The organism is Rhodococcus sp. IEGM 1307, from assembly GCF_030056915.1.
GTDB classification, from domain to species: Bacteria; Actinomycetota; Actinomycetes; order Mycobacteriales; family Mycobacteriaceae; genus Rhodococcus_F; species Rhodococcus_F opacus_D.
Genome location: NZ_JASHKW010000021.1, coordinates 1 through 57,671, shown reverse-complemented (window position 1 = coordinate 57,671; position 57,671 = coordinate 1). Strand labels below are relative to the sequence as shown.

At 64.4% G+C, this 57,671-nt stretch carries 46 protein-coding genes and 7 pseudogenes; 30 read left to right on the top strand and 23 right to left on the bottom strand.

All coding sequences use genetic code 11. The features are described 5' to 3' along the window. Window positions 1-97: 97 nt before the first annotated feature. On the bottom strand, window positions 98-2,107 hold the full coding sequence (locus tag QM841_RS32420; RefSeq protein WP_283335125.1) for a fatty acid desaturase: 2,010 nt from the start codon (window positions 2,105-2,107) through the stop codon (window positions 98-100). A gap of 197 nt (window positions 2,108-2,304) precedes the next feature. On the opposite strand from QM841_RS32420, the gene QM841_RS32415 reads away from it, so the two are divergent. Then, window positions 2,305-2,544, top strand: a complete 240-nt coding sequence (locus tag QM841_RS32415; protein WP_411194629.1) for a hypothetical protein — start codon at window positions 2,305-2,307, stop codon at window positions 2,542-2,544. A gap of 128 nt (window positions 2,545-2,672) precedes the next feature. Here the strand turns inward: QM841_RS32415 and QM841_RS32410 are convergent. Next, window positions 2,673-2,982, bottom strand: a pseudogene (locus tag QM841_RS32410) (IS481 family transposase); the annotation flags it as partial. Window positions 2,983-3,094: 112 nt separating this feature from the next. On the opposite strand from QM841_RS32410, the gene QM841_RS32405 reads away from it, so the two are divergent. The 3 genes from QM841_RS32405 (at window position 3,095) to QM841_RS32395 (ending at window position 6,555) form a co-directional block, all read left to right on the top strand. Further along, entirely contained in the window at window positions 3,095-4,345 is a 1,251-nt protein-coding gene (locus tag QM841_RS32405) for a PucR family transcriptional regulator (protein WP_283351828.1), read from the top strand. A gap of 461 nt (window positions 4,346-4,806) precedes the next feature. Beyond that, window positions 4,807-5,589: a DUF3109 family protein gene (locus QM841_RS32400; protein WP_283335187.1), complete on the top strand. Its 783-nt coding sequence runs from the start codon at window positions 4,807-4,809 to the stop codon at window positions 5,587-5,589. A 672-nt stretch (window positions 5,590-6,261) separates the two neighbouring features. Continuing rightward, window positions 6,262-6,555 (top strand): hypothetical protein, encoded by a 294-nt coding sequence (locus QM841_RS32395; RefSeq protein WP_283335123.1) that lies wholly within the window; start codon window positions 6,262-6,264, stop codon window positions 6,553-6,555. Between the two features lie 178 nt (window positions 6,556-6,733). Here the strand turns inward: QM841_RS32395 and QM841_RS32390 are convergent. Further along, a pseudogene (locus QM841_RS32390) lies at window positions 6,734-7,047 on the bottom strand (phospholipase D-like domain-containing protein); the annotation flags it as partial. 208 nt (window positions 7,048-7,255) lie between these two features. Here QM841_RS32390 and QM841_RS32385 point away from each other — a divergent pair. Both QM841_RS32385 and QM841_RS32380 read left to right on the top strand, forming a co-directional pair. Continuing rightward, entirely contained in the window at window positions 7,256-7,549 is a 294-nt protein-coding gene (locus tag QM841_RS32385; RefSeq protein ID WP_105422014.1) for a hypothetical protein, read from the top strand. Window positions 7,550-7,901: 352 nt separating this feature from the next. After that, a complete protein-coding gene (locus QM841_RS32380) occupies window positions 7,902-8,243 on the top strand; it encodes a hypothetical protein (RefSeq protein WP_283335122.1) in 342 nt (113 codons plus the stop codon). A 393-nt stretch (window positions 8,244-8,636) separates the two neighbouring features. On the opposite strand, the gene QM841_RS32375 is transcribed toward QM841_RS32380, so the two are convergent. The 5 genes from QM841_RS32375 to leuC form a co-directional block, all read right to left on the bottom strand. Further along, entirely contained in the window at window positions 8,637-9,962 is a 1,326-nt protein-coding gene (locus tag QM841_RS32375) for a hypothetical protein (RefSeq protein WP_283335121.1), read from the bottom strand. A gap of 126 nt (window positions 9,963-10,088) precedes the next feature. Beyond that, window positions 10,089-13,598, bottom strand: a complete 3,510-nt coding sequence (locus QM841_RS32370) for an indolepyruvate ferredoxin oxidoreductase family protein (RefSeq protein ID WP_502943298.1) — start codon at window positions 13,596-13,598, stop codon at window positions 10,089-10,091. Window positions 13,599-13,628: 30 nt separating this feature from the next. Beyond that, window positions 13,629-14,408 (bottom strand): RraA family protein, encoded by a 780-nt coding sequence (locus tag QM841_RS32365; protein ID WP_283335120.1) that lies wholly within the window; start codon window positions 14,406-14,408, stop codon window positions 13,629-13,631. Beyond that, the gene (leuD, locus tag QM841_RS32360) at window positions 14,401-15,021 is read right to left on the bottom strand and encodes a 3-isopropylmalate dehydratase small subunit (protein WP_283335119.1); all 621 of its coding nucleotides are present in this window, start codon (window positions 15,019-15,021) and stop codon (window positions 14,401-14,403) included. The genes QM841_RS32365 and leuD overlap by 8 nt, the downstream gene beginning before the upstream one ends. Window positions 15,022-15,023: 2 nt before the next feature. Next, a complete protein-coding gene (gene leuC, locus QM841_RS32355) occupies window positions 15,024-16,430 on the bottom strand; it encodes a 3-isopropylmalate dehydratase large subunit (protein ID WP_283335118.1) in 1,407 nt (468 codons plus the stop codon). A 255-nt stretch (window positions 16,431-16,685) separates the two neighbouring features. Here leuC and QM841_RS32350 point away from each other — a divergent pair, with 255 nt between their 5' ends. The 5 genes and pseudogenes from QM841_RS32350 to QM841_RS32330 all read left to right on the top strand — a co-directional run. Further along, the gene (locus tag QM841_RS32350; protein WP_283335117.1) at window positions 16,686-17,159 is read left to right on the top strand and encodes an Lrp/AsnC family transcriptional regulator; all 474 of its coding nucleotides are present in this window, start codon (window positions 16,686-16,688) and stop codon (window positions 17,157-17,159) included. 296 nt (window positions 17,160-17,455) lie between these two features. Continuing rightward, window positions 17,456-18,865 carry an SLC13 family permease gene (locus tag QM841_RS32345; protein ID WP_283335116.1) on the top strand — a complete coding sequence of 470 codons (1,410 nt, stop codon included), beginning with the start codon at window positions 17,456-17,458 and terminating at the stop codon, window positions 18,863-18,865. 138 nt (window positions 18,866-19,003) lie between these two features. Then, window positions 19,004-19,168 (top strand): hypothetical protein, encoded by a 165-nt coding sequence (locus QM841_RS32340; protein WP_283335115.1) that lies wholly within the window; start codon window positions 19,004-19,006, stop codon window positions 19,166-19,168. Window positions 19,169-19,301: 133 nt separating this feature from the next. Then, window positions 19,302-19,829: a MaoC family dehydratase gene (locus QM841_RS32335; RefSeq protein WP_283335114.1), complete on the top strand. Its 528-nt coding sequence runs from the start codon at window positions 19,302-19,304 to the stop codon at window positions 19,827-19,829. A gap of 197 nt (window positions 19,830-20,026) precedes the next feature. Continuing rightward, window positions 20,027-20,239: pseudogene (locus QM841_RS32330) on the top strand (transposase); the annotation flags it as partial. A 168-nt stretch (window positions 20,240-20,407) separates the two neighbouring features. Here QM841_RS32330 and QM841_RS32325 read toward each other — a convergent pair. From QM841_RS32325 to QM841_RS32295, 7 genes are all read right to left on the bottom strand, one after another. After that, complete coding sequence (locus tag QM841_RS32325) at window positions 20,408-20,989, bottom strand: ATPase (protein ID WP_283335113.1); 582 nt, start codon at window positions 20,987-20,989, stop codon at window positions 20,408-20,410. Beyond that, a complete protein-coding gene (locus tag QM841_RS32320; RefSeq protein ID WP_283335112.1) occupies window positions 20,986-21,360 on the bottom strand; it encodes a TA system antitoxin ParD family protein in 375 nt (124 codons plus the stop codon). The genes QM841_RS32325 and QM841_RS32320 overlap by 4 nt, the downstream gene beginning before the upstream one ends. Window positions 21,361-21,587: 227 nt before the next feature. Next, complete coding sequence (locus tag QM841_RS43220; protein ID WP_349307436.1) at window positions 21,588-22,040, bottom strand: hypothetical protein; 453 nt, start codon at window positions 22,038-22,040, stop codon at window positions 21,588-21,590. A 263-nt stretch (window positions 22,041-22,303) separates the two neighbouring features. Beyond that, window positions 22,304-23,494, bottom strand: coding sequence for an ester cyclase (locus tag QM841_RS32310; RefSeq protein ID WP_283335111.1), 1,191 nt, complete (start codon window positions 23,492-23,494; stop codon window positions 22,304-22,306). 147 nt (window positions 23,495-23,641) lie between these two features. Further along, complete coding sequence (locus QM841_RS32305) at window positions 23,642-24,724, bottom strand: ABC transporter ATP-binding protein (protein WP_005256922.1); 1,083 nt, start codon at window positions 24,722-24,724, stop codon at window positions 23,642-23,644. A gap of 246 nt (window positions 24,725-24,970) precedes the next feature. Continuing rightward, the gene (locus QM841_RS32300; protein ID WP_283335110.1) at window positions 24,971-26,344 is read right to left on the bottom strand and encodes an ABC transporter substrate-binding protein; all 1,374 of its coding nucleotides are present in this window, start codon (window positions 26,342-26,344) and stop codon (window positions 24,971-24,973) included. Next, entirely contained in the window at window positions 26,341-27,231 is an 891-nt protein-coding gene (locus QM841_RS32295) for a carbohydrate ABC transporter permease (protein ID WP_283335109.1), read from the bottom strand. Before QM841_RS32295 ends, QM841_RS32300 begins: the two co-directional genes overlap by 4 nt. Window positions 27,232-27,307: 76 nt before the next feature. Between QM841_RS32295 and QM841_RS32290 the strand changes: the two genes are divergently transcribed. The 5 genes and pseudogenes from QM841_RS32290 to QM841_RS32270 all read left to right on the top strand — a co-directional run bounded on the left by QM841_RS32290 (window position 27,308) and on the right by QM841_RS32270 (window position 33,952). After that, window positions 27,308-29,686 (top strand): winged helix-turn-helix domain-containing protein, encoded by a 2,379-nt coding sequence (locus QM841_RS32290; RefSeq protein WP_283335108.1) that lies wholly within the window; start codon window positions 27,308-27,310, stop codon window positions 29,684-29,686. A gap of 83 nt (window positions 29,687-29,769) precedes the next feature. Next, a pseudogene (locus tag QM841_RS32285) lies at window positions 29,770-30,095 on the top strand (transposase); the annotation flags it as partial. Between the two features lie 891 nt (window positions 30,096-30,986). Then, window positions 30,987-31,982 carry an NADP-dependent oxidoreductase gene (locus QM841_RS32280; protein WP_283335107.1) on the top strand — a complete coding sequence of 332 codons (996 nt, stop codon included), beginning with the start codon at window positions 30,987-30,989 and terminating at the stop codon, window positions 31,980-31,982. A 105-nt stretch (window positions 31,983-32,087) separates the two neighbouring features. Then, window positions 32,088-32,954, top strand: coding sequence for an alpha/beta fold hydrolase (locus tag QM841_RS32275; protein ID WP_283335106.1), 867 nt, complete (start codon window positions 32,088-32,090; stop codon window positions 32,952-32,954). 395 nt (window positions 32,955-33,349) lie between these two features. After that, entirely contained in the window at window positions 33,350-33,952 is a 603-nt protein-coding gene (locus QM841_RS32270) for a TetR/AcrR family transcriptional regulator (protein WP_283335185.1), read from the top strand. Between the two features lie 67 nt (window positions 33,953-34,019). Here the strand turns inward: QM841_RS32270 and QM841_RS32265 are convergent. Further along, window positions 34,020-34,271, bottom strand: a pseudogene (locus tag QM841_RS32265) (AMP-binding protein); the annotation flags it as partial. 66 nt (window positions 34,272-34,337) lie between these two features. Between QM841_RS32265 and QM841_RS32260 the strand changes: the two are divergent. Together QM841_RS32260 and QM841_RS32255 are read left to right on the top strand one after the other, a co-directional pair. Next, window positions 34,338-34,616, top strand: a pseudogene (locus QM841_RS32260) (transposase); the annotation flags it as partial. A 235-nt stretch (window positions 34,617-34,851) separates the two neighbouring features. Next, window positions 34,852-36,057: an IS110 family RNA-guided transposase gene (locus QM841_RS32255; RefSeq protein ID WP_283335105.1), complete on the top strand. Its 1,206-nt coding sequence runs from the start codon at window positions 34,852-34,854 to the stop codon at window positions 36,055-36,057. Window positions 36,058-36,103: 46 nt separating this feature from the next. On the opposite strand, the gene QM841_RS32250 is transcribed toward QM841_RS32255, so the two are convergent. From QM841_RS32250 to QM841_RS32240, 3 genes are all read right to left on the bottom strand, one after another. Beyond that, the gene (locus tag QM841_RS32250; RefSeq protein ID WP_283335104.1) at window positions 36,104-37,291 is read right to left on the bottom strand and encodes a LacI family DNA-binding transcriptional regulator; all 1,188 of its coding nucleotides are present in this window, start codon (window positions 37,289-37,291) and stop codon (window positions 36,104-36,106) included. 193 nt (window positions 37,292-37,484) lie between these two features. Further along, window positions 37,485-38,267 (bottom strand): SDR family oxidoreductase, encoded by a 783-nt coding sequence (locus tag QM841_RS32245; protein ID WP_283335103.1) that lies wholly within the window; start codon window positions 38,265-38,267, stop codon window positions 37,485-37,487. Continuing rightward, window positions 38,264-39,127: a sugar phosphate isomerase/epimerase family protein gene (locus QM841_RS32240; protein WP_283335102.1), complete on the bottom strand. Its 864-nt coding sequence runs from the start codon at window positions 39,125-39,127 to the stop codon at window positions 38,264-38,266. The genes QM841_RS32245 and QM841_RS32240 overlap by 4 nt, the downstream gene beginning before the upstream one ends. Before the next feature lie 163 nt (window positions 39,128-39,290). On the opposite strand from QM841_RS32240, the gene QM841_RS32235 reads away from it, so the two are divergent. After that, complete coding sequence (locus QM841_RS32235) at window positions 39,291-40,643, top strand: MFS transporter (RefSeq protein WP_164065658.1); 1,353 nt, start codon at window positions 39,291-39,293, stop codon at window positions 40,641-40,643. Then, on the top strand, window positions 40,640-42,397 hold the full coding sequence (locus QM841_RS32230; protein WP_283335101.1) for an FAD-dependent oxidoreductase: 1,758 nt from the start codon (window positions 40,640-40,642) through the stop codon (window positions 42,395-42,397). Before QM841_RS32235 ends, QM841_RS32230 begins: the two co-directional genes overlap by 4 nt. Before the next feature lie 861 nt (window positions 42,398-43,258). Here the strand turns inward: QM841_RS32230 and QM841_RS32220 are convergent. The 4 genes from QM841_RS32220 to QM841_RS32205 form a co-directional block, all read right to left on the bottom strand. Beyond that, the gene (locus QM841_RS32220) at window positions 43,259-43,516 is read right to left on the bottom strand and encodes a hypothetical protein (RefSeq protein WP_283335100.1); all 258 of its coding nucleotides are present in this window, start codon (window positions 43,514-43,516) and stop codon (window positions 43,259-43,261) included. A 46-nt stretch (window positions 43,517-43,562) separates the two neighbouring features. Further along, entirely contained in the window at window positions 43,563-43,715 is a 153-nt protein-coding gene (locus QM841_RS43545; protein WP_317571319.1) for a DUF3263 domain-containing protein, read from the bottom strand. A 1,309-nt stretch (window positions 43,716-45,024) separates the two neighbouring features. Beyond that, window positions 45,025-46,401 carry an APC family permease gene (locus tag QM841_RS32210; protein WP_283335099.1) on the bottom strand — a complete coding sequence of 459 codons (1,377 nt, stop codon included), beginning with the start codon at window positions 46,399-46,401 and terminating at the stop codon, window positions 45,025-45,027. After that, the gene (locus tag QM841_RS32205; RefSeq protein ID WP_283335098.1) at window positions 46,398-47,276 is read right to left on the bottom strand and encodes a carbon-nitrogen hydrolase family protein; all 879 of its coding nucleotides are present in this window, start codon (window positions 47,274-47,276) and stop codon (window positions 46,398-46,400) included. Before QM841_RS32205 ends, QM841_RS32210 begins: the two co-directional genes overlap by 4 nt. A gap of 205 nt (window positions 47,277-47,481) precedes the next feature. Between QM841_RS32205 and QM841_RS32200 the strand changes: the two genes are divergently transcribed. From QM841_RS32200 to QM841_RS32160, 10 genes and pseudogenes are all read left to right on the top strand, one after another. Continuing rightward, the gene (locus tag QM841_RS32200) at window positions 47,482-48,378 is read left to right on the top strand and encodes a LysR family transcriptional regulator (RefSeq protein WP_283335097.1); all 897 of its coding nucleotides are present in this window, start codon (window positions 47,482-47,484) and stop codon (window positions 48,376-48,378) included. Between the two features lie 119 nt (window positions 48,379-48,497). Continuing rightward, complete coding sequence (locus tag QM841_RS32195; protein WP_283335096.1) at window positions 48,498-50,330, top strand: serine hydrolase domain-containing protein; 1,833 nt, start codon at window positions 48,498-48,500, stop codon at window positions 50,328-50,330. A 251-nt stretch (window positions 50,331-50,581) separates the two neighbouring features. Next, window positions 50,582-50,812, top strand: a complete 231-nt coding sequence (locus tag QM841_RS32190; protein ID WP_283335095.1) for a DDE-type integrase/transposase/recombinase — start codon at window positions 50,582-50,584, stop codon at window positions 50,810-50,812. A 606-nt stretch (window positions 50,813-51,418) separates the two neighbouring features. Beyond that, window positions 51,419-51,882 (top strand): annotated as a pseudogene (locus tag QM841_RS43540) (transposase); the annotation flags it as partial. Then, complete coding sequence (locus QM841_RS43535) at window positions 51,865-52,278, top strand: transposase (RefSeq protein ID WP_491932916.1); 414 nt, start codon at window positions 51,865-51,867, stop codon at window positions 52,276-52,278. The pseudogene QM841_RS43540 and the gene QM841_RS43535, both read left to right, overlap by 18 nt. 122 nt (window positions 52,279-52,400) lie before the next feature. Beyond that, complete coding sequence (locus tag QM841_RS32180) at window positions 52,401-52,589, top strand: hypothetical protein (protein ID WP_283335094.1); 189 nt, start codon at window positions 52,401-52,403, stop codon at window positions 52,587-52,589. Window positions 52,590-52,661: 72 nt separating this feature from the next. Next, on the top strand, window positions 52,662-53,876 hold the full coding sequence (locus QM841_RS32175) for an oxidoreductase (RefSeq protein ID WP_283335093.1): 1,215 nt from the start codon (window positions 52,662-52,664) through the stop codon (window positions 53,874-53,876). A gap of 47 nt (window positions 53,877-53,923) precedes the next feature. Next, entirely contained in the window at window positions 53,924-55,660 is a 1,737-nt protein-coding gene (locus QM841_RS32170; protein ID WP_283335092.1) for an FAD-dependent oxidoreductase, read from the top strand. 154 nt (window positions 55,661-55,814) lie between these two features. Next, window positions 55,815-56,345: a winged helix-turn-helix transcriptional regulator gene (locus QM841_RS32165; RefSeq protein WP_283335091.1), complete on the top strand. Its 531-nt coding sequence runs from the start codon at window positions 55,815-55,817 to the stop codon at window positions 56,343-56,345. 839 nt (window positions 56,346-57,184) lie between these two features. Beyond that, window positions 57,185-57,671, top strand: a 487-nt coding sequence (locus tag QM841_RS32160) for a transposase family protein (protein WP_502943297.1), incomplete at its 3' end; no start/stop codon positions are given.

Below are 57,671 nucleotides of genomic sequence, written 5' to 3'. Positions count from 1 at the left end.
CTTTCAACACCGCCCACTGGCGACCTGGCGATCGCCGATGCCGATCGAGGCGCCGGCGACGCGTGCGACCTTTGGCGGTGTTCGCGCATGTGTGGGCTCAGCTGTCGTAGTCGACTGCGACCGTTGGGGTGGTGGGATGGGATTGACAGGTCAGTATGAAGCCGGCCTCGGTTTCGGCGGTCTGAAGTGCAAAATTTTGCTCCATCGAGACTGCCCCTGTGGTGACTCGGGCTTTGCAAGTGCCGCACGCGCCGCCAAGGCAGGCATAGGGGGCGTCGATGTCGTTTTTCAGCGCGGACTCGAGGACCGTCTCACCGGGGGCGAGTTGCACGATGTGATTCGCGCCGGACAGTGTGATGGTCACTTCGGAGGCGGGAAAGGCCTCGACGTGGGTGGGTCGCTTCGTGCCGCGGAACAGTTCGAGGTGGATCCGCTCGGTCGGCACTTTTTCGGTTGCGAGGTCATCGCGGATTGTGGTGGTGAGTTCGCTCGGGCCGCACAGGTACCACCGGTCGATCGACGTGAGGTCGGTGGCGAGCAGGCGTTGAACCATCGCCAGGTCGATACGGCCGCGAAGCGATGCGGGGTGGTGTGCCTCGGCGGAGCGGACGTGGAAGATGCTCAGCCGGTCGGCATATCGGGATTCGAGCTCATCAAGTTCGGCGGCGAACATGGTCGACTCTGCGGTTCTGTTGCCGTAGAAGAGGGTGAATCGGCTCTCGGTCTCGATCTCCATCGTGGTGCGCACGATCGACAGGATGGGCGTGATGCCGCTCCCGGCAGCTACCGCGACATAGACGCGCCGAGCGAGTGGATCGAGGGGTGCGCCGAAGCTACCCGTAGGCGTCATCAGCTCCAGGAGGTCACCGGCTCGCAGCGTTTCGACCGCGAACGTTGAGAACATTCCGCCGGTGATGTGGCGTACTCCGATCGCGAGTTCTCCCGATGTCGCCGAGGTGCAGATCGAGTAGTTTCGTCGCACCTCCTTCCCGCCGACGCGGTGTTGAACGGTCAGGTGTTGGCCGGCCTGGAAGGCGAACTGGTCGCTGAGGTGATCGGGAACGTCGAAAGTGACTTTGACGCTGTCTCGGGTCAGGCGCTCGACGCTTTTGACAGGGATCGGGTGGGTGCTGGCATGGCGTGCCGCGGAGGAACGCGGCATTCGGACGGGGAGCAGTGCGGCGAGGGCGCCGTTGAGGCGTTTCCACTCCTGGTACTGGGTGGCGTCGAGATGTTGGCCAAACACGGTGCTTATTGCCGGGTCGCGCTCGAGGTAGGCGGCCTCATTGCGTCGCCACGCCGCGACGTAGCGGTAGAAGGGGATGGAGGGGTGTAAGTGGTGGACCAGGTGATAGTTCTGCGACAAGAGCAGGGGAGTCAGGATCCACTCCGAGCCGACCCGGTTGCGGGTCGCGCGATAGCGGTTCTCGCGTTGTGTGTCTTCGAGGTCGTGGTGGGGTAGCCAGTCGAACCACCACGCGAGCACGAACATCGCCACCCGTTCGGGAATCAGGTAGATCAGCGCGAGCGTCCACAGATGTCCGGCGAAGGCGGCCGACGCGATGACCGTCACCGACAGGGTCATCAAGGCCGCCGTTTCCAGGACCTCGGCGCGCGGGCGGCGACGCAGGTTGCGCACCAAGAAACTGATGTAGGGCAGGTCCATAGCCGGAAACCGGATGGGCAGCTGCCACCAGGGTGAGGCGCTGACGAAGTGATCGGGATCGGACTCACCGTCATTGGTGTTGCGGTGGTGCTCGATATGGATGAACGCGAAAGACCTGAATGAGATCAGAGGCGAGACGAAGAACATTGCCAACCGACCGAAGGCGACGTTGACCCAGCGATGTGAGCTGATCGAGTAATGCGAGGCGTCGTGCAGCACGGTGAACAGGACGAAGATTGCTGCGGAGCTCGCGGCGATGGTGGCGATCGCAGGCAACGTGTCGGTGAGCGCGGCCCAGGTCGAGAGGCCGAAGAGCGTAAGCGCAAATGTGCCGATACCGACAATCGGCCAGGACAGCGCAGGAACCTGCTCGCCCGGATCAGGCAAGGCGTGCTGCGAGGCCGCTACTGGGGGTTGGGGTGCTCGAGTCGTAGTCGGCATCGGACTCCTCCTTCGCGCTTCGGGATGAGATGCCAACCTACTAACGGCCGGTGTCGGTCGACAAGGCCTTCCCAGCCCTCTCCGGTGTGCTGTCAGCACATTCTGCGTGCTCGGTGTCCGGTTAGTAATGCTCTGACCCGCGCAACACTGAGGCCCCCAGCACATTGCAGACGATCAGCGCTGCGTGTAGTTCGGCGATGTTGATCGTTGCCGGCCGGCTCCAACGCCTCCATATCGGCGCTGTAGCGCCGACCAAACCGCTACAGCTGACCGGTCCTGCAACGGGTGCGTCGCGCCAAGGAGCGCAGTCACGACAGGAGCGGGGTCGTCGTCAGGACGAGGTCGCCGATGCGCTTGCCGCCTCGGGTGCCCTGGACGAGGTGCTCGCCAAGATCGATGTCGGCGAAGTGTTGCCCGGTGATTCGGGCGATCGCTGATGAAAGTCGCTCTCGAACGCGGTCTGAACGCGGAGATCATCTCCTACTCGGCGAGCTGCCGACGCAGCCGGGTCAACTCGTCACGCTCAGCGGCCGTCAGCGGTTCCTTGCCGTCTCGCTGCGCGGCATCGAGCGCGGTAGCAGGAGCCGTTGTCGGTGACGATCCGATTGATGTTGGCCGACGGAAGTGTGCAGCGAAGAACACCCGGGCTCGATGCATGAATCCGATTGCCGTCAAGGCTTTCTCATCGGTCAAGGCCTCGGTGTATGCGAGCGGAAGAACCCGTCGACGGCGGAGTGCAGGTACCCGTAGCCGGCGCGGGCTCCGGCAGCCTCGGCGCGTTCGACGGCCTTCGCCTGGTCAGAGCGCTTGCCGTGGGCATGCCAGCCACCGCCTTCCGGTATCCGCCCGACCTTCGTCACATCCACGTGCACCATAAGCGCGTGGGTGGTACTTCTCGTCCTGCCGTCGGAGTCCTGTCCCCTTCGCTCAGCCCATGCCCCGCCCGGCGTCTACAACGTCATGACTCGCAACAACTAGTGTGCAGATATGGAGGCGCTGGAGCCGGCTCACGCTGCGGAGGCTGGAAGGGGTATCGCTGCGTATTTGCTGGCGAATGTGTCCAGCCTGGCTGACGACATGCTGCGGTACTTAGTCGAACGGATACCGGAGGTCGGTGGGGATGCTGAGCTTCGCGGTCTGACTTTGGGATCGTGCTCGTCGAATCTCGAGGCGGTACTTTCGATGGTTCGTCATGGGATCGATGCAGCGGCTGCGGAGGCGCCGGTAACGGCGCTCGAACACGCGCGGGCAATGGCATCACGAGGGCACAGCGTCGATGTGATGCTGCGGTTCTATCGGTTGGGCCACGAGTACTTCACCGAGAAGCTTTCCGAATCGCTGACTGACTGGATCGAGGACCCCGCGGTCGCGTTGAGGACGTTTGTCGATCTCGAGCGTTTCGGATTTCGATACATCGACCGCATCTCCAGTCTGGTGGCTGCCGAGTACGTCGCTGAGCTCGACCGACGCCAGACCCAGGCACGAGCCGAGCGCGACGACGTCGTGCGGGCACTGCTCGCTGGGGAACGCGTCGACATCGCTCGCGCTGAACGTGTGCTCAGCCACCGGCTCACCGGTCGGCAGATCGGTTTCGTGTGCTGGGTCGACGACCGCGGCGTCGACCTCGAGGGATTCGCTCGGCGGGTTGGTCGGTTTCTCGGGGCGGGTCACTCACTCGTTGTGGCGGACGGCCCACTCGCGGTGTGGGGATGGGCCTCGATCACGGGGGACGTGAGGACTTCGCTCACGGGCATGGCGAATGAGTTTCCCGGCGAACGCGACAACGTTCACATCGCGGTGGGCTCACCCCATCCGGGGGCGGCCGGCTTCCGCACCTCCCATCTCGAGGCCCTACGCGCACGCCGAATCATCGAACTGTCCGGGCGCGCGGCGCCATCGATCACCCAGTTCAGCGATGTTGCGTTGGTGGACGCCATCTCGCGCGACCTGGATGCGGCGCGGGCCTTCGTCGCCGCTCAGCTCGGCGCTCTCGCACGGGACGACGCGAAAGAGCGCGGCGAGCGCGCCGCGCTCTTGGCTGTGCTCGACGCGCAAGGGAGCCTGGCGACCGCAGCGAGCACCTTGGGAATCCACCGGAACACGGTCCTGCACAGGGTGCGTCGTGCCGAAGAGCGCAGGGGCCGGCCGGCAACGATCAACATCGCCGAACTGCACGCCGCCCTACTCGTCTGCGACGTGCTGGGGGCCTCAGTGTTGCCCGATTCATCTCGTCACTGACCGGAGCCAACGCGCGCTGGATGAGCTGACAGCACACCGGAGAGGGCTGGAAGGGCCTTGTTGGCCGACACCGCCCGTTAGTAGGTTGGCATCTCATCCAGAAAGCACGGCCGAGGAGTCCGACCCGCGACTGCCTGTGCCACACCCTGGCTCCGATGACCATCGGCCTACCCTGGGTCGGGCGAGGACACACTGGGGGAGTTGCGCTTCCACATGGGGTAGTCGCGCCCCGCGGGCTCTTGGAACGGTCGTCGCGGGCTGACCGGGTGCCGGGCGTCTTGGGCCATGCCGCTCACCGTCGCTTCCGATGTGCGGCGCCGGGACTGGGGTTGATCGTCGGCATATCACCGCTGTGGTGCGTTATTTGCTCTCGGACGGGGATCGGATCAGTCCTTGGTTGTTATGGGGGGCGGCTACCGTGGGGGTTTGTGGCAGCAGGTATTCCGGGGCCGTCGCCCAAGATGACGCCGAGCCCCGAGGTTGGGCTCGACTTCGCTCGGGAGTGGGTGGAGTTCCTCGATCCCGACGACGCCGAGCATCTCATCGCCGCGGACATGACGTGGCTGCTCTCGCACTGGACCTGCGTGTTCGGCACCCCGGCCTGCCAGGGCATCATCGCGGGTCGACCCGACGACGGTTGCTGCTCGCATGGCGCGTTCTTCTCGGACGAGGAGGATGTCGCGAGGTTGCACGGGTCGGTGAAGCTGCTCAGACCCGAGGACTGGCAGTTCATGAAGCAGGGTCTCGGGAAGAAGGGGTACATCGAGGAGGACGAGCTCGACGACGAGCCGGCGCTGCGGACCCGCCGATGCAAGGGTGCATGCATCTTCCTCAACCGTCCCGGCTTCGAGGGTGGCATCGGGTGCGCACTGCATGCGATGGCGCTCGAGCGTGGCATCGAGCCGCTCGAGGTCAAGCCGGACGTGTGCTGGCAGCTGCCGATCCGGCGCACCCAGGAATGGGTGGAGCGACCCGACGGCGAGCAGGTCCTGAAGACGACGATCAGCGAGTACGACCGGCGTGGGTGGGGTGAGGGCGGCGCGGATCTGGACTGGTACTGCTCCGGCTCGCCGGACGCGCACGTCGGCGCGAAACCGGTGTGGCAGTCGTATGCGCCGGAGCTGACCGAGTTGCTCGGCAAGGCCGCGTACGCCGAGTTGGCGAAGCTTTGCAAGCGCAGGGCGGGCCTCGGGTTGGTTGCCGTGCACCCGGCGACCGCGGTCGCCGAAAAGAATTCCCAGTAACGGAGCGTCGCTCCCCAAAACGTCGACCCCGGCGGCAGCGTGGTTGCCAAGTAGGCTCTCCGATCGCGACTGGTGTCGAGTGTTCGGGGCAGGGACCTCCGGGATCCGCCGCGAAGGGTATCGGGCCGTCGTCGGCCAATCCCGACTGATGTTGAGTGTGCCTCCCGGGGTGCGCATTTCGGCCCAACCGCCAAGCTGTCGGGGCGTCCGGTACTACCTCCTAGAGCGTCCGGTCGCTCGGGCAGCAGACACGTTCCACAGGCTGGGGGCTCACCGGTGGTGGCCAGACGTGCCTGCTACGTGGAACCGCACGACTTCCCGCGGGCCTATATTCGGCGGCAGCACACGATGACTCGATGACGTGCTGCACTACCGAGCAGCGGCTTGCCGCCGAGGCTGGCAGCCGACACGTCGGAATGTGGCTCGCGAAATAAATAGGGTACTTGCTCGAGCCCGTTCAATCAGAAACCGTCGGAATTAGATTACTTGTCCATTTGAATTGGTCGGTTGTTCAAGTTTCGACTTCGAGAAGATTGTCGTATTGGTGAAACTTCTCGGGTGTTGATGCGATATGCGAAGTAGGCGGTGGATCCGATCGTCGCTTCCCTGGTGGGGTCGGCGTCACCGTTCCCTATCCGAGTCGGGACTTTTTCAGAATCGAAGGTGAGCACGATGAACAAGATCGCGTTGCGCACAGCTGTTGCCTCAGCCGTCATCGCCCCCGTGATGCTCGTGGGGGCCGGCACCGCAACGGCGGCACCTACTGTCACCGCGGGCGGTACAGGCGAGATCAGCATTGCGGTACCGCCGGGGGAGAGCTGGAATTGCTTTGCACTTGACTCGAATTTCGGATTCAAAGCCGGCGTCGGAAGGATCGGCGGTTTTGCGTCGGAGTCCAATGTGACCGTCTTCTGCTTCGGCAGTGTGGCCCCGTTCTTCTTCACCGGGAGCGTCAAGGTGACGTAACCACTTCGTCCTGCCGAATCCGCATTCCATCTGTGAGCGACGGGTCTGCCTGGCGCCCGGCTTTCGATCTGCCGGCCGCGCCCGGAACATGTCGTGTATAAGCAGCGACCTCGGATGCCGCCGTTTCGACCCGACCGCACTCGGGGTCAGGGCCGGACCCCATCCGCCTGGCGCTCGGGAGGGCGGAGCCGTGGGAGGCGTTGGCGGAGCCGATGACTGCCCGCCGGTCGGTGGCGATGACATTGGCGTGCAGGTTCGGCGAAGACAGCACCCGAACCCCGGCGTCCGCGTAGTACGCGAGCACAATAGGGGAGGTCAGGGCGCCCGTACGGCTGCGCGGGAGGCGTTGACGACGAGGACGTCCCCGGCGCGCAGCGGCAGGGTGGGCGCGTCCTGGCCGAGGTGGGCGATCGCGGCATGCCGGGGCCCGCGCGTACGGATCGCGCGGGTGATGTGCGGCCACGGACTCGGACCGTGGAAGGCGGTCCCCATACCCGGACACGGTAGCGGGGTGTGAATGCCCGGCTCGGTATATCCGGATTCAATATCGACCGGTCAGCTTCTACATCGTGTTGGGGTGGGGTGTTTCCCTCCCTGGGGTGGGCGAACGAACCCCTGGGGTGGCTTCAGATCGGGCGCTGGAATGGGCAGAGTTGTACCTGTCACCGACGCACTTCCCCGACATCCTCAGGAGAACTGAATGATCAACGCCCGCCGAACCGTTGCCGCTATCGCCTTCACTGCCTTTTCGGTCCTGGGTGCCGTCGGGGCGGCGTCCGTCGCTCAGGCCGAGCCGATCGGTCCGAACGGTCCCACCGGTGGGCCGTGTCCGATCGTGAACACGGACTCACAGGGCAACGAGACGGTGACGTACGGCAAGCCCGGTGATCGCAATGGTGCCCTGGTGTGCGGTGCGGACGGCGAATGGACGGTCGGCAAGACCAAGGCCAACCCGGGGCAGATCCAGATTCAGCCCGGACTCTCTCGCGGCTAACCGTCGGCAGCCTCCGCTGTCCCCTCTGAGCCAAGTGCCCCGCATCGATGTCGATGCGGGGCACTCTCGTCGGGAGGGACGTGTCGTCAGTCCTGGTAGAAGCGGTTTTGTGGGCTCATCCTCGTCTACGAATCCAGTAGATACCGTCGGCGCCCGGCAGGTACGAATGCGGTACGTAGCAGGGAAACTCGCCGTGTACTACGCGCCGGAAACCACGTGGGGATCGTCCGGAGTGAGCTGCTACCGACCCACACACAATGTCGACTCGCTCTAGGGAACCGGGAAGGATCCGAACCCAGGGTTGACCGGTACTTGAGGCCATCGGTCGCTCGCGGGCGGCAGGACGTGGGCGTTGACATCGGCGGTCGCGACGACTGTTCCGCTGCCGGTGCCCACTGTCGCCGGGGTATATCGGCACCTCTCGTCCGGCGCGATGGGGCGACTGAAGTCGACGGGCCGCTCGGCTCGGAGCACGGTGGTGCCGGTGGCGCCGGTGGTCAGGTTTCGCCAGTTCACCGATACGTCGATACAGTCGAGCGTGGTGATCGCGATTGTGTTCGAGGGCTCTGCCGCCAAAGTCACCATGCCGGGTGCACCGGTTGTTGCGGACGGAGTCACGGTTGCCAGCAGGTACGGTACCCAGCATCTGAATCCCACTGTGCTACAAGCAGAAACGAACGTCACCGGGGCCTGAAACATCGTTGTCGTCGCCGGGACCGGCGGCGGGTTCGCGGTCGCCGCAGCGGACGAGCCGAGCGGTGCAGCGAGGATGGCCACGGACGCCGCAGTCCAGGCGAAGGACGAACGAGGAAGCGAAACCCACCGCATGGTGTGCCCTCCAATGTGGGACCTGTCGCGACCCCTGTTGCAGTGTTAGCGTACTCGCTGAGCGCCCACCAGCTAGTCAACTCGAGTTCGGTGAAATTGCGGGGCGTTGGATTCGTATGCCCTGTTCACCGGCTCAATTCTCCAGCTGGCTTGTCCGCCGGCATCCGTCTTCCGACGCGTCAGGGAACGAAACCGACGGTCGTGGTCAGCCGGTCGCATTGGCTGCCACGGTGTGTGCGAATCCCGTTCCGACGGGTTATCAGCTCAGGTCGAGTTCGGTTGCGGTGGCGAGGTATTCGATCTGTTCCAACGTGATCGGGACGGTGGAACCCTTGATGGGGGTGGTGCTGATGATGATCTGTTGGGTGGAGGGACGGGTGATCGAGAAGTAGGCGCTGCCGTGCGCGGGGTAGAACCCGCGGGTGAGGGTGGACCCTTCTTTTGACACAGTCGTGATGCGGTTCGGGTCGATCTCGTTCAGGTACTCGTCCTGGCGTGAGGACGCGGGTTGACCGCTGACGACGACGATGTCGAGGCGCCCGGCGGCCCCGGTGGCCGATGTCACGGTGAGCACCTCGCAGACGTTGTCTTTTCCGGCGTCGGTCAAGCGGAGTGATCCGATCGGCCGATCCAGGGTGAGGTCGTTGTTGCCGGGCATGCTCGCCCACCGGGCTTCGAGTGCCTGGTCGAGCCGGGTCACCTTGTCCCGGGTCAGCTCCGGGCCGTTCCAATCGGTGAAGGCCCCGCAGGACGGCATCAGTGGCACGGCCGGGATGACGGGTGCCGTGACCGCCAGGGAGGGGGTGGTGGCGATCGCGGTCAGCTCGTCGAGGGTCAACGGGATCTGTCCGCTGTGGCGGCTGCCTGCCCTCGGGTCGGTGTTGTCGGCGTCGTTGGCCGTGGCCACGATCCGGGTGCCGTCGGGAAGGTACGCGTCGACAGTGCGTTCGAGTGTGCGGACGCCGTTGATCTCGTACCAGGTGTCCAGCGTGTCGAGCACCGTGCCGTCCGGGCGGGTGTCGCGTCGATCCAGCGCTCCTGTCACGCACGGCAGGACGGGACGGTTCCAGGCCTGGACATCGACGGTCAAGGTTCCGACGTGTCCGTCTCGGACCAGCGAGCCGCGGGCGTTTGTCGACCCGTTGAACAGGTCTGCATCCTCCTCCTGTGGGAAGTTGGCGGGGTCGACATCGGTGATCGGCTCGAACTGTAGGGACTGGCGTGGGCTGGCGAAGACCAGCTCCACCGAGTCCGGGAGTGCATCGACGGTGGCCTGTGTCATCGCCGCGGCCTTAGCCCCCGAGAACCATGGATATTTCGGGTTGTCGTACTCGCCGGGCCCGACGGTGGCGAAGTTGACGCGTTCAGGGTCCGAGGGCGGTTCGACTACATCGCACCCCGGTATCCGCGCCGGGTACGGCGCGGGTTCGAAAGCGTAGGTGTACGCGCCGTCGGTGGTGTGCTCATTGGGCCCCGGGTCGTTCAGCAGGCCGGCCACCACGGTTCCGGCGGCGATGGTCGAGAGGATGACGACAACGTCGAACCATCTGCTGTCGCGCCATCTGCGAGCACCGTCCTTGACCACTTTGCCCCCTCGGCGAGTCAGTGTTCACCGTAACTCAGGATTCGGCCGAGACGGCTGCCCACAAGCTGCGCCGTGTTCGCCTGCCTGCTCGGCGGGGACCGTCGTCGCGGTCGCGGCACGTGAGGCTCAGCTGGCGAGCTCGGCGGCGGCGGACTGGTGTGGGTATTCGGCGAGCTGCCCTGTCAGGGTGTCGTGATAGCTGTGGACGTTGCCGACCTTGATCTGCTCGTAGCCGCGGATCATGTCGGGCAGGGCGGCGATCTCGACGGCGGCAGGCAGTGATGCTGCGGTCAGGTCGACGAGGAGCCGCTCGATGATCTGGCGGTATTCGACGATGAGTTCGCGTTCCATCTTGCGGATGTGGTGGTAGCCGAAGACGTCCAGTTTGGTGCCGCGGACTCGCCGCAGCCGGTGCAAGGTCTTGAAGCCGGGATTGACCCAGGAGCCGAGGGAGAGCTTGTTCTTCATGCCCATCGCGCGCAGCATCGGCGGGTGCAGGCGCACCGACCGTTTCGCGCTGCGGCCGAAGGCATCGGTGACCGCGGCGTCGAAGGCGGGGTCGAGGGCAAGGCGCGCGACCTCGTACTCGTCCTTGTAGGCCATCAATTTGTGCAGGTGCTGGGCCACGGTTTCGGTCAGCGCGGTGGATCCGCCGATCAGCGTGGTCTCCTGCGCGCGCACGTGTTCGACGAAGGTGGCGTACTGCTGCGCGTAGGACGCGTCCTGGTAGTCGATCAGGTCCGCGGTCCGCAGGGACACGAGTCGCGCCAGCTCGGAGTCATCGGCAGCAGCGACGGTGGCCGCAATCTGGAGTGCTCGAGGTGACGGCGCCGGCGGGGTGTAGACGGCGCGCCGGGTGCTCTCGATGGCGGCGGTCAGGGCGGCCGGGTCGGCAACGGCCTGGCGGCCACGGCGAAAGGCCTGCACGTTGGTGTGGACTGCGGCACCGTTAAGGGTGATCGCCCGCTCGATGGCGTCGGCGGAGATCGGGAGGACACCGGTCTGGTAGGCCGCACCGACGAGGAGCATGTTGGTGTACTGCTCGTCGTCGAACAGATCCCGCGACAGGCCGGCCGGGTCGAGGTAGACGGACCGGTGGGTGGCGCTGTCGATGGCGGTGCGGATCGTGCTCAACTCGGGGAAGTGCACCGTGGTGTCGACCACCATCTGCCCGGTGGGGATCTCGGTGGTGGAGACGACGGCGATGGTGCTGTCGGGGTTGGCGACCTTCAGATTGGTCGGGTCGGTTCCGACGAGGGAGTCGCAGGCCAGGTACAGATCGCACCGGCCCTGACCGATCTTCGATCCTGCTTCGAAGGCGCGGTCGCTGAGCTTGAGGTCGGAGATGACGGCGCCGCCCTTCTGCGCGAGACCGGTCTGGTCGAGGCTGCGCACGAACTTGCCGTCGAGCACTGCGGCAGTAGCGAGGATCTGCGAGACGGTGACGACGCCGGTGCCGCCGACACCGAGAAGCCGCATTCCGAATTCGGACCCGACCGGCGCAAGTTCCGGCTCCGGAACCAGGCCGGGTGCGATGTCAGGTACGGGGGTGCGCTGCTCGGCGGGACCGGGAGTGACCGTCACGAACGAGGGGCAATCACCTTTCAGGCACGAGTAGTCGAGGTTGCAGGAGGATTGGTGGATGGCGGTCTTGCGGCCGAACTCGGTGTCGACGGGGTGCACGGACAAGCAGTTCGACTTCTCGCCGCAGTCTCCGCATCCTTCACAGATGCGTTCGTTGATCATCACCCGCGTGGTGGGGGTGTCGATTGTGCCGCGCTTACGTTTACGGCGTTTCTCTGCTGCGCATTCCTGGTCGTGGATGAGCACCGTGACACCGGAGACGGCGGCGAGGTCCTGCTGCACCTGCACCATGTCGTCGCGGTCGCGGATCTCGACCCCGCGGGGCAGCTTCAGGGCTTTGACCCGGTTACGGTCCTCGGTGGTGACGACGATCTTGTGGACGCCCTCGGCCAGGAGAAGTCGGGTGAGACGGTCGAGTGGCATGGCGCCGACCGGGTCCTGGCCGCCGGTCATGGCGACGGTGGCGTTGTAGAGCAGCTTGTAGGTGATGTTCTCACCGGAGGCGACGGCGGCGCGCAGCGCCAGACTGCCCGAGTGCATGAAGGTGCCGTCGCCGACGTTCTGGACCAGGTGGTTTTCTTCCAGGAAGGGGGCCATCCCGATCCATTGAGCGCCTTCGCCGCCCATCTGGGTCAAGCCGATGACATCGCCGACCTGTTTGTCGTCCATCAGCAACACCATGGCGTGGCAGCCGATGCCGCCGCCGACGAGGCTGTCCGGGGCCACCTTCGTCGACGAGTTGTGCGGGCACCCAGAGCAGAAATACGGTGTCCGGGTCAGCAGCGGCAGCGTGATCCGTGAGGTCTTGGGCCGCTCGCGCCAGCGCTGGACCGGTTCGATGTCGTACTCGTCGCCGAGGCGGCGGGCCAGAGCACCGGCAATCAGATCGGCGTCGAGTTCGCCGAAGGCATTGACCAGGGGCTTGCCGTGGGGATCGGTCTTGCCGAACACTCTGGGGGCGTTCGCCCGTGGGTAGAGGATGTCGCGGACCGCGGTCTCGATGAAGGCGCGCTTTTCCTCGACGACGATGATTTCGTCGAGGCCGTCGGCGAAGGTGTGCACGATCTGCGGGTCGACCGGGTAGATCATGCCGAGCTTGAGGATCCGGATGCCGAAGCGGCGCAGGTCGGTGTCGTCGAGTCCGAGTACGATGAGGGCTTCGCGCAGGTCGAGGTAGGTCTTGCCGGAGGTGACGATGCCGATGCGGTCGTCGGGTCCGGCGGCGGCAATGCGGTTGAGGTGGTTGATGCGCGCGTAGTCCAGGGCGCGCGGGAGGCGGTCGTAGAGCTGGCTGCGCTCGAGGGTCAGCAGGTTGGGGCCGGCGAGCTTCGCGCTGGGTACGTAGGTGCTCGGTCCCAGGTCTCCGAAGCTGGGGTCGATCCGGTCGGGGTGCACCACCGCGGTGCCGGCGCCGTCGGCGACGGCGGTGACGAACTTGAGCCCCGACCACAGTCCGGTGAACCGGGACAGGAACGGTGCGTGCAGTCCGTAGTCCAGCACCTCCTGCGGGTCGGACGGGTAGAGGGTGGGCATCAACAGATCGGCCATGGCGATTTCGGAGGCGCAGGCCAGGCTCGACGATTTACCACCCGGGTCGTCACCGACCAGGGCGACGGCGCCGCCTCGGGGGTCGGTGCCGATGAGGTTGGCGTGCCGGATGGCGTCCGAGGCGCGGTCGAGGCCGGGCGATTTTCCGTACCAGTAGCCGGTGACTCCGTCCGGCCGCATCCGTCCGACCTGGGGCACCATCTGGGTGCCCAGGACGGAGGTGGCTGCCAGTTCCTCGTTGACCCCCGGGCGGTGCACGATGTCGAACCCGTCGAGGAGTTTGCGCTTGCGCCCGATTTCGAGGTCGTAACCGGCCAGCGGCGAGCCCTCGTAGCCGGAGACGAACGAGGCGGTGCGGTGCCCGCGGCGGCGATCGAGGATCGCCCGGTCACGCAGGGTGCGGACAAGAGCCTGGATGCCGGTCAGGTAGATCGTGCCCTCGTCGAGAACGTAGCGGTCGTCGAGCGAGAAGGTGGCGGCGGGGCTGTGCAGGGTGGAGGACAAGATGGTTTCCTTCGATGATGTGTCGCCCGGTCACGCCGGGGCGTGACCCGAACCGAGGCCGGCGACGAGTTCTTCCAGGGACGAGGCGGCGTCGATCCGGTCGATGAAGGCGGCTTCGGTGGCGCTGGCGTTCTCGCAGAACTCGACGACCCCGGGGACGTCGAAGAACGGGATCACACAGACACCGTCGATGTCCGCGACGATGTAGTCCCCGGGCTGGACCAGGTAGCCGCACAAGGACACCGGACCGTTGAGCTCGATGACTTCGTACCGGTAGCGAGCGGAGTTGGGGCGGCGCGCGGCACTCCACACCGGTAACCCGGTGTCGAGGATGGAGGCGCTGTCACGGACCGCGCCGTCGACGACGCAGCCGGCGATGCCGGCCTTGAGGGCCCACCGAGCCGACAACGTGCCCATCACCGCCCCCGCGCGTGAGCTCGAGCAGTCCATCACCGCGACGTCGCCGGGGCGGCCGAGCCCGTACACGTCCCGGTCCCCGGCGCCGTTCCAGGACTTACTGTCGCGGACGCTGCTCACGTCGCCCCCCAGGGGGATATAGCGCAGGGTCACTGCCGGTCCGCAGAGCGTGTCTCCCGCCGCCAGCGGTTGCAGGGCGGTGGAGTCGAGCACGGCGCCGCCACCGAATTCATCGAGCGCGTCCGCGACGGCGGAGGACACGTCGGGGATCGCGAGCAGCCTCGCGGCGAAGTCGGTGTCGTACCGCGGGACCTCGGTGGTGCGGATCTTCGATTCGGGAACGGTCCCGGTCAGTCGGTTGTGGTGATCTTCGACGGTCGAGAGGTCAGGCACGGCGGGCCTCCTGGAGGGTGATGCGGCGGGCGACGGGAAGGGTGCGCCGCCGGGTACTTTCGTAGATGTCGATGTCGGCGACCTGCGCCAAGGTCAGGCTGATGTCGTCGTAGCCGTTGAGCAGGCGCCACCGAACGTTCTCGTTCAGCTCGAACGGGTAGATCACCTCGCCGACACGGACCTGCAGTTGCACCAAATCGACGGTGACGGCCGTGCCGGGCCGGGCCTCGATGCTGTCCCAGATCTGTTCGACCACATCGGCGGGGAGTTGCACGGTGAGCAGGCCGTTCTTGAGCGAGTTGTCGCGGAAGATGTCGCCGAACCGGGGCGCGATGATGGCACGGAAGCCGTAGTCCCGCAGGGCCCAGACCGCCCATTCGCGCGAGGACCCGGTACCGAAGTCGGTTCCGGCGACCAGGACGGTCGCGTCGCGGTATTCGGGCTGGTTGAGGACGAAGTCGGATTGGTCGGCTCGCCATTCGCCGAACAGTGCGTCCGCGTGCCCGTTGTCGAAGTCCCCGGTGAAAAAGCCCACCGGATAGATCTGGTCCGTGTCGACGTCGGAGCGACGCAGGGGTGCGGCGATTCCGGTGTGCTCGGTGAAACTGTCCATCGTCAGCGCTCCTCGAGGTCGGTGGGAGAGGTCAGTCGGCCGGTAACAGCGCTGGCGGCCGCCACCGCCGGTGACACCAGATGCGTTCGCGCACCGCGGCCTTGCCTGCCCTCGAAGTTCCGGTTGTTCGTCGAGGCTGCGCGTTGACCTGGACGCAGCCGGTCGTCGTTGAGTGCCACGCACATCGAGCATCCCGACGAGCGCAGCGACGCCCCGGCCGCGGTGAAGATCTCGTCGAGTCCTTCGGCGACGGCCTGGGCGCGCACCGTTTCCGATCCCGGCACCACCAGGACCTCGATGCCGGGGGCGATCCGTCGTCCCTGCCACACCGCCGCGACTTCCCGCAGGTCCTCGATCCGGCCGTTGGTGCACGATCCGATGAACACGGCGTCGATCTCGATCGCCCTCATGGCGGTGCCGGGGGCGAGGTCCATATACGTCAACGCGCGTTCCGCCGCCGCGCGGGCGACGGGGTCCAGGAACGAATGGGGTGCCGGCACCACGCCGTCGAGCGGAACCGACTGTGCAGGGTTGGTGCCCCAGGACACCCGCGGCGCGACGGCGGAGGCGTCGATGTGCACTTCCTTGTCGAACTCGGCGTCGTCGTCGGAGTAGAAGGTGCGCCAGTAGTCGACTTCCTCGTCGAAGACGGCACCGGACGGCACGTGTGGTCGTCCCCGCAGATACTCGACGGTGACCTCGTCGGGTGCGATCAGTCCTGCGCGTGCCCCGGCTTCGATGGTCATGTTGCACACCGTCATTCGACCTTCCATCGACAGCGCGCGGATCGCCTCACCCTGGTATTCGATGACGTGACCCTGGCCTCCGGCGGTGCCGATCTGCGCGATTATCGCCAGGATCAGATCCTTGGCGGTGGTACCGGCGGGCAGCATCCCGTCCACGACCACGCGCATGTTCTTCATCGGGGTCATCGGCAGTGTCTGCGTGGCGAGGACGTGTTCGACCTGGCTGGTTCCGATACCGAATGCGAGGGCTCCGAAGGCGCCGTGGGTGCTGGTGTGCGAATCACAACACACCACCGTCATGCCGGGCTGGGTCAAACCCAGTTCGGGGCCGATGACGTGTGCGATACCCCGCAAGGGGTCACCGAGGGTGTACAGCTCGACGTCGAAGTCGTGGCAGTTTCTCTGCATATGGTCGATCTGCCGGATGGCAGTGGCGCTTGAAAGGTCACGCAACTCGTCATCGGTCGGGTTGTTGTGGTCGACCGTGCCGAGGGTCAGCTCGGGGCGGCGCACTGTGCGGCCCGCAGCTCGTAGTCCGGCGAACGCGGGCGGGGTGTTTGCCTCGTGCAGCAAGTGCAGGTCGATGTAGATCAGATCCGGCTCACCCTCGGCGGATCGCACGAGATGGCTGTTCCAGATCTTCTCCGCAAGCGTGTGGCCCATGTTCAGTGCCTGTCCCTTCCATTTACTCCAGAGCGCGCCGGCCGGACAGCCGTGCCGCTCTCGGCCGGCGGCGAAATGCGGGTTCGATCGATCCCCGATCTCCGCGGTACTCGATGTGACCCACAACATACGCAGACATGTACCGTGAGATAAACACAGCTCCGAAATTTGCTGCCAAATGCTCAACACAGGTGGGCGAGAGCGGTGCCGACTGCGCATTCGGCCTAGTTTCGGACCCTTACGACAGGAGTAGCAATGGACGGCTTCGACAAGCTTGATCTCGACATCCTTCGGCTGATCGTCGAAGAACCCCGTGCCGGTGTCCGCGAGTACTCCCGCAGGCTCAACATCGCTCGCAACACGGCACAGGCACGGATCACCAAACTCGAGAAGACGGGCGTCATCGTCAGCTGGCGCCCGCAGATCAACCCCGCCCCCCTCGGGTACACCGTGATGGCCTTCGTGCATGTCCACATCGCTCAGAGCGAGATCGACCGCACTCTCGACCGCCTCACCGCGATACCGGAATTGATCGAAGCCAACACCGTCTCCGGTGACGGAGATCTGCTGTGCCGCTTCGTCGCCCGGGACAACTCACACTTCGAGGAAGTACTCCAGGCGGTCATGAGGACCGACGGGGTCCTACGGACGCGCTCGGAGATCGTGTTGAGCCGGCGGATCTGGCCGCGAACCATCCCCATCGTGGAGAAGCTTCGCCAGGAGCGCTGATCCGGACCTTTGGCCGTGGTAGCGCATGACCGGTGAGCATCGAACCAACAGAGGCGGTTAATTCTGAGCCATTGGCTTCATTTCGCGCGGCGGCGAAGATCCACGGTGAGCATCTGGATGCATTTTCGCCAAGCGGGTTGCTTCTGTGACAGCCATCACCCTTCAATAGGCGGGTGCGGGCCGTCGCCCGACGGGCCCGGCCCGACCGCGACGCCGCCCGCAGTCGGCTCACCGCCCCGGCTCGTCACCGGAAGGCGTGCTCGGAAAACCGAGCAACCACCGAAAGGGTTACCTCCATGCTCTATTTCCTCTCGATCGCGGCGTTGGTAGCGCTGTTCGCGATCGCCACCATGACCCCGATCAACATGGGGGTCCTGGCATTCGCCGCCGCCTTCGTGATCGGAGGTTGGGTCTCCGGAATCGCGCTCGAAGACATCTTCGACTTCTTCCCCGGCAACATCGTCATCGCCATCATCGGGATCACCCTGCTGTTCGGGATCGCACAGCTCAACGGCACCGCGGACTTGATGATCGGCGGAGCACTCAGGCTCGTCCGCGGCAAGCGCTGGGCCATTGTGTGGCTGATGTTCTTCCTCGGCGCAGGCCTGATGACCATGGGATCCACGCTTGCCGTCGGCATGCTCGCGCCCATCGCCATGCCGATCGCCAAGCGCTACAAGATCGATCCGCTGCTGATGGGCATGATGATCAGCCACGGCGTGCTCGGCGCCGCCTTCTCCCCGGTCACCGTCTACGGCGCGTTCACCAACGGTTGGCTGCAATCCGCCGGCCTGCCCAACAACCCGTTCGTGTTGTACGCAGTCCCCCTCGGGCTGAACTTCCTGTTCGCCGTCGCCATCTTCCTGGTGCGCGGACGCGACCTGATGCATTCGGGTGAACAGGACATCGACATCGACATCGACAGCATCACCGACACCGCCGAAACGGCCGAAACACCGCCACGGGGCGGTCAACTCGTCACCACGGGAGCGCCGACCGGCCGCAACGCCACCGCAACCCGCCCGGGGACAGCTACAACGGCCACGACCACCGGATCCGCTCAACCGAAGGTCACGCCCGGCAGGATCGAGGAACTCGAAGCCACTGGATTCACCCCGATGCGGATCGCCACAATCGTCGGCATTCTCGCTCTCCTCGTCGGCGGTGCAGCCTTCCAACTCGACATCGGCGTCTGCTCCATGGTCATCTCGGCGATCCTGCTCTGCCTGGCACCGAACAAGTTGAAAACGGCTGTCAACAACGTGCAGTGGTCAGCGGTCCTCCTGGTCTCCGGAATGCTCACCTACATGAGCGTGCTGAACGAGAACGGCACCGTCGACTTCCTCGGCAATGCGGCGGCCTCACTCAGTTCGCCGCTGCTCACAGCCCTGATCCTGTGCTACGCCGTCGCCGTCCTTTCCGCCGTCGGGTCCTCCATCGGCACCATCGGCATCGTCCTCCCACTCGCGGCTCCGCTACTCCTCGCCGGCGACATCGGCCTCATCGGATTCGTCGCGGCGGTCATCTTCGCAGCAACGATCGTGGACGTGAGCCCACTGTCCAGCAACGGCGTCATGGTCCTCGCCAACGCCCAGGTCCCCGACCGCAACAAATTCCAACGCACACAATTCAAATACACCGGCTACGTCGTCCTCGTCGCCCCGATCCTCGCCTGGGCCCTGGTCGTCCTTCCGACCTCCCTGTAGTTCTGCCCCTGCAGCTCGCCGACACCACCAACTGAGCCGCCGCGCCGGCCGCCCACCACACGAGGGGCAGCCGGCGCCGGGCTGGGGATTCCGCACAAGTTCGCAGCGCTGGGCAGGTACCTGTATCTCGGATTGACCATGGGCGCGGTGGCCGCCGAAGGCATTCTGCGTGCCCAGGACATCCCACCGGACCTGATCATCCGAAAGCGGCTCTTGCCCAGCAAGTCCTTAGCGCAACTCATTCTGGACGACGACGTCGAGGTTGCGGTTCTGGACGGACAGCGGAACCTGATCCGGCTCTGATCAGCGTGTTCTTCGTCCGCGAAGCCGACCTCAGCCGGGGCAGCATCGACATGTTCATCGACCACGACGGCACCTATCGCCCAGTCTCCACACAATAACGACCCGCAAAAAGCCAAATCCCTAAGGACATTCGTTGATTTCCACTCACTTCGAGAACATCCGCGTCGGTGATACCACCACAACCGAGTCGCGCACTATCACCGACGAGTACGTGCAGGACTTCGCCGAGCTGACCTGGGACCGGCACCCGCTGCACCTGGACCCCGAGTACGCGCAGCGGACCCGCTTCGGTCGCCAGATCGCGCACGGCGCGCTGATGCTGTCCACCCTGCTCGGACTGGTCGAACTGCATCCGAGCTACTTGCAGTGCTTCTACGGGCTCGACGAGGTCCGGTTCCATGCCCCGACGTTCTTCGGTGACACCGTGCACGCCGTCTCCGAGGTCATCGCAATCCGACCACGACCCAGCGGTGAGGCCGCGGTCGTCACCTGCAAGGGATCATTGATCAACCAAGACGGCACACTCGTCGTCTCCGGGCACTTCTCCCTCCTCGTGGCGGGAAAGGCTCAGGCCATCGATTTGGCGCACTTCTCGGGCGACGCCGTGCGTCGACGGGCCGATTGGATAAGGGCCTTATCAACTTCTGTCGAGATCTCCTGAACGGGGGCTCGCTCATCGTTTCGGGCGCTTGATCGCGGGGTAGCTTCCCATTGGGATTGCCGCGCGGGCGGCGTGGATGTTCATGGTGTTGGGGGTGTAGCCGAGTAGGCGGCGAGGGATGCGGCGTCGATTTCCTTGCTGAGGTCGTGCAGTGCGGCGTTGCGGGCGGCTCGGATGTCGATGCCGAGTTAGAGACTCACAAGGAGATCCGGCGGCGGACCGATGTCGTCGGGATCTTCCCCGACCGCACCGCCCTCATCCGGCTCGTCGGCGCAGTCCTCGCCGAACAGCACGACGAGTGGATCGAAGCCCGCCGCTACCTCGGTCTCGACGTGCTGGCCCGCTCCCGCGGAACCCACACACCATCCGAACCCGCCGAGGAGGTGACACCGGCGGCTCTGACCGCATAACCACCAGCCGAGGAATCACACGACGACGTCGTACACCACCTCACGGGACTTGACCAGGGCAGCATGGTTCGACTGCGCCATCATCTGGCGGAACAGGCACGCCGCGGACGAGACGCTCCGCCGGATCGTCACCGAGGCAGATGTTGCCTGATGCGGCACTGGTCGAGGCTAGCTGTCCGCGCGCAGAGCCGTCGGGGTCCAGGACGGCCAGGTCGGGTCGTCAATCGGATTGCCATTGGTGAAGCTTGCGACAAGGCGAAACGGGTGAGCTGTGGTGGTGTTGTCGTATACGTAGGCTTGATCGGCGGAGGCGATCGCAGCCCGCAGTAGACTCCACAACCGCCCAAACCGCGCCCGGATCTTCTCCTCGGGCACGTGGTGGCCTCCGTTCGCTACACGGTCGACCACGCGCGCGACGGCCAACTCCTCCGGGATCAGGACCACGTGCAAGGTCACGTGGAATCCTGCTTGTTGGGCGTCGCGGAGCAGGTCGAGTTTCGACTCGTGGGAGAACACGGTCTCGGTGACGAACGATCGGCGTTGGGCGATCCGCTGTGCTCGTTCCTCGGCTGCAAGGGCGGCCGCTTCGTACGCGTGGGTGGCCTCCTCGTTCGGCCAACGTGCGGCGGCGATGACGTCTGCGTTGACGAAGTCCAGGTGCGTGACAGGGCGGAACACGAGCTCGTAGAACGTGGTCTTCCCGGCACCGTTCGGTCCGGCGATGGCGTGCAGGACGGGATCAGGGCTCAAGCGCCGGCCGACTTGCCGTCGTGCGCGGCGTGCCGAACGATGTTCCCGTGTTGGTCCAGCTCGACATAGGAACGGCCGGAGTGGGCGAACTGTTCTGCCAGGTCCAGTCCTTCTCGGCGCTCGGTGATTCGCTCGGTCCATTCCGCACGGACGACCGCCTGTTCCCGGTCGGTCAGCTCGTCGTAGTCGCGTCGGCCGTCCAGGACGTCGGCGACGTCGCGGTAGGAAACGCTGTGGGAGGCTTCCAGTTCGCGGCCGATCCGCGCCCAGTGCGCAATCTGTTGCGCGGCGCTGCGACTCATCCGTCCACCGACCAGTTTCGCCGATGCATACAGCTCGTTGTCGATTCGAGTCGGAGATGTACTTGCCATGTCGGGAACCTTCCTCTCGACACCACTGTAGCAGTCTGCAACAGCCCAGGTGGGTGCGGTGCCTTAGGTCACTTCCGAAGCCTTTCTGAGCAGGCCTGCTGCTGGCACTTTCCTGTTATCGGCGAGTTGATCGGGGGACACCGTCGGCGGCATCGTCAACTTGGCCGGCCCAGGGCTGGATCCGCGAGTATGGAGCCGGGTGAGGGGCCCTGTCGGAGTCGCATCGTTCAGGCTGCGGCAGAGACACCGGTGACCGTGTTCCACACGGCGAATCGGTAAGTCGTCTCGCGTCGCCATTCGGAAGCGGTGAGCAGGTGTCGCCGCGCCTGAAAGTGCCCCGCGATGCCGCCGAACGCCGAGAGGAACCGCTGCGCCTGCCCGGGCGAGGCGAACCGTTTCATCCCCCGCTCGCGTCGTCGCGTGGGCCAGAACAGTGCGTCCCATTCGGCGCGGGCTGCGCGGGCGGCGGTGGGCTCGTGCAGCTCGTTCCCGCTGGCGAGGGCAACCAGGGCCTCGGCGAGCGTGAAGACGGACACGCCGTGACTTCGGGCCGCAGTCACCAGTTCGTCGAAAGCGTCTGCGGCCTCGATCCGGCGGGTCCCGATGACCGCCAGAATCCGCCGATCCCGTTCCGGGACGTGCGTCGCCGGCGGGACTGTCGTCGCTCCAAGGCCCGTCAAGGCTTGGCCGGAGAGACCGAACGCCTGCGGTGAACGACGTCCGTAAGCCGTGTGCGGGAGAACCGCATACACGGATTGACGGGCGGGAGCTGGGGCCGGAGCACCTTGACCAAGGTGACGAAGAAGAACACCGAGCGGGAAACCGTTCTGCTCATTGGCTTCCCGACCTACAGTCAGGATCTGCCACCGCGCCAGCTCGCGCCCCTGCACTCCTCGAGTGCGCATCGCCCTCCGCTGGAGCCTCTATCGATCGGGTGCTGCAGTCAGCGGAGAAATTCTGCTGATTCGTCGTCTCGGAGAAGCTGTGCGAGAACGTCGAATTCGTTGAACAGGTTCCACTCTTCGATGATGCGACCGTCGGCGATGTACAACTGGGTAATCCCCCAGAGGTGAGCTCGACGTCCTGTCGGTGTTCCGTAGAACCCGTAACCGCGGTGCGTTCCGGTGCCGGTCCACCGCACACAGACTCGGTAGCCGTCGCGGTCGTTTCCCATCCAGTACACCTCGTCGACGGCTACCCCGAGGTCGGGGAACGTCGAGAGCAGCCCGCGGGCGAAGGCGCGGACGTCGTTTCGGCCGCGTCCTTCCCGGTTTGTTGTGCCGTGGAAGAGGACGGTGGGGGAGTATGCCTTGTTGATGGCGCTGAAGTCGCGCCGGTTGAACACGTCGTGGAACAGTGCGCGCACCATGTGCTCGACATCGAAGCCGGTGCGGGTGCTGGCCTGCGGGTAGGGCAGTGGTTTGCGGCCCCCTGCCAGCCGGGCGACCTCGGTGTAGTCGCGTTCAGTCAACGGCGCGGTGCCTCCGTTGTTGCCGTAGGCCCGCGCGGCGTCTACGACGTCGATGCCGAGCTGTTTGAGCTTGGCGCCCATGTTGTAGAGAACCCATTCCTCGACGATCTCGTTCTCGCGCACGAGACAGTTCGCGATAACCCAGGTTTCGAGTTTGCGGCCGGTCGCCGGCCCCCATTGCCACGGTCCGGTGTGGTGGCCGATGTTGATCGCCCGGTGGGAGGTGACGAATCCCTGCTCGTCGTCGCCGGCCCAGATCACGTCGTCGGAGTACACGCGCAGATCGGGGAAGGCGTTGATCGATTGGATAGTGCCTTCCACCATGTGTTCGACACCGAAAGCGAATCCGCTGTCGTTCGAGACCCGGCATCCGGGGGCGTAGGTGTCGTAGATGTAGCCCACGTCCTGGTCCTCCCAGATGCGATGGGTGATACGGACGATGTAGTCGACGATGTCGGTGTACTGGTCTTCGAAGCCGCGCATCGAGTGTCGACGGTCTCCGGTGGGATAACCGGGCATGTCCGCGCCGTTGGCGGGTCGGACGGCGATGTCGAAGTTCGGCGGCATGATGCGAGTCGAACCGGATTTCGCCGTCGTCGGAGCGGCATTGCCGTTGGTAGCCGTTGCAGCGATGGCGGACGACTGGTCGTCAGTCTTGGGCATGGTGAGTGTCCTTCGAGATTATGGTGATGAGCGCGCGCTGCGAGCGCGCGCTGGTCGGGATCTACGAGACGCGGTTTCGGTCGCATCGTGCAGGGTCACCGGACGAAAGCCGATCTGGGGCGGCGCCGTCGGCGGTTGGTTGGTTGCTCAACCGAGCAGTCGTGCCCCGGTGACCGGGTGAAAAAGGTGCGTTTCGGCCACGTTGCGGAGACCGACCCGTACCGTCTGACCGAGACGGGGCGGCGTGCGGCCGTCCACGCGCACGTTGACCCGATGTGCCCCGGATGTGCTCAGAACGGTGCCGTAGATGTAGGCGTCGGCGCCGAGTTCTTCGACCAGTTCGACAGCGAGGTCGAATCCGTCGTCGGCTGGCCCGACCAATTGCAGTGCTTCCGGCCGAATTCCGAAGGTGACGTCATCCAGACCGGAGACGGCGGACCGGGGAACGGGAACGATGAGTTCGCCGAACTCGACGCCCACCGCGGACACCGGCACCGTTGTCAGGTTCATTCCGGGCGAGCCGATGAAGGCCGCGACGAAGGCGTTGGCCGGCCGTTCGTAGAGTTCGCGCGGGGTGGCAGCCTGTTGCAGGATGCCGTCCTTGAGTACCGCCACCCTGTGCCCCATCGTCATCGCCTCGACCTGATCGTGGGTGACGTACACGGTGGTGGTGGCCAGCCGTTGCTGCAGAGCCGCGATGTTGGCGCGGGTCTCGACACGGAGTTTGGCGTCGAGGTTGGACAGCGGCTCGTCCATCAGGAATACCGATGGATCGCGGACGATCGCGCGTCCCATTGCCACTCGCTGCCGCTGGCCACCTGACAATGCCTTGGGCTTGCGATCGAGGAATGGGGTCAGGTCGAGCAGGCGGGCCGCCTCGGCCACCTTCTGTTTGACGACCGTTTTGTCTTCACCGCGGAGTTTGAGCGCGAAGCCCATGTTGTCGCCGACGGACATGTGGGGGTACAGCGCGTAGGACTGGAACACCATCGCGATGTCGCGGTCCTTCGGTGCCACGGCGGTCACCTCGCGTCCGCCGATGGAGATTCCTCCCTCGTCGATATCCTCTAGTCCGGCCAGCATGCGAAGGGCGGTGGTCTTGCCCGAACCGGAGGGGCCGACCAGGACGAGGAATTCGCCGTCTTGGATCTCGAGGTCGAGCTGGTCGACCGCGGCGATGTCGGTGCCGGGGTAGCGGCGGGTGGCGCTGTCGTAGCTGACGGTGGCCATGTTATGCCCTTCCTGAAGGGGTCTGCGGTGGGTCGACGGAGCGGTTTCGGGTGGTGCCGCGGGCGGTGTCGAGGACCACACGGTGGTCGGCGATGCTTGCGAAGGCGCGCGCCGGGGCGTTGCTGCCGAGCGCGGGCGGGAACTGTGCGGTGGTGAGACGGCTTGTGCTGGTCGTGTGATGGGGTTCGCCACTCATTCCGCGCGTCGAGAGGAGGGTACGAGGGGTGCACCTCTTCGTGTCGGTGGTCATCGGTCGAGTTCCCGAATCTCGTCTGCGGTCTCGGCGAGCTTGCCGGGGACGTCTGCGCCGTTCGCCATTTCGTTGACGGTGACGGCGAGGATGTCCATGATGCGTGGCCAGTCGAGATTCATCGGTATCGCCCGCGCCGATTGCAGAGTGTTGTACTGAATCTGGGGAAGCCCTTGGTTGGCTGCGTTGACCTGCGGTTCGAGCATGTTCGAGTTGTGGACCGTGATACCGGTGGTGGTCGCCGGATCGGTCTTGTCGAGGGCGATCTCACGTTCGGTATCGGCGTGGGTGATCCATTTGACGTATTCCCATGCCGCGCCTTGGTGCTGGGAGGTGTTGAGGACCCCGGTGAGCCAGGTGTAGGCATAGCTCGCCGGGTCCTGGCCCGGGAAACCAGGTAGCGACGCGACTCCGACGTTGCCGCCGAGTTCGGGGGCAGCCTTGCCGGGATTGGTGAAGTCTTCGAGGTGCCAAGACCATGTCAGCACGGTCGCGGCGTTCCCCTTCAGGAAATTGGTCGTGGACTCGAGCTCACCCCAGTTGGTGGACTCCGGCGGTGTGTATCCCTGGCGCATCGTCTCCAGATACTTCTGCGTGGCGGCGACGGCTGCGGGACTGGTGAACGCAGGGGCTCCGCTGTCGTCGAACAGTTCGGCTCCGTTGCTCCACAGCATCGTCAGCCAGGTATAGAGGTCTTGGCCGTTGTTGCGGCTGAACTGGCCGGCGAGCGGATTCTTGTCGGTGCGGTTCTTGATCAGCTCCAACTGCTGGTAGTACTCGTCCCAGGTGGTGGGCGGCTCCAGGCCGAGTTGGGCGTAGATGTCCTTGCGGTAGAAGAGGTTGTAGGAGAATCCGCGAAAGGGCAGACCGTAGGTGGCCGTCGGGTCGCCCGCGCTGGCCGCTTCGCGGAAGGGTCCGGAGTAGTCGTCGAGGGTGATGCCGTCATTCTTCATGACCTCATCGAGGGGCTGGACGCCGATCTTCAGCGAGGGCCCCCAAGCGTCGGGCCAAATCAGAACGTCGTAGGTGCCGCCGCCGATAGCACTTTCGGCGACGATCTTCTGCAGGAACGCGGCGTAGGGGATGTTGGACCATTCGACGGTGATGCCGGTGCGTTCGGTAAATTGCTTCGTCCGCTCGTTCAATGCGGCGAACTGCGGCACCGCGGTGCAGCAGGTGAGGAAGCGGATGTGGGTTCCCTCGTAGGGTTTGCCTTCGAGGAGACCGAGTTCGTCGACCGGCCCGGATTTGACCTGGGATGCGAAGTCCTTGGTGATGGGACCGGATCCGCAGGCAGACGCGAGTAGTGCGAGTACGAGGGCGATTGCGGCCGGAACGAGGCTCCGGAGGCGAGGAGTCTTTCGGGTCATTTGACCGCTCCTAGTGTCATGCCCTGTGCGAAGTGCTTGCGGACAAGGGTGGCGAGGATGATCATCGGAACCATCACGAGCAGACCGGCCGCCGCCATCTGACCCCACTCGACGCCGTCGGGTTGATCGAGCGTCATCAGAGAGACGGGCAGGGTGATGGCGTTGGCCCTGGCAAGGAAGGTCGGGAAGAGGAATTCGTTCCAGGACAGGAGGAAGGCGAAAACCACCGAGACGAAGATCCCAGGGGCGGCGAGCGGGGTGATGACGCGCCACAGCAGCATCAGCTGCCCACATCCGTCCAGTCTTGCGGCCTCCTCGACCTCGATGGGCAGTCCGTCGACGAACCCCTTGAGCAACCAGGTGTTGTAGGGAACGACGATCGCGAGATTGGTGACGATCAGGGCGAGGTGGGTGTCCAGCAGGCCGAGATCGCGGAACATCGTGAGGAAGGGGAGGGCGATCGCGACACCCGGAATGAATTGGGTGGCCACGATTCCCAGAAGAACGGACTTCGCACCGGGAAACCGGTACCGGGAAAACGCATAGGCGGCCAGCAGGGCCAGCGGTACCGAGATGACGGTGGTGATCACCGCGATGATGATGCTGTTGAACATCGGGTGCACCAGATCGTTGGCACCACCGATGATTCCGCGAAAATTGTCCAGTGAGGGGCGGAAGAGGATCGAGGTGGTGAATACCTCCCTCTCCGGCTTGAACGCGGTCAGCGCCAACCACAGGATCGGGAACAGCACGAAGAACAGGATGACGAGCGTGGCGAGTAGCCGGGCGACCCCGAGCGCGGTCTGCTTACCGGTCTTGCGGGGCCTGCGCCGCTTGAGTACGGCGGGGCGTGTCCGCGCGCCTTCGCGGTCGAGTGTGTCGGTCATTTCGACTCCTGCCTTCCCATGAGCCAGAGGTACCCGGCGGCGAGGGCCCCGAGGATCACGACGAGGATCCAGACGGTTGATCGTCATTCACGCGCCGACGGGGTTCGGCAAGAGCACCCTGGCCGTGCAGTGGCGCGACGGGCTGGTGGCGGAGGGGGTCACGGTGGCATGGCTGACCGTTGATCACGACGACAACAATGTGGTGTGGTTTCTCGGTCACGTGATCGAGGCGATTCGGGTCGTGCAACCGAGTTTGGCCGCGGAGCTGGGACAGGTGCTCGAGGAACACGGGGATGAGGCCGAGCAGTATGTCCTCGTGTCGTTGATCGACGAGATTCACGAGAGGGGGGAGCGCGTGGCCCTCGTGATCGACGACTGGGACCGGGTCGACGACGCAGGCACGATCGCCGCCCTGGAATTTCTTCTCGATCACGGCTGCCATCACCTCCAGCTGGTGGTGACGAGCAGGAATCAGTCCAATCTGGCGTTGAGCAGGATGCGGGTACGCGACGAGCTGGTCGAGATCGATCCCTCGGCGCTGCGGTTCACCCCTGCGGAGGCGCAGTCGTTGCTCATCGAATTGGGCGGCATCGAGCTCGGGACCGACGATGTAGTGCGGCTGACCACGACGACAGACGGTTGGGCCGCCGCTCTTCAGTTGGCGGCGTTGTCGCTACGGGGCACGACGGATTCGTCCGCACTGATCGGGCAGCTGACGGGTCGCCATCACGCAATCGGCGAGTACCTGGCCGAGAACGTCCTCGACCGACTGGAACCGCAGATGCTCGACTTTCTCCTCGTCACCTCGGTCCCCGAACGTATCTGCGGCGGATTGGCATCGGCTCTCGCCCAGGTAGCTCACGGACAGGCCATGCTGGAGGAAGTCGAGCGTCTCGATCTGTTCTTGCACGGCGTCGATGAGGGCAAACGGTGGTTCCAGTACCAAACGATGTTCGCCGACTACCTTCGGCGACGGTTGGAGCGTGAGCACCCGGACCGGATTGCTCAGCTCCATAGAACTGCATCCGAGTGGTTTGCCGATCACCGATTGCTCAGTCAAGCCGTCGACCATGCGCTGGCCGCGGGAGACGGCAATCGGGCCGTGGTGTTGGTCGAGGAAGCCGGTACGAATCTTCTAGAACATTCACAGATGTCGACGCTGCTAGGTCTCGTTGCGAAACTCCCGCCGCAGGTCGCCGCCTCGAGACCCCTGTTGCAGATCCTCGTCGCCTCCGCAAACAATCTCCTGCGACGATCCGGGGCCGCGGCAGGTGCGCTGCAACTGGCGGAGTCCGCACTCGACGGCGGTTCTGCGAGCGACTCCGACACTGCAGAACTTCGCGTGATGGCCTCCGTGATTCGGGGCGTGGTGGAAGTCTTCGCCGACCGAATCGACGGTGTGGACGATCTGATCGCGGCGAGTTTGGCGCAACCGGAATCACTGCCACCGTGGGTCGTGTCGACCGCCGCGGACGTCGCATCCTGGGTTGCGCTGTACAGGTTCGACTTCGATGGCGCTCGGCGGTGGCAGGACTGGGCCATCGAGTACCACCTCCGCACGACCGGTCCATTCAGTGCGATGTACGGATATTGCTTCGCCGGCATCGCAGCGCACGAGCAGCTCGACATCGACAGGGCCGAAGAGAGCTTCCGGCAAGCTCTGCACGGAGCGAGAGACCCGGCCGGTACACAGTCCCCTGCATCTCGGCTCGCGGGCGGACTCCTGGGTGACCTGCTGTACGAGCGTGGTGACATCGACGAGGCCGAACATCTACTGGACGAGTGTTACATGCTCGGGGCCGAAGGAGGAGTAGTCGATATCACTCTGGCCGCATACGTCACCGGCTCTCGGATCAAGGCCTTGCGGGGCGATCTCGGCCTCGCGAGCCGTCGCCTGGACGAAGGAGAGAGAATCTCCGAAGCGCACTCGTTGCCGCGGTTGAGAGCGGCGATCACTGCCGAGAGAGTCCGGTGGGGACTCGCCACGCTGTCGCACACGAATCAACCTCGCGGCGGCGCGGTGCAGACGAACGGGATCCTGCAGATCGCTGCAGAATATGAGGAGACATCGCGGCTGCGCGCGCTCATGGCCAGTGGGTCGGGCTCCGATTCGACACTCGCCTCCGCAGGAGCGCGAGCCATGGTCACGAAGTTCACCGAACAGGGCAGACCTCGATCTCAATTGCAGGCCAATCTCCTTTTAAGCGCAGCACTCTCGGCGGAAGGCCGAATCGAAGAAGCGAAGCAAGTCCTCGCCGATGCCGCCGTGAAATGCTCCGAATTTGGCCTGATCCGCTTCCTCGTCGATGGAGGACCTCGGGTTGTCTCCATCCTCACCGCCGTACGGGCCGACCGAGCGCAGGGCGTGGGAAATTCCGAATGGTCGAATGTCTCGACCGCGTTTCTGACCGATGCGATCACCGCCGCTGAGTCAAACGGTGTGCCACCCCTTTAGCTATCGCTTAAAAGGGGGTTCCCCCTGAGTGAGGACGTCGTGAACACCGGGGCGTGAGGGTCCCGGAGGAAGAGATGTCACTGATGGCGATGAAGGTGTACTCGGCGGAGTTCAAGGCCGAGGCCGTCGCGCTGTATCTGTCCTATCCGAGCACACCTTCGAGGGCATCGGCAACGACCTGGGCGTCAGTCGCGAGACCCTGCGCAACCGGGTACGGGCCGAACGCAAACGCACCGGCGCCTCCACGGCCGAGCTCCGGGCCAGCGGGGCGGCGCGGCTGGCGTCCCGGCCAGGCGAGGTACCGTCCGAGTCCGTGTTGGAGGACGAGAACAGGCAGCTCAAGACCCAGATCCGGAAGCTCGAGGCCGAGCGGGAGATCCTGCGCAAGGCCGCGCAATATTTCGCGGGCGAGACGTGCGCCACGAGGCGCTGGGTTGGTCGAGAGGTGGTGAAAGACCGCCTCCCTCGGGTCGTCGCAGTGGCCTGAGTGAAGCTGGGGCAGCCCTTGCCGGGGAACGATGGTCAAGGGTGGCAAGCGGCCCCGACGAAGGCGAGTCGCGCCGGAACTACCAGACGGTGCGGGCTCGCTGAGCAAGGTCAGAAGGTACAGCGCGAGCGAACCAGTGGTAGACGCTCCATAAACGGGAAGCCGGCTCAAACCTGGTGGATATCGGGCCGGTATGCAGCGCACCGAACCTGGGCCGTTCGACCCGGGTTTCGACTCCGAAGCCGTGTGTCTCGAGCGGTGAGGAGGCCGCGCCGAATGTCTGCGGCGTAGGCGCGGCGATGCTGCCGGAGTACAGCTGGGTGCTCCCTGACCGATCGATCACCTGGTGAACGTGGGAACCGCCTTAGTGGAAGGACTGGAAGGTCAGGAGGGAAGGTCGCCGGTGAACACCGACGAACCCGAGCACGTAGCGGGATTGAGAGAACTAGCGCGATTTCAGCCTGGCCGGTTCGTTTCCGGCATCGGATCGGCTTCGAGGCCAGACCTTGACAAGGGTTATGAGCACACTCATAATTGAGTTTACTCGGCTAGGGTGCGGAGTGAAGCTCACGAGATGGACATGGCCAGTGCTCATCGTTCATGGTGACCGTGAACCGATGGTGCCGGTCGCGAATGCCACCGAGGTGGCGCGCCGTCTGCCGGGCGCACAAATGGTTGTACCCAGATTCCGGTCATTGGGGTCGACTTTCCAAACTCACCGCGAGTTCGGCGCCGCCGAAAGGGACTTCCTCTGCCGTGAGCAGCGTGCCCTGCGTCAGCCCGGGTCCATCACCGAAGAAGGAGTATCACGCTATGAGAGCGTTCGTCGTCGACAAGTACAAGGGTCCACTGCAGGAGCGGGACGTGCCCGAGCCCGTAGTCGGGGAGGGTGATGTGCTCGTCCAAGTGCAGGCCGCCGGACTCAATCAACTCGACGAAAAGATCCGGGCGGGCGAATTCAAGCAGATCCTGCCGTACACGCTGCCGCTGATCCTCGGCAACGACGTGGCCGGCACCGTCATCCGGGTCGGCGCGCGGGTACGGGGATTCAAGGCCGGTGACGAGGTATTTGCCCGGCCGGACAAGGACCGCATCGGCACGTTCGCCGAACGTATTGCCGTCGCCGAGACCGATCTGGCGTTGAAACCGGCATCGATCAGCATGGAGGAGGCGGGTTCGCTTCCCTTGGTGGCGTTGACCGCGTGGCAGGCACTCGTCGAGCGCGGCAACGTACAGCCCGGGCAGAAGGTCCTTATCCACGCCGGTGCAGGGGGAGTCGGGTCGATCGCGATCCAGCTCGCCAAGCACCTGGGTGCGATTGTCGCGACCACGGCCAGCGCCACCAACGCCGACTTTGTCCGCGAACTCGGTGCCGACACCGTCGTCGACTACCGCAGCGAAGACTTCGAGCAGGTCCTGGGTGGCTACGACCTGGTTCTGGACAGCCTGGGCGGGAAGAATCTCGAGAAGTCGCTGCGTGTGTTGAAGCCGGGTGGCACGGCGGTCGGGATCGCCGGACCCCCGGACCCGGCCTTTGCTCGTGAGGCCGGGCTGAACCCGATACTGCGCCTGGCGACCATCGCCCTCAGCAACCGCATTCGCCGCCAAGCGCGAAAGCTGGGTGTGAACTACCAGTTCCTCTTCATGCGCGCCGACGGCGATCAGCTACGCCGCATCGCGCACCTGGTCGACACCGGGGCGCTACGTCCAGTCGTCGGACGTGTCTTCCCATTCGATCAGACCATCGAGGCTCTTGGGCGGCTCGAGCCAGGCGGCATCCGCGGCAAATCCGTGATCAGCAACACCTGACCGTACGCACCGACCGGACCAACCATCCCGTCTTTACGCCAATCTCACAGCACGAATAGCACCACCTCACAACACGAACGGCAGTCGACAGCGCAAGGGAACATCATGAACACCAGCAACCACACACCCGAGAACATCACCACCACGTACAGAGACGCTCCGGCACGCACCGTCACCGCGGGCGGAGTCACCTACGCGTATCGTGAGCTGGGACCGAAAGGCGGAATCCCCGTCGTCTTCTTCGTCCACCTCGCCGCGACCCTGGACAACTGGGACCCCCGCATCATCGATCCCATAGCCAAGAATCACCATGTCATCGCTTTCGACAACCGTGGCGTCGGTGCCTCCACCGGCACCGTTCCCGACAGCATCGAGGCGATGGCCGACGATGCCGTGACGTTCATCAACGCCCTCGGCTTCGACAAGGTCGATATTTTCTCGTTCTCTCTCGGCGGCATGATCGCCCAGGACCTCGTCGTCAAACACCCTGAACTGGTGCGCAAGCTGATTCTTGCCGGCACCGGCCCTGCCGGTGGGAGGAACATCGACAAGGTCGCAGGCACCACCTATTACGACACGCTGCGGGCGACCCTGACTCGGTCGGACCCGAAGGAGTTCCTGTTCTTCAACCGCAACGCCACCGGCAAACGTGCCGCGAAAGCGTTCGTGAAGCGCCTCGAAGAGCGCACTGCCGACCGCGACGCATCCATCAAAGTGAAAGCATTTCAGACACAGCTGAAAGCGATCAAGAAGTGGGGCCGGGCAACGCCGGTCGATCTGTCCACGATCACTCAGCCCACCCTGATCGCCAACGGCGATAACGACCGAATGGTGCCCTCGGTACTCTCCGGCGACCTCCACCACCGAATCAAGGGCTCCGAGCTCATCATCTACCCCGACTCGGGTCACGGCGGCATCTTCCAGAACCACGACAAGTTCGTCCCCGCAGTGCTCGAGTTCCTCGCCCACTGACCGGGCACGTGCATCGTGTTCGTGCGCACGAGACACTACGAAGCAGCGCGGTTGGCCATACATCGCGAAACGAGCGGAGCAGTTGGTCGTCGCCGATGTAGTCAATGTGTAGGTAGGCCAGGTTCAGCGTGGCGAGCTCACCGACCAGGTGCCATGACTGAGCCCGCACGTCCACGCCGCCGAGTGTGAACGGCTGCCAGAGTGGGGAACTGGTCACATGAGGGTTGATCGTTTACGTCGATCGGTCAAGGAAGGTCGCCGCAGACTGGAGTCGAGCATGCTAGGCCATCCACGTCGACGAGGGATGGTGCGCGAGGGCGATGCATCTCCAGACCCGGGTGACTATACTCAGAACCGAGCACAGTCAAGAATCTAAATCCGAAGGATTCCCCGTCATGTCAGTCACACCCCGGTCGGTCGGTCGTCGCGAGCGGAACAAGCAGCAAAAGCTCGACCGCATCACCGCGGCCGCTCGCGAGCTCTTCACCGAGCACGGGGTCGACGAGGTCACCACTCAGCAGATCGCGGACAAAGCCGACATCGGTACCGGGACGCTGTTCCTCTATGCGAAGACCAAGAGTGAGCTTCTTCTGCTCGTGCAGAACTCCAGTTATGCCGACGCGCTCACCAGAGGCAGGGTGGCCGCTGAGAGCACGACCGACGTGCTCGAGGCGGTGATCGCGATCGTCCGTCCGGTCGTGGAATGTAACCGAACCCAGATCGACAACGGGCGAACCTATTTGCGGGAAATCGTGTTCGGTGACCCTGAGGAACCCCATCATCGTGACGCGCTTGACCTGACCGTGCAGACCGAGGAAGCGATCGCTGCCGTATTGAACCGCGACGAGAGTGTCAGCGCACGCGATGCAGCCACGTTGGCACACATCGTATCCGCGATCATGCTCCTCAGCATGGCGGCCACGACCAACATCGCCAGCACCGTCGACGACATAGTGCAGGACATCGAACACCAGGTTCGTGTCCTCCTCCAGCACTGAAACCTCGTACAGAATTGAATACCTCCGTAACCGCCTTGCACGTTCCGGGGTTACGGTGCTTGGCGCTGGACTCGAGGAATCCGCTGTGTCCTTCGGCGCCCATGGGCAGGGCCGGGGTGCCTTCGAAGCAGAAGTACGCCACGGCGTCGGAATCGGCGAGTTGGTAGGCGATCTCACGGGTCTTCAAGAGAACGTTGAGGGGGACGACGACGGCGCCCGCCTTGAGAGCCCCGTAGTACATGATGGGAAACCACGGGATGTTGGGGCTGCTGAGGGCAATCTTGTCGCCGGGCTGGATGCCTCGTTCGACCAGTAGGGACTGCCCCGGCTCTGGTTGACACCTGACCTGTGAGGGATCCGCCCTCACGGTGGAAGGATGATCGACATGCCAAAGCCGTACCCGGAGGAGTTCCGCCGCGACGTCGTCGCCGTGGCCCGCAAACGCGAAGCCCCGCTGGAGCAGATCGCGAAAGATTTCGGGATCTCCGAGACTTGCCTGAAGAACTGGCTGCGCAAGGCCGACATCGAGGACGGCACCCGACCGGGCCTCACACGAGACGAATCCGACGAGCTCCGCGAGGCCCGCAAACGTATCCGGCTGCTCGAACAGGAAGCGGAGGTGATGCGCCGGGCGGTGGCCTACCTATCGAGGGACGTCAACCCGTTACCCTTTTCGTAGTCGGAAACAACCCGCTTCCGACCACTGAACTGGACACCTCGGCATGACTACGTCAACCTGTCGCACAATGATCAATTTTGTGATGTCACCGAGGTGGACAGGCGATGAGTGATCGCTGATAGGGGCCGGACCCGCACATACAGGCCGTCGTAACGTGGATGCCGAGACTCACTCGCCACACCCAGCAGTGCACAACATCTCTTTCTCACGAGAGGATGCGATGACCGTCCCGACACACGAACAAATCGAAGTCTTCCTCGGCGTCGACGTAGGCAAGGGACAACACCACGCCGTCGCCGTATCCCGCACCGGCACCATTCTGTTCGACCGGACACTACCCAACGACGAAACCCGCCTCCGCGAACTCATCGGCACACTCACCCACCACGGCCCGACAATCCTCGTCGTCGATCAACCAGCCACCATCGGCGCACTCGCCGTCGCAGTCGCCCAAGACATGGGTATCGCCGTCGGCTACCTCCCAGGACTGGCGATGCGACGCATCGCCGACCTCTACCCCGGCGAAGCGAAGACCGACAAGAAAGACGCCGCGATCATCGCCGACGCGGCACGCACACTCCCACACGCGATCCGACACCTGCAGACGACGGACACACAGGTCGCCGAACTGTCGATCCTCAGCGGATTCGACGACGACCTCGCCATGCAGATCACGGCCACCAGCAACCGACTGCACGGCTTGCTCACCCAGATCCATCCCGCACTCGAACGCGCCATCGGCCGGCACATCGCCCACCCCGCCATCCTCGACCTGCTCGAGCACTACCCGACCCCAGCTCAGATCCGCCGGCTCGGATACGCCCGCCTCGCGACACGGCTGAGCAAAAACGCCCCACGCATGGGAGCAAGACTGGCCGGCGACATCACCACTGCACTCTCCGAACAGAACGTGGTCGTCATCGGAACCAGTGCTGCCGAGACCGTCATTCCTAAACTTGCAGAGCAACTTTCATCACTGCAGCGGCAACGATCAGACGTCGCGGCCAAAGTCGAAGCGCTGGTCGAAGCGCACCCTCTTTACCCGGTCCTGACCTCGATGCCCGGAGTCGGGATCAGGACCACCGCCCGCATCATCACCGAAACCTCCGGCAAGCACTTCGCCACCGCCGGCCACCTCGCCGCCTACGCCGGCCTCGCACCGGTCACCCGCCGATCCGGGTCCTCGATCCGCGGTGAGCACCGATCGCGACGCGGCAACAAGAAACTCAAACGCGTGCTCTATCTGTCCGCGTTCGCAGCCCTGCAAGACCCCGACTCACGCGACTACTACGACCGCAACCGAGCCCAGGGCAAAAGCTACAACCAAGCCCTCGTCGCACTCGCACGTCGTCGCTGCGACGTCCTCTTCGCAATGCTCCGCGACGGCACCACCTACCAAGCCCACCCGCGACCCTCAGCTGCTTGACGAACAGCATAGGGGCACAAAATCCGGCTACACCGCTTCTGGCTACCTAGCCGGTGGACGCGGAGCGTAGCGGGGCTGGGCCGGTGGTACCCCGGATCTGAAGGCTGACCGGGAAGACTCGCTTGCCGGGTTGTTCCGGTGTGTTGTCGTCGAGTCGTGCGAGGAGGAGCTGGACCGCTTCGGCGGCCATGTCCTCGATGGGCTGGTGGATGGTGGTGAGGTTGATCATTGCCCATCGCGCTTGTGGTGAGTCATCGAAGCCGATCACGGACAGTTCGGCGGGTACGGACACGCCGAGACGCGCGGCCGCGTCCAATGATGCGAACGCCAATTCGTCTGTGACGCAGTAGATCGCTGACGGTGGATGATCCATCGACAGCAGTGATGTCGCCATGTCCACGCCGTGCTCGTGAGTCATGGTTGCCCGGCGGATGTAGTGGTCGGGTAGGGCGATGCCGCGGCGTTGGAGTGCGTGCCGGGCGCCGTCTTCGCGGGCGGCACCATTGGTGCGGTCGCGCGGTACCGACAGGATCGCGATGTCGCGGTGACCGAGGGCGGTCAGGTGCTCGATCACCAGCTCGCCGGCACCTTCGTCGTCGGAGAGGACCACTTCGAGAGAGAGGGTGGGATCGTCGCGGCTCAGGAGCACCACTGGGGTGTTTCGTTCGAGAACTCGGCGCACGGTGCGGGATTTGCGGCGAGCGGATACGAAGATCATCCCGTCCACGGTCGCCGGGTCGAGGACGTCCACGCTGTCGACGCCCTCGGGGACGTCCGGGTCGCGTATGAGGGCCATGCGATAACCACGTTCGCTGAGCCGGTGCTGAATGGCGTCGACGACGGTGGGGTAGAACGGCGAGGTCAGGTCGGCGACCACGACACCGATCGCCCGCGCCCGTCGGGTGACCAGGCTGCGAGCCGCCGAGTTGGGGACGTAACCGAGTTCCCGGGCTGCGGCAAGTACCCGTTTGGTCGTCCGCTCGGCGACGGCGGGGTCTCCTCGCATGACACGGGAGACTGTCGACTGGCTCAGTCCCAGGTAGGCGGCGAGATCGACACTGGTTACCACGTGCGGATCATACCCAACGGTGGGCCGGGTTCGGATGACGTCGCCGCGGGCTCCGAGGCCTGGGCGTGGCGCCGTGTGGTCGGCCTCGAACGACTTCGACGGGTCGTCCTCGCACACACCTCGATTGCTGGTGGGTGTGCCTTCCTCGCGGGTTTCATCGGACAACCCCTCCCTCCTCGGTCCGGGATTGGTGTTGCGGGAGTGGGGGAGATTGGCGGCGGGTGCGCCGCGGTCCGGGATTCCCGGCCGCGGCACGCGCGCGGATCGCCGTCGAAGTATGCGCCGGCAACGGCCGTACCTCCGGTTCGGCCCGGCCGAGCGCGGCGCCGGGGGCCGACCCGGATGCGGCTACCCACTGTCAGGCGGTGTTCCGGCCACCGCTGAGGTCCAGTGTCTGTCCGGTGACGTAGCTGGCCTCGGTCGAGAGCAGCCAGGTCGCCAGGGCAGCGAATTCTGCTGTGCTGCCGACCCGGCCCATGGGAACCCGGGCCAGGAGTGCGGCGTTGCGTTCGGGACTGAGGTCGTCGAGCATCCGGGTGTGCATCATCGAGGGTGCGATCGCGTTGACGGTGACGTTGTGTGTGGCGACCTCCTTGGCGGCGGTTTTGACCAGGGACACCACGGCCGCTTTCGATGCGGAGTAGGCGGCCTGGAAGGGATTACCTTCCCGCGCCGAGATTGAGGACAAGATGGCCACCCGGCCGTAACCCTGCTCGGTCAGCGTGGGAAGTAGTGCGGCGAGGCCGTGGAAGCAGCCGTCCAGGTTGACACTCATGGTCTTCGACCAGCCCTCGAACGGCATGGCCGTGATCGTGGTTTCCGGTCCTTGGATGCCGTGCGCGAAGAGTGCGCCATCGAGGCGTCCATGGGTGGCCAACACACGGGCGAGGGTCTCGTCCCAGGCTGCACGGTCGGTCACGTCGAGAGCCGCGATGTCGCGGCCCGTCCCGTCCCCGTCCCCGACGACGTCGGTGCACACCACCGAGGCGCCTTCGTGGATGAGTCGGTCCACTGCCGCTGATCCGAGGCCACCGGCAGCGCCGGTGACGAGGATGACGCGTCCGGCGAATCGGCCGGGATAGAACGTCGAGGGGTCGGCGGTGGTGACGTGCAGGGAGTCGGTGGTGTCGACTGCGGTCATCGAATCGCTTCCGTTCGTTCGGTGTCGGCGGTGGTGATCAGCTGTTGTGTTGCGGTCATGAGTCTGTGCAAATGTTCTGTGATGCCGTGTGATTCGACGAAGGCGACGTCGGGAACTTCCACGCTGACCGGGACGTCGGGCAGCGCCGCGAGGATCTCGATCAGGGGAAACGCGCCGTCCCCGGGCACCTGACGTTTCGCGCGCGATTCGATCTGGCGGTCGGACCCGTTGGTGTCCTGACCGAGCGGCATCCGCGGTGGCGCCTCCAGGTGTGGGACCGCGGCGGGACCGTCGCACAACTGGATCACCTGCACCGCTCCCGGCGGAGCAGCCGCGAGGTCGCCGACGGTGCCCCCGGCGCGGACGAAGTGCAGGACGTCGAGCATGATCCCGCACCCGGTCTGTTCGGCCACGGCGGCGGCGGCGTGGAAGGTATCGACCTTCTGATACGAGATCGGCTCGATCGAGGCGGTGATACCGAACTCGTGGGCATCGCGCACCAGCGCAGCCAGGGAATCGGTCAGGCGATGGCGGTCGTCGTCACCGCCGATCACGTTGAGTACCCGGGCACCGAGGGCGGCGCCGGCCTCGAGCACCGGCATCCACTCACCGCGATTGCGCATCCCGTCGAGGGTGAACACCTCGACATCGAACACGCTCACACCGGTGTCCTCGAGTCGGGCGAGGGTCTGCGCCGACATCGGGGAGCCCGCGGCCATGGGGTACCGGGTCTCCGACGTGGTGGCGGGATGCACCCGCGTACCGATGGAGGTGAAGCCGCAGTCGGCCGCAGCTTCGACCAACTCGGGAGGGGGTAGATGCAGAGCCGACAGGTGGGCCAGCCCGATGGGTCGTGTCATGAACAGTCCTTTACGCGGTTTTCAAGGGTGGGAGTTGACGGACAGCTGCGCCCTACTTATGCTGTGAATCACAAATTTACTACGTAGTCATTCAAGCACTGCGCCCCCTCGGCCGCAACCGCCCCTTCGGCTCGGGCTTCACTCCTTAGAAAGAACCCCACCCATGACTGTTTCGAATGTTCCAGCCTCGGAACCTTATTCGTCCTCCGGCCGCACCGGACCGGTCGACGGCGAGGCGCCCGCACCGGCACCGACCGGCTCCCGGCGGGCGGCGATGGCCAGCACGGTCGGTGCGATCGTCGACTGGTACGACTTCTTCCTGTACGGGACCGCCGCCGCCCTGGTGTTCGGACCGATGTTCTTCCCCTCCGAGGACCCGACCGTGGGTGTGCTCGCCTCGCTGGGCTCGTTCGCGGTCGGGTTCGTCTTCCGCCCGATCGGTGGGGCGATCTTCGGCCACTTCGGTGACCGGGTCGGCCGCCGGAAGATGCTGGTGATCACCATCTTGATCATGGGTCTGGCCAGCACCGCCATCGGTCTGCTGCCCAGCTACGCCGCCATCGGCATCGCGGCCCCGATCCTGCTGGTCAGCCTGCGCGCGGTGCAAGGCATCGCCGTCGGCGGCGAATGGGGCGGAGCGGCCCTGATGGCGGTGGAGAACGCGCCGAAGAACAAGCGCAACTTCCTCGCCAGCGGGGTACAGATCGGATCGTTCCTCGGCCTACTCCTGGGCACCCTGGCGTTCTCGATCGTCACCAATCTCACCACCGAGGCCCAGTTCGACACCTGGGGCTGGCGTCTGCCGTTCCTGGTCAGCATCCTCTTCGCGCTCGTCGGGCTCTGGATCCGCAGCGGCGTCCCCGAGTCGAAGGTGTTCGCCGAGCTCGAAGAGACGAAGAAGAAGCAGGCCGCACCGCTGCTCGAGGCCCTCAGGACCAGCCCCAAGCAGATCCTCGCGATCATCGGGATGCGCCTGGTCGACCAGAGCACGTTCTACATCGGCTTCACGTTCTCGCTGGTCTACGTCAAGAACTACACCGACACCCCGCCGAGCAGCGTGCTCACCGCATCGATGGTCGCCCTCGTCCTCGCCGTGCCGACCACCTCGCTGTGGGGTCTGCTCGCAGACCGGTTCGGCGCCCGCTGGTTCTACATCATCGGCCCGCTGTGCGCGGCCGCAGCCGGTGTCCCGTTCTTCTCCGCCCTCGAGAGCGGATCGATGCCGATGATGATTCTCGGGTTCTTCATCCTGATCAACCTCGGACACAACATCTCCGCCTCGGTGCAGCAGACCTGGTTCACCGACATGTTCGACGCCCGCATCCGCTACAGCGGCGCAGGCTTCGGCTACGCCGTCGCCGGAGCCGTGGGCGGCTTCGTGCCCCTGACCGCCACCGCCCTGCTCGGCGACAGCGGAAACTGGACCCCGGTGGCCATCCTGCTCGCCGCCGCGTCCCTCGTGGCGCTCGTGACCGGACTGTGGTCGTACAAGTGGACCGGGCAGGGCCGGCGATGACCGACACCCTCTCGTGCGATCTGCTCGTCATCGGCGCCGGAGCCGGTGGCCTCGCTGCCGCCGTCACCGCCGCCTACCACGGCGCGAAAGTCATCGTCGCCGAAAAGGCCGACGTCTGCGGCGGGGCCACCGCCTGGTCGGGCGGATGGATGTGGGCACCGCGCAACCCCCTCGCCCGCGCCGACGGCGTCGACGAGGACATCGAGTTGCCGCGCACCTACCTGCAACACCGACTCGGGAAGAACTTCGACGCCGCCAAGGTCGATGCGTTCCTGACACAAGCGCCGCGCATGGTCGGGTTCTTCCACGACAAGACCAGGCTGCAGTTCGTACCCGGAACCACCATCGCCGACATCCACGGCGGCACCCCCGGCGCCGGAACCGGACACCGATCGGTTGCACCCCAGCCCATCGACGCCTACAAGATCCCCGCCCCAGTTCGGGCGAAGCTGCGCTGGCAACTCTACGAAACCTCATTCCTCGGAATGGGAATCATGGCCGGACCCGACCTCCAGGCGTTTCTGCACGCCACCCGCTCCCCGAAGGCCTTCGCACACGCCGCAGGCCGCATCACCCGGCACCTCATCGACCTGGCCACCGCACGCAAGGGCATGCAACTGGTCAACGGCACCGCCCTGATCGGCCGGCTCCTGGCTTCGGCCGACGAACTCGGCGTCGACATCCGCATCTCATCGCCGGCACGCACGCTGACCACCGACGACTCCGGGGCGGTGACCGGGGCACAGCTCGACGGCCCCGACGGCACGGTCACCATCCACGCCGCCCGGGGCGTGATCCTCGCGACCGGTGGCTTCCCGAGCAACGTCGACATGCGCAAAAAGTACTTTCCGCGCACCCCGACCGGGCGTGAACACTGGACCCTGGCGCCCGACACCACCACCGGCGACGGGATCGCGCTCGCCGAATCCGCCGGCGGCCGGCTCGACACCACCCTGGCCTCACCGGTCGCCTACTGCCCGGTGTCGCTGGTGCCGTACCGCAACGGCAAGACAGGTGTCTTCCCGCACATCCTCGATCGCGGAAAGCCCGGTGTCATAGGCGTATTGGCATCAGGTAAGCGGTTCGTCAACGAGGCCGACGGCTACCACGACTACACCACCGCGATGATCGACGCCGTTCCCGACGGGCAGCAAGTGCGCTCGTGGCTGGTCTGCGATCACCGGTTCCAGCGCCTGTATCCGTTGGGAATGTCCAAACCGCGCCCCATCCCGGTCTGGCCGTACCTGCGCTCGGGCTACCTCAAGACCGGTCGCACCCTCACCGAGCTGGCACAGCAATGCGGCATCGACCCCGCCCAACTCCACACCACGGTCGCATCGTTCAACGACAATGCCCGACGCGGACAGGACCCCGAATTCCACCGCGGCGAAACGCCGTTCAACCGCGGCTCCGGGGACCCGGACAACCCGTTCCCGAATCCCTCACTCGCCCCACTGGAGAAGGGACCGTTCTACGCCGTCAAGGTCGTACCCGGAAGCTTCGGGACCTTCGCCGGTATCGTCACCGACGCCTCCGCGCGTGTGCTCGACGATTCCGACACCCCGATAGCAGGCCTCTATGCCGTGGGATCCGACCAGGCCAGCGTCATGGGCGGGCACTACCCGTCCGGCGGCATCAACATCGGACCCGCCATGACCTTCGGATACATCGCAGCACGACACGCCACCACCGCCACGGATTCGGAGGAGGAGTCCGGCAACACCGACGTCCGTGACGCACAACCGGCTGGTTGACACCCAGTCAGCGGTCGGACGACGCCGGCGGACGATTCGAGAACGTCACCGGTGCCGCCCGTCCTGCCGATGTTCGACGACATCAGGGCGCAGTGCTCTTTCGGCACGACCCACCCGCCCGCCGCTTCCGTAGTCCCGATCAGATCTGTGAATTCTTATGAACTCTCGTGAGTATCGCCAATGGCGCCAAAGGCGTCGCGCCACCTGGATCGAAGCCAACCGCACACGCAGCCATCCTGATACCGAGGCGGAGCACCTCATCGAGTTCGCCAGGATGTGGGCACCGTACGGGGGCGCTACCGAGGAGGAAATGCTTGTGCACTTCGGCATGACAACGTCCCGGTTCATCGAGCGATTGTGGCAGGTGATCCCCGAATCGAACTGTGCCCAAGACGAGATACGCAATTTGGCGAACGCATACCCTCACCAACGGACCGGCCACCTGGACCGCTGACCGTCCGACAGGTCGGAACCTGCGTGAAAATCAGAACGGGCAAGCCGTCGCAGGTGCGACATGTGGAATCGCCACGACAGTGGCATTCTCGACAGACCCTGACTGTCCCGGGGCGGTTCCGATGGCTGCGGCCAACTCAGGGTTTGGTTGTCTCATTTTCACATACGCGCGCTGACGATTTGGGCGTGGTAGCGACTGGGGTCGGATGATCTGGGCCAAGCCGGAAAGCGAATCTCCTGCAACTGAATCTTCGGTGCTGCGTCTAGAGGTCCTACATAGAGCACGTGTCCGGGGTCGGCTCCTGCGGATGGCTTCGGAAGCCCACTTCGCACTCGTGGCGAACAGCGCAACCGCGGTGGAGTGACGGCGATCGCTGCGGCGAGGGAGATCAGCACTGGCCCGCCGCATCAGACGATCTCCTGGGAAATGGCGTCGAAGGAATAGAGGGCGGTGTGTTGGAAGGCAGGTACGAGCGCAGGGGTGATTGTCCGGGTGGCGGCTTGGATTGGCGAGGTAGTTAATCCGTCGGCGACGGCGGCTGCAACGACTCCCCACCCGTTCAGCGGAACGACACCGACGGCCATCAGTGTCGCCGGGCTCGTCGCGGCGATCAGTATCAGAACCGGACGGATCCGCGGTGGCTGATTCTCGTGTGCGCTTCCCAACTGCGAAACTTGGTCATCGGGGAGGTTGACTCGCGATAGACCCACATCAATTGTGTTCTTCGAGACTGTCGCAACCGATCTCGTCTAGAATCTGCTTCACTCTTGCTTCGAATCGTTTGGTTGACATTCCAAAGTTGACGAAAATATCCTCCTCGGATTGACCCCCGTAGGGGGCCCATCTCCGCGCAAAGGTGAGTATGTCCTCGACTTCTCTACTGCGTTCAGGGAGTTGGTACGTCGGCGCTCTGCCTCACGTCGTCTATCGCGCCATCGACGGTAACGACGGATCTCCATCTCAACTGGTGTTGTTCGCGCAATTTGTAGATCCGGTGTTTCCCCCTGGCGTCCCCCGGTTTCGGTTGCTGACATGGCATTCTCTGTTTCGAAGTGAAGACCTGTGTCTAGTCGACCAGGTGGCGGGGGGTTAATCGCAGGTTTCGGGGTTCGGATCGACCGAATGTGTTGGTAAGGACGGTGTGTGATGATGCTGTACGGCGAGTGCCGCCAGAACGGATGGGGAGTACACCCGGTCAAGGGTCGCAGCATCGCAGGGGACGAGCGGCCGCTGCTGGTGCCGTTGTATCGCGGCCAAAAGTAGTCGTCGGTACTCGGCGACATCGATGCCGAATTCGGACTGGATCGTTCCGGGTGTAGGTTCGCCGATCGGTGCCCAGAAGATCGCGAGATCGAGGACGTCGTCGAGATGAACGCGTGGCGCCATCATGGCCGCTTTCTGGCTTGTTGCCGGAGCCGTTATTGCACCCGTGGGTGGCGTGGTGATGTGCGGTTTGTTGCGCGCGATCTCTGCGTCATCGCCTCGCGGTCATTCTCGTGTGGAGCGCGACCGGATTTTGAGGATGATCAACTCGGAATCGTTCGCGTCGCTGAGTGTGCCGAGAAGAGTGAATGGCAGACTATCTGCCAGGGGCGCCTCGTGCGCGAGTGTTTGTGCATATCAATCCTGAGGGTCTGGGATCGTGAGCTGCCTCGCGGAGTGTCGAATGTGGTGCGGGCCAGTGCTGTTAGTTCGAGCGAGAGTGGTTCCGCCTGCTCGGCAGCTACCGATGGGCGACTCTGTCGTGTCGGATCTTTGGGCTGCGACCGATTCGCCGGCGAGATGGCCCGGATTGGTACTTAGGAACTGTGCGGTGACATCAGGGTCGACGATATGCGCGGTGCTCCATCGTTCGGTTGCGTATGTTTGTGCCGCAACCGCAAGAAGCGATCCTGCATTCGGCACGCGGCGGCGCAGGACGATCGACATGACTGTGATGACGGCATGGATCAGAAGGAATAGCACTGTGAACGGTCCTGCTGGTCGGAGATTAACGATATTTCGGTAATAGTGTGTCGTTGCGCGTGATTCGCACCGTGCTGGCGCGGCCCGTGGCACGACCGGGCACGTCAGGACCGCTGTTCCTGCTCCACGACCCAGCGTACGGCCGCGCCTCACCCGGCCGGTGACGGCGTCGCGATACCGCACGACGCCGCCGGGCGAGGGAGGGGAGCTACGCGGTGGCTCTGTCGGTGGCCACGGTGTCGTCGTCGAAGGTCATTTCCGGTGCGGGTCGGCGGAAGCCCTTGGTCAGAACGGCCAGATAGACAACGCCGATCGCCAACCATACGCCGCCGATTTGGAGAGCGACGTCACCGAGCCTCGTGAGCAGATAGACGGAGACGGCGCCGCCGACGACCGGCATCACCAGGTACGAGAAGAGGTTGAGGGTGCGACCGTGTCTGTGCTCTCGGACCAGGTGGGCGATCACGCAGACGTTGACCACGGCGAAGCCGAGGAAAGCGCCGAAGTTGATGAACGAGGTGGCTGTGGTCAGGTCGAGTTTCATGGCGATGACACCGGCGGCCGCGGTCAACAGCAGGTTGTTGACCGGGGTGCCGGTCTTCGCCGACAGCCTGCCGAAGACGGCCTTGGGCAGTACGCCGTCGCGTCCCATGACGTACATGAGGCGGGCGGCGGACGCCTGCAGGGCGATGCAGGAGGCAATGGATCCGGCGATGGTGACGAAGTTGATGATCTCGGCGTACGTCTCGCCACCGACCTGGACCTTCAGATGGTAGGCGGCAGCGTCGACGTCGGCGAAAATCGCACCCGGGTGGACGAGTTGCATCACGAAGGACAGCACGAAGAAGATCGCGCCGGCGGCGATGACGCACCCGACGATGCCTCTGCCGATCGTCCTCGCCCCGCCCCTGGCCTCCTCGCCCAGCGTGGAGAGGGCGTCGAAGCCGAGGAAGGAGTACGCGGCGATGGCGGCGGCCGCAGTGACCGCGCCGATCGAAGTGCCGGAGTTCCACAGGGCGTCCGTGGCGGGCGCGGAGGAGCCGTGTTTGCCGAGGAAGACGACACACAGGGTGGCGAAGAGGACCAGCGACCCCAGAGCGATGAACATCAGGACCTTGTTGACGCGGTCCGCGAGTTTCATGCCGAAGACGTTGATGGCGGTGGTGATGCCCACCGAGACGATCAGCCAGACCCACTTGGGTATGCCAGGGAACTGGGCGTTGAAGTAGATCGCCGTGATCAGCCAGCCGACCATCGGAATGAAGAAGTAGTCGAGCAGCATCGCCCAGCCGGACAGGAAACCGATGCGGCTGTCGAGCATCTTGCGGGCGTAGGTGTAGACCGACCCGGAACCGGGCACCGCGCGCGCCATCTTCGCGTAACTCAGCCCGGTGAGCACCATCGCGAGGGTGGCGACGGCGAACGCCGTCGGGGCCACGCCGCCGCTGGTGGCGGCGACCACGCCGAAGATCGTGACGACGATGCCGGGGGAGATGTAGGCCAGGCCGAACAGGATGACGGAGAAGAGGCTCAGGTCGCCTTTCAGTCTCATGGTGTTCCCAGTTGTCTCTGTCTCGCTGTTCATCGTGGGGGCTCCTCGGTGGTGCGGGCGGCGGTCCAGGTGGCGGGGTCGATACGGCCCCCGTACAGCGGGAGTTCGAGGGGCGCGTCACCGGGGCGGAACTGGTCCCAGACGCGGTTGAGGCCAGCGGTGCCGTAGCGCCGGACGTTGCTGACCTCGTCGAGGTCGATCACGTCGGTGAGGGTGGAGTCGCCGGCATCGACGGTTTCGGCGCGCACCGTGCCCTGTGGATCGACGACGAGGCTGCGGCCGATCCCGGACGGGGCGGCGGAGTTGACGCTGGCGACGAAGACCTGGTTGGTGATGGCGTTGGCGCGGCTGAGGACGACTTCCTGCGCGCGGTCGTTCGTCGGGGTGCGGACCACGTTGACGATCAACTCTGCGCCCATCCAGGCCAGATGGCGGGAGACCTCCGGGAACCAGGTGTCGTAGCAGATGGACAGTCCGATACGGCCGACCCCGGCGAGGTCGACGACCTCGAACCGGTTGCCGGGTGCGGTCGTCTCGTAGGGGCGCCACGGGCAGATCTTGCGGTACGCGGCGAGGCGCTCGCCCTGCGGCGAGTAGACGGCTGCCGTGTTGTGGACGCGACCGTCGGCGCCGCGTTCGTAGACGCTGCCGGGTACCAGCCAGATGCCCAGGTCGCCCGCGAGTTCGGCGAGGGCAGCGTCCCGTTTGCCGTCGAGCGGCTCGGCGGCCTTCTCCGGCGCGGCCGGAACGCCTGGGGCGCTCTCGCCGAGGTGTAGCTCGGGGTAGACGACGAGGGCGCCTGGTGCGCGCAGCTTCACGCGCCGCTCCACGTCGGAGATGAAGCCGGCGAGGTCGTCGGCCGGGCGGCCAGGCGCCTGGGCGAGGATCAGGGGCAGGGGGCGGGCCATGCGGGGAACACCAGCCAATCGAAGGTAGGGCTCTGGAGGGAGCAGTTGATGGTGGTTCAGGCGCCGGGGGCGGTGGGCCGGGCGGCCGAGGTGAGACAAGCGTGGGCCCCGTCACATATAATTTCAAATACTTTCTAGGGCTGACTTGCATGCCTTTGAGGCATGCAAGGTCATGTCTCCTCCGTCTTCCGAGAGGCCACTACCAATGGAACTACGGGTGCTGCGCTACTTCCTGACCATCGTGGAGACCGGTTCCGTCACCAAGGCCGCCGAGGAGGTCCGCGTCGCCCAGCCCTCGCTGTCGCGCCAACTGCGCGGCCTGGAGGCGTCGTTGGGCATGACGCTCTTCGACCGCGGCGGCAAACAGCTGATCCTGACCGCCGCCGGCCGGCGCTTCCTTCCGTTGGCCCGAGATCTGGTCGCCCGAGCGGACGCCGCCGAGGCCGCAGTCGGAGCACTTGCTTCCGGTCGCGCCATGCGGATCACCGTGGCGGCGCCGCCCACCACCATCACGGACGTGATCGCACCGTTCCTGTCCACCTGGGGACCGGAGGATCCGCTCGTCACGGTGCAGGCGGAGAGCCCGGCCCGTGCGTACCAGGCCCTGGGGAGGGGCGCCGACGTAGCCATTTCCACGGCGCCTCCGAGGCGCCGTTTCGCCGGGCTGCCCGTGGCGCGGCTACCGCTGTGGGCCTATGTGCGGGCCGACCACGCCTGGGCGAACCGGGACGGCGTCACGATCGGGGAACTCGCCGCGGCGCCCCTCATCGTCCTCACCCCGGCGCACGGCACCCGACGCGTCCTGGACCATGCCGTGCAGGACGCAGACGCCTCGTACGACATCGTGCTCGAATGCGACACTCCGCACGTCGCCCAGGCCATGGCGGCGTCAGGCCACGGAATTGCGGTGGTCTCCGACGATCCCCGCTTCGACCTGCACCCGCTGCTCATCCTCGACGGCGCGGGCGAGCCGCTGCAGATCCATCTGCACGCCGCGTGGGACCCCAGCCACTATGCGCTGCGCAGCATCGAGACCTTCGCCACGGGGCTGTCACGCTTCTGCGTCGAGCAGTACGGGCCTCAGGTCACCGCCCGCAGATGAGCTGGACGTATACCTGGCGGGCAGCCTGATCAGACCGGACAGGCATTGGACGGCGGCCCCGGCGGGCCCCAGGATGCGGCGATATCCGTATCTGCTGCCGGCCCCAGAGGACACACACCATGCCAAGACCGTTCTATGCCCGACGGCTGAGCCGTGCCATCGTCGTTACCGTCGCACTCGCGGCGGCGTGCACCGTCTCGCCAACGACGATCGCAGCGCCCGCCGAAGCCGTGCCCGTACCGGGCGATCCGCTCACCGGAAGCGGTGCGGTGAACCGGACCGAACTCACCGCCGGCCAACTCACCGAGGGCACCGCCACGGACACGGTCCCCGACAGCGCCTTCGCACTGCCCGCCCAGGCAGCACCACCCACCCACAGCTTCGAAGGCACCCTCACCCTCAACGGTCTCTCCACCACCGGCGGCTTCCGCGTACTGAAAGACCCGCACGGATACGGAGACACGGCGGCCACCCGGCACCTGCCACCGGTCGACATCGCCCTCGTGCAGAACGGCAGCCACCTCGTCCCTGCCAAGCGCGGGTTGCAGTACACGGGGAACCAGGCGTGGAACCTGGCGGTGGGCCCCGGCCGCGCGTGGAACGAGGACGGCGACGGCGAACGCACCCGCGCCTCACTGCCGTTCGCGCTCGTCGAACGCAACGCGAACTGCGTGCACAACGGCACCCTGATGTTCCTCTTCGACGCCACATCGGTCTCCGAAATCCGCTACCAAATCACCACGGAGACCTGCGTATACTTCCAGCTCGACATGTGGGGCCAGGTACCGGCCGACTACCGGCCCGGCCCCGTCGCCGGCGCCGAGAACCTGCGCGACGCGTACGCCTCCGAGGTCGGGGACCGGCTCCCGACCAAACCCATCTCGGCGCTGGCCACCGACTACCCGGACAGTGGGGTGGACGTAACGAAGTTCAGCGCCGGCATCACGCCGTCCGCGCTGAGCACCTTCGGCTTCTACTTCGGCGGAGTGCACTATGTGGGCAACTGCCGGACCCGGCAAGGGGAGTACCCGTTCTGCGGCCAGATGCTGTTGCCTTCGTACTCGACCGCGAAGTCGGCGTTCGCGGGAACAGCCATGCTGCGGCTGGCGAAGCGCTACGGCCCTGCCGTGGCCCAGGAGAGGCTCTCCGACCGAATCCCCGAGACCGCCGGCAACACCGCCTGGAGCGGCGTCACCCTCGACCAGACTCTCGACATGGCCACCGGGAACTACATCTCGCACGGCTACGAGACCGACGAAGCGGGCCCCACCATGGCGGACTTCTTCGCAGCCGAGCCCTACGCCGACAAGATGCGACTCGCCCTGTCCTTCCCGCGTAAGGCCGGCCCCGGCAGCCAGTGGGTCTACCACACCTCGGACACCTTCCTCGCCACCCGCGCGATGAACAACTACCTGCAGGACAAGGCCGGTTCGGACGCCGACATCTTCGACATGCTCCGTGACGACGTGCTCGAACCCGTCGGCGTCGGGCCCGACTCGCTCGTCTCCTCCCGCACCGACAACAGCCCCGGCGGAGCAGCCTTCGGCGGGTACGGCATGTTCTGGACGCAGGACTCCGTCGCCCGGTTCGCCAAGTTCCTCAACAACGACCACGGCGCCGTCAACGGCACGCAGATACTCGACCCGGCACTGCTCACGGCTACCATGCAACGCGACCCGGAGGACCGGGGCATGACCACCACCGGCGCCAAGCCCATGAAGTACCAGAACGGCTTCTGGGGCCAGGAGTTCACCTCCGCCGACAACCCCGCCTACACCAGCCCCTTCTACGTACCGTTCATGTCGGGGTACGGCGGCATCACGGTCGCGATGATGCCGAACGGCGCCACCTACTACTACTTCAGCGACAACAACGAGTTCAGTTGGAGCGCCGCCGTCGCCGAGGCCGCCAAGCTCGCGCCCATGCCCGGCGCGGCAGTTGGTGCGAGATAGACCCAGCGAACGTACCCTTATCGGCATGGGATGCGCTTCGCCTGACTATGACCGTTGACGGGGGTGCCCCACCCGAACCCCTTCCAGGTTCGATCGGAGACTTCATCCAACGCCGCGCTTGTGGTCGGCCCCACCGCCGACGACGACGAGGTCGTCGCGCAGGTCTGACCTGCGGTGAAGGTGAAATGTATCTGTGTGCGATTAAGGATGAGCATTCGAAGAAGGTTCTGGGGTGAGCGGTGGCGGATCACATGCGCACCGAACTGGTCCTCGAAGCGCTGAACATGGCTGTCGACGAACGTGGCGGAGACGTCGCAGGCGCAATCATGCGCTCGGACAGGGGAAGTCAATATACCGCCGAGATCATGAAGCAGGCGTGCGCACGGTACGGGTTGCGGCGTTCGCTGGGCGCGACCGGCATCAGGTCATGCTCGAAGCGCCTGGCGTTGCGCCGGTGTGGTGGACGCGGGTTGCTCCGCTGATCGTGGAGACGATGACCGCGCGCTGCGCCGAGTGGGTTCGCTGGTTCAATGCGGACCGGTTGCATTCGTCGAACGATCGGGTCTGGTGCGGGTTGGTTCGACATCCCTCCACTGCGTGGATGCTTCCCCGCCGTGGAGGGATGTCCTCACACTGGAGGCGTTCTCGATACGAGAAGTTTCGCAGCGACGTCATCGCCCTCGCACGCAAGGGGGACTGCAGCTGCGCCAGATTGCGACCTCGGTTTCAGCGAGGATTATTTGTGCGGATGGTTGAAAGCGCGACGACGGCATCAAGACAGGTGGCGCCTCGACCTCGAACTCAGGCGAGTCCCCGAACTGAAAGAAGCCGCCAACCGATCAAACCGCGGTTGCGTTCATGAAGATGGTGTACCGACCGGATTCGGATCTGACCGGCGTGTCCTAGCCCAATAAAGGCGGCCATCGCGTGACTCTTCGAGAGACCGACCAAAGTCACTCGATGAAGGACCACGCGATGACCACTGCCCACGATATCGACCTGCACCAGTTCCTGACCGACCGCCGCACCGACGCCAGCCCCGACCTGCTGCGCAGCCTGCTATCCACGTTCATCGACGCGCTAAACTAATGGGTGCCGAGGCCAGCAGCCTGTGCGGTGCCGATTTCGGTGAACGCTCCGACGACCGCACCAACAGCCGGAATGGCTACCGGCACCGCGACTTCGACACCCGTGCCGGCTCACTCGACGTCGCGATCCCCAAGCTGCGCTCCGTTCGTAATTCCCGGACTGGTTGCTGCAGCGCCGCAAAACGCGCCGAGAAGGCCCTGACCTCGGTGGTGGCCCCCTGTTACCTGCTCGGCGTCTCCACTCGCCGGATGGAGAAGCTCGTCGATTCCCTTGGCATCACCAGCCTGTCCAAGGCGCAGGTGTCCGTGATGGCGAAGGACCTCGACGCCCAGGTCGAGGCGTTCCGCAGCCGACCGTTGGATGCAGGCCCGTACCCGTTCGTCGCAGCCGACGCCCTGGTCCTGAAGGTCCGCGAGAACGGTCGGGTGGTGAACGTGCACGCCTGGTGGCGGTCGGGGTAAACGCCGAGGGCTACCGCGAGATCTTGGGGATCGAGGTGACCTCCGCCGAGGACGGTGCCCGGTTGGTTGGCGTTCTTCCGGTCGCTGGTCGCCCGCGGGCTGTCCGGAGTGCGGTTGGTGACCTTCCCGAAGCAGATCTGGCGTCAGACCTGGTCGAACAATCCCCAGGAACGGCTCACAAGGAGATCCGGCGCAGAACCGACGTGGTCGGGATCTTCCCCAATCGCACCACCCTGATTCGGCTTGTCGGCGCGGTACTCGCCGAGCAGCATGACGAGTGGATCGAAGGCCGCCGCTATCTCAGCCTCGACGTGCTGGCCCGCTCCCGCGGTGTCCACCCCGACGGCACCGCCACCGAACCCACGCAGGAGGTGACTCAAGCGGCGCTGACCGCATAACCACCCAGACGAGGAATCACGCGACGATGTCGTACACCACCTCACGGGACTTGACCCAAACCGCTGCGAGAATTTGAGGGCACAAGTCGCGCAGTCGCCGATCTCTCAGTAGGACGATCGAAATGAGCGCGAATCACTACCTAAGCATCGTTGATGATCTGTACTCAAATCAGATCGTCGAATACTCGATCGACTCGCGCGATGTTGCCGAACCTCATGGTGCGATCGACCGTCTGCGGACCTCTTTGATCACGCTGCCGAACGAAACCGACCGCTCGGCACACTGCGTGGCGTTAGTAGGCACCAAATAGTTCCTAATTGTCACCCAACTGTGACGGACTTAACGTCTTCGGTGACTCGATTTCCAACCGTAAGGCGGTCAGATGCAGACGAACTATGCCGAAGAAGCTGTGTTGAAAGATACAGACGATCTACTGTTTTCGCCTCTTCGAATCAATACCATGACGGTCCGTAACAGGTTTCTTCTTCCTGCCATGCAGCGTGGCTCGCGGGGTTACAAGCCAACTGTGGGCATGGCGGATACGCTGCGCTCGACCGCTGAACGGGGCCCGGGAATAATCATTTCCGAGGGGGCCGCACCAGACCATCCGGCGGGGTACTGGCAGCCGGCGTTCAGCATTCTCGGCCGTGACACCATCAAGGAATGGGGACATGTCGTCCGTGAGGTCCTCAGTACCGGCGACGTAGTCTTGTTGATGCAGCTGTGGCATCCAGGTGCCCTGCGACTGGTTGTCGACGGTATTGAGAATCCACATCCGGACCATCCTGCATGGAGCCCATCAGGGTTGATCCAGGAGGGCCGTACCAACGGTGTTGCAATGTCGAAGCAGGACCTTGAGGATACCAAAAATGCATATGTCGAGAGTTCTCTTATCGCCCAGCGGCTCGGCGCACACGGGATTGAGTTGCATTGCGCTCATGGCTACCTGTTGGATCTATTTTTGTGGCATGAAACGAATAGGCGAACCGATGAATACGGCGGTGAAACCCTAGCCGACCGCGCCGCATATCCTGCTGAAATAGTTTCGGCAATCCGTGCTGCGACGGGCCCTCAATTCATAATTTCAGTGCGTTTCTCGCAGTGGAAGGAGGTGGATTACGGAGCCAAAATCGCGGCGCATCCTGACGAACTGGGCCCGTTTCTGGAACGTTTGCAGCAAGCGGGAGCCGACGTCTTTCATGTGTCGGCTCGCAGATTCGACGCTGTCGCCTGGCCGGAACTCGACTCTAGACGGAGTGTCGCTTCCTGGGTGAAGACAATGACAGATCGCCCGGTCATGACGATCGGCAGCGTCGGGTTGTCCACCGATCTCGCGAGTGATGTCTTCGACAACCAAGACCCCGTACTGCAGGTGGAGGATGACATCATCCGTGTACGGCGCGGTTTGGAGGCCGGCGACTTCGACATGATCGGGGTTGGTAGGGCGCAGATTTCGAATCCGGACTTCGTCGAGCGCGTACGCAGGGCCGACTATTCGAATTTACGAGACTTTCGAAAATATCGCGATTTGGCCGAAGCATACGAAAGCTACTCGCATGAGGGGCAACTCGTGGACCAGTCGCGGAAGAAGGATTAATCGATGAGCCTTATATGTGAATATTTTCAAACCCTAGGAGTTTTATTGTGACAACCGGGACGCCGAAGTACTGGTGGATGGAAGGGCTTTTCAATCCCCCGCCCCGACCTACTGGTTTCTCGACAACTGATCGAGATGAGTTCGATGTAATCATTGTCGGTGCCGGAATGGCGGGAATGTGTGCTGCAATTTTCGCTCACGATCGTGGTGCCGAGGTCCTTCTATTGGAGGCATCAGATGAAGTCGGCGGTACAGCTTACAAGTCCGGCGGGGCGATGTGGATTCCAGACAACTCACTTATGCACGTCTTAGGAATTCGCGACGATCGCGATAGCGTCTTGCGCTACGTTGTCCAGGTCGCGCATCCCGACCAGTACGACGCCGATGCCGAATACTACGGCGCAGAAGAGTGGCAGTGGGAAACAATAGGCGCGTTTTACGATAACGCCGCGAAAGCGATTGATGCGCTGGTTGCGGCAGGTGCCTTCCGGGTCACCACCTGGCCATCCTTTACGGAACGGTACCCAGCCATTGTCAGCTATCACCCGGAATTGGATAACTCTATTCAAGGATTTTTACGGCATCTAGGACCAGCGCGAGAGGACGGCTCCGCTGCACCTGGAGCAGATTTGGTCGATCAACTGGGGGTAGCCGTTAGAAGCCGGGGTATCGAGGTGCGCACAGATCATCGTGTGCAGCGGCTGCTGCAAGATGAAACTGGTGCAGCCGTCGGAGTTGGGGGGACGTGGGGTGATCCCATCTACGCGAGACGAGGGGTGGTTTTCGCTAGCGGTGGCTTTGCACATAACGCGGATTTGATCGATGAATACTGGCGCGGGCCGCTTTACAGCAGTTGCGCAGTTGCCACCGCACAGGGTGATTTCATCCCTATCGCGCACGAGGCCGGAGCTGAACTCGCTCACATGCAGAATGGCTGGCTGTACGAGGACATCTTGGAAAAGGCTGCCATGAATCGCGTGAACGAGGATAAAGGTCTTCCCGTTCCGCCCGGAGACAGCATGATTTATGTCGATCGCAATGGTAACAGGGTCGTCAACGAGAAGCTTGTGTACCAGGACCGAAACCGCGTCATATGGGACCGCGACAAGAACGGCGACTATCCGAACAGGGTTCTATTTATGGTTTACGACGATTACGTCGCCCACGACACCAAGCCGACCCTGTTCTGGGATACGTTTCGCACCCCTAAACCTTACATTATCGAAGGTCAGACATGGGAGGAGATCACCGAGCGCATCGAGGCGCGCTTGAAGAGTCTCACCTCTGTCATCGGTGATTTCGAATTGTCACCTGGCTTCGCCGAGCAACTGGGGCAGACGGTCGACAGATTCAACGGCTTCGCCCGCGCGGGTGTCGACGAAGATTTCCACCGTTGCGAGAACATGTCCGAATACGACTGGCATGGCATCCCGAGGCCAGGTAACGAAAAAAATCCGGGAATGTTTCCGTTCGCCGAGACCGGGCCATATTACTGCGTGCTGATCTGCGGGATGGTGCTGGACACCAACGGAGGGCCCAAGACGAATTCGAACAGCCAAGTCCTGCGTTCGGACGGGTCCGTCATTCCAGGGTTGTATGGGGCCGGAAACTGTGTTGCATCAATAGCCGGTGATGGCTACTTATCTTTAGGGAGCACACTCGGACCCGCCGCCACATTTGCGTACCTCGCCGCCGAAAGTGTAGTGCAGGAGGCACCGCGCGATACTGAAGCTACTCGTGCGCGGTACACTGCAGATACGTTGACGACCAGCCAAAACAGCTAGATATTCACTCGAATTCAGCAGCTACGGTCAGCGTTGCGTGTTAGCATGAATCGATACTGACACGCAACGTTGGCCCATAGTTCCGCCAATCGAGACAGTCTCGAGCGGGACCAAAATCGCCCGAGAGGTCGCGTCGGTCTAAAGGGAGTAACCTATGGGCGCGGATTATGAATCGCACCGTCTTTCCGCAGTGGATCGGATGATGACAAGGATTCGTGAACTTCTCCAACAAGCACCTGCGGTAACTGACGAATCCGAGGAAATATTCGGATTCGTAGCGGCGCTGCTTGTCGAATTTTCTTGGAATCGCAGTGCGCCGGTTGTGGGCATCGTAGGACACGTTGGCAATTACTGGAGAAACTGGCTCTTAGTCATATTACGTGTCGGACCATTGCGTCCGTCGATGATTCAGCGGCTACTGGACACAATGGACCCGTCACACCCGTTGTCGCAGAAAATACTTACGCACAATCTTCGGATGCTCGAACGCGATGGACTACTAAGCCGGACCGTGGTCGCCGACGCGCGGAAGCACGTGGTGTATGACCTCACGCCACTAGGTCGGAGTCTGTCCGACCTAGTGATGAACCTGATCGAGTGGGGATATGCGCGATCAGACCAAATCAATTGCGCACGTGCAGAATACGATGCATCTAACCACGGTGGCGGCGCAGGCGAAGTGTGAGCTTCATCCAGACCGGCCTCCACGGGTTATCCGCATCTGGTTCTCGGCGAGTAGACCATCGAGGCGCCGGGTATCGGCAATCATGTCGCGACGCATCAACGCCGCATAGCGGGCGTAGAAACCCTGCACGACCCTTCGAGAGTTCCTGCGACGCACGCCACAACGACCAGGGCTCCAACTAGGGGATCCCTTCAGTTACAGTCCGTGCGTGAGGCGTTATCGCTGGCTGTGGAAGGCGTGTGTGGTCGCGAGCGCCGTTGCAGTCCCTCGGGTGTTTTGTTGGGAGACGCTTACGACAACGCTGTCCTCGGTGCGACGGTCACCGTCCTGCTAGGTGCTGCGGTGTTCTTTGGAGTGGTTACTATTCGGGGCGGCATGCACAGCTCCGTCGACGAGGAATCGCCCCAGTGGTGCTCGTGCGGACCCGAATCGTAAGGGCCATTCCTGAAGTAGGCGTGTGACGGAGCAGACAGTCAAAGCTTTATCCTAAATGGTCGCTGTGGCGGCTCGCCGCGGATAGGCCGGCCGCGCACCGATTCCGGGCTCACCGTGGTTGGTGCGGAGGCCCGCCGTTCGCCTGCCGCAGCCTTGGGCGACTGGCGGCAGTGAGATCTCACCAGCGGTGCGTCACGGTTCAGCAGGTGGGGTCTCTTGCTGTCAGCCATCGATTGGTTCGGAGATCGGCACCGGCCTGAGGCAGCCCCGGATAGCGCATTTATCCTCGATACACCGATTCGCATGAGTGCCTGAGGGTGTCATAACGGCGAAATGCCCTGTCGTAGTGGAAGAATTGAACTTCTCACAGAAACAATTCGGCCACGACGAAGGGCATCTCGTAGATGCAACTATCTCATACCCGGCCCGTCGCGGCGGCGAGGTTCGACGACCCTAATCTGATGTCGACCGCGGGACTGGTCCCGGTGATGGCATTGGCGCAGGCCAGCGGCCTGCTCACCCTGGCCGATCAGCAGCTGAGCGTGCCGACCGACAAGGGCGCCAACCCGGGCCGCAAGGTCGCCTCGCTGGTCGGTGGGATGGTCGGCGGTGCCGACAGCATCGCCGACCTGGCGATCCTGCGGCACGGCGCGATGGGAACGATTTTCGACCGGCCCTACGCGCCATCGACGCTGGGATCGTTCCTCCGCGAGTTCACCTTCGGACACGTCCGGCAACTCGACGCCGTGGCCTCGCGGTTCCTGAGCAACCTCGCCGAGAAGACCCCGCTGGTCACCGGCATCGACACCGGACGGGTGCTGGTCGATATCGACGACACGATCATCGAGGTCCACGGCCACGGCAAACAAGGCTCCGGATACGGCTACTCCG

Excerpts from the sequence above, each read along its gene's own strand:
- QM841_RS32420 (WP_283335125.1), bottom strand. The coding sequence starts at position 2,107 with ATGCCGACTACGACTCGAGCACCCCAACCCCCAGTAGCGGCCTCGCAG.
- QM841_RS32415 (WP_411194629.1), top strand. The coding sequence starts at position 2,305 with ATGTTGATCGTTGCCGGCCGGCTCCAACGCCTCCATATCGGCGCTGTA.
- QM841_RS32405 (WP_283351828.1), top strand. The coding sequence starts at position 3,095 with ATGGAGGCGCTGGAGCCGGCTCACGCTGCGGAGGCTGGAAGGGGTATC.
- QM841_RS32400 (WP_283335187.1), top strand. The coding sequence starts at position 4,807 with ATGACGCCGAGCCCCGAGGTTGGGCTCGACTTCGCTCGGGAGTGGGTG.
- QM841_RS32395 (WP_283335123.1), top strand. The coding sequence starts at position 6,262 with ATGAACAAGATCGCGTTGCGCACAGCTGTTGCCTCAGCCGTCATCGCC.
- QM841_RS32385 (WP_105422014.1), top strand. The coding sequence starts at position 7,256 with ATGATCAACGCCCGCCGAACCGTTGCCGCTATCGCCTTCACTGCCTTT.
- leuD (WP_283335119.1), bottom strand. The coding sequence starts at position 15,021 with ATGGACAGTTTCACCGAGCACACCGGAATCGCCGCACCCCTGCGTCGC.
- leuC (WP_283335118.1), bottom strand. The coding sequence starts at position 16,430 with ATGGGCCACACGCTTGCGGAGAAGATCTGGAACAGCCATCTCGTGCGA.
- QM841_RS32350 (WP_283335117.1), top strand. The coding sequence starts at position 16,686 with ATGGACGGCTTCGACAAGCTTGATCTCGACATCCTTCGGCTGATCGTC.
- QM841_RS32345 (WP_283335116.1), top strand. The coding sequence starts at position 17,456 with ATGCTCTATTTCCTCTCGATCGCGGCGTTGGTAGCGCTGTTCGCGATC.
- QM841_RS32340 (WP_283335115.1), top strand. The coding sequence starts at position 19,004 with ATGGGCGCGGTGGCCGCCGAAGGCATTCTGCGTGCCCAGGACATCCCA.
- QM841_RS32320 (WP_283335112.1), bottom strand. The coding sequence starts at position 21,360 with ATGGCAAGTACATCTCCGACTCGAATCGACAACGAGCTGTATGCATCG.
- QM841_RS32310 (WP_283335111.1), bottom strand. The coding sequence starts at position 23,494 with ATGCCCAAGACTGACGACCAGTCGTCCGCCATCGCTGCAACGGCTACC.
- QM841_RS32305 (WP_005256922.1), bottom strand. The coding sequence starts at position 24,724 with ATGGCCACCGTCAGCTACGACAGCGCCACCCGCCGCTACCCCGGCACC.
- QM841_RS32300 (WP_283335110.1), bottom strand. The coding sequence starts at position 26,344 with ATGACCCGAAAGACTCCTCGCCTCCGGAGCCTCGTTCCGGCCGCAATC.
- QM841_RS32295 (WP_283335109.1), bottom strand. The coding sequence starts at position 27,231 with ATGACCGACACACTCGACCGCGAAGGCGCGCGGACACGCCCCGCCGTA.
- QM841_RS32280 (WP_283335107.1), top strand. The coding sequence starts at position 30,987 with ATGAGAGCGTTCGTCGTCGACAAGTACAAGGGTCCACTGCAGGAGCGG.
- QM841_RS32275 (WP_283335106.1), top strand. The coding sequence starts at position 32,088 with ATGAACACCAGCAACCACACACCCGAGAACATCACCACCACGTACAGA.
- QM841_RS32270 (WP_283335185.1), top strand. The coding sequence starts at position 33,350 with ATGTCAGTCACACCCCGGTCGGTCGGTCGTCGCGAGCGGAACAAGCAG.
- QM841_RS32255 (WP_283335105.1), top strand. The coding sequence starts at position 34,852 with ATGACCGTCCCGACACACGAACAAATCGAAGTCTTCCTCGGCGTCGAC.
- QM841_RS32245 (WP_283335103.1), bottom strand. The coding sequence starts at position 38,267 with ATGACCGCAGTCGACACCACCGACTCCCTGCACGTCACCACCGCCGAC.
- QM841_RS32240 (WP_283335102.1), bottom strand. The coding sequence starts at position 39,127 with ATGACACGACCCATCGGGCTGGCCCACCTGTCGGCTCTGCATCTACCC.
- QM841_RS32235 (WP_164065658.1), top strand. The coding sequence starts at position 39,291 with ATGACTGTTTCGAATGTTCCAGCCTCGGAACCTTATTCGTCCTCCGGC.
- QM841_RS32230 (WP_283335101.1), top strand. The coding sequence starts at position 40,640 with ATGACCGACACCCTCTCGTGCGATCTGCTCGTCATCGGCGCCGGAGCC.
- QM841_RS32210 (WP_283335099.1), bottom strand. The coding sequence starts at position 46,401 with ATGAACAGCGAGACAGAGACAACTGGGAACACCATGAGACTGAAAGGC.
- QM841_RS32205 (WP_283335098.1), bottom strand. The coding sequence starts at position 47,276 with ATGGCCCGCCCCCTGCCCCTGATCCTCGCCCAGGCGCCTGGCCGCCCG.
- QM841_RS32200 (WP_283335097.1), top strand. The coding sequence starts at position 47,482 with ATGGAACTACGGGTGCTGCGCTACTTCCTGACCATCGTGGAGACCGGT.
- QM841_RS32195 (WP_283335096.1), top strand. The coding sequence starts at position 48,498 with ATGCCAAGACCGTTCTATGCCCGACGGCTGAGCCGTGCCATCGTCGTT.
- QM841_RS32190 (WP_283335095.1), top strand. The coding sequence starts at position 50,582 with ATGCGCACCGAACTGGTCCTCGAAGCGCTGAACATGGCTGTCGACGAA.
- QM841_RS32180 (WP_283335094.1), top strand. The coding sequence starts at position 52,401 with ATGAGCGCGAATCACTACCTAAGCATCGTTGATGATCTGTACTCAAAT.
- QM841_RS32175 (WP_283335093.1), top strand. The coding sequence starts at position 52,662 with ATGCAGACGAACTATGCCGAAGAAGCTGTGTTGAAAGATACAGACGAT.
- QM841_RS32165 (WP_283335091.1), top strand. The coding sequence starts at position 55,815 with ATGGGCGCGGATTATGAATCGCACCGTCTTTCCGCAGTGGATCGGATG.